The 57,671-nt window shown below is 62.5% G+C and carries 55 protein-coding genes (2 of these 55 only partly in view); 17 read left to right on the top strand and 38 right to left on the bottom strand.

The genetic code is table 11. The annotated features are described in order from the left end of the window. The 3 genes in view from AR689_RS15080 to AR689_RS15070 are tightly spaced (at most 48 nt apart) and all read left to right on the top strand, a layout consistent with a single transcriptional unit that may run on beyond the window. A protein-coding gene (locus AR689_RS15080) for a tyrosine-protein phosphatase (protein ID WP_062071425.1) crosses the window boundary here: on the top strand, positions 1-232 show its 3' portion. It extends 476 nt beyond the left edge of the window; the window shows 232 of its 708 coding nt (coding positions 477-708); its start codon lies off the left edge, out of view; it ends in the stop codon at positions 230-232. Positions 233-243: 11 nt separating this feature from the next. Next, positions 244-1,446 carry a sensor histidine kinase gene (locus AR689_RS15075; protein ID WP_062071424.1) on the top strand — a complete coding sequence of 401 codons (1,203 nt, stop codon included), beginning with the start codon at positions 244-246 and terminating at the stop codon, positions 1,444-1,446. A gap of 48 nt (positions 1,447-1,494) precedes the next feature. Beyond that, entirely contained in the window at positions 1,495-2,178 is a 684-nt protein-coding gene (locus AR689_RS15070; protein ID WP_062071422.1) for a response regulator, read from the top strand. A 13-nt stretch (positions 2,179-2,191) separates the two neighbouring features. On the opposite strand, the gene AR689_RS15065 is transcribed toward AR689_RS15070, so the two are convergent. From AR689_RS15065 to AR689_RS14935, 29 genes are all read right to left on the bottom strand, one after another. Beyond that, complete coding sequence (locus AR689_RS15065; protein ID WP_062071420.1) at positions 2,192-3,103, bottom strand: hypothetical protein; 912 nt, start codon at positions 3,101-3,103, stop codon at positions 2,192-2,194. Further along, positions 3,100-4,353, bottom strand: a complete 1,254-nt coding sequence (locus tag AR689_RS15060; RefSeq protein ID WP_062071418.1) for a M16 family metallopeptidase — start codon at positions 4,351-4,353, stop codon at positions 3,100-3,102. Before AR689_RS15060 ends, AR689_RS15065 begins: the two co-directional genes overlap by 4 nt. After that, positions 4,350-5,216: a hypothetical protein gene (locus AR689_RS15055; RefSeq protein WP_062071416.1), complete on the bottom strand. Its 867-nt coding sequence runs from the start codon at positions 5,214-5,216 to the stop codon at positions 4,350-4,352. The genes AR689_RS15060 and AR689_RS15055 overlap by 4 nt, the downstream gene beginning before the upstream one ends. Further along, a complete protein-coding gene (locus AR689_RS15050) occupies positions 5,213-5,851 on the bottom strand; it encodes a flavoprotein (RefSeq protein WP_231745540.1) in 639 nt (212 codons plus the stop codon). The genes AR689_RS15055 and AR689_RS15050 overlap by 4 nt, the downstream gene beginning before the upstream one ends. A 110-nt stretch (positions 5,852-5,961) precedes the next feature. Continuing rightward, the gene (locus AR689_RS23370; RefSeq protein ID WP_197412893.1) at positions 5,962-6,135 is read right to left on the bottom strand and encodes a hypothetical protein; all 174 of its coding nucleotides are present in this window, start codon (positions 6,133-6,135) and stop codon (positions 5,962-5,964) included. A 90-nt stretch (positions 6,136-6,225) separates the two neighbouring features. Next, on the bottom strand, positions 6,226-6,399 hold the full coding sequence (locus tag AR689_RS23365; RefSeq protein WP_197412892.1) for a hypothetical protein: 174 nt from the start codon (positions 6,397-6,399) through the stop codon (positions 6,226-6,228). Positions 6,400-6,510: 111 nt separating this feature from the next. Then, entirely contained in the window at positions 6,511-7,476 is a 966-nt protein-coding gene (locus tag AR689_RS15045) for a T3SS effector HopA1 family protein (RefSeq protein WP_062071413.1), read from the bottom strand. Continuing rightward, positions 7,473-8,582 (bottom strand): class V lanthionine synthetase subunit LxmK, encoded by a 1,110-nt coding sequence (gene lxmK / locus AR689_RS15040; protein ID WP_082697986.1) that lies wholly within the window; start codon positions 8,580-8,582, stop codon positions 7,473-7,475. Before lxmK ends, AR689_RS15045 begins: the two co-directional genes overlap by 4 nt. A 185-nt stretch (positions 8,583-8,767) precedes the next feature. Beyond that, on the bottom strand, positions 8,768-9,682 hold the full coding sequence (locus AR689_RS15035; RefSeq protein ID WP_062071409.1) for an ABC transporter permease: 915 nt from the start codon (positions 9,680-9,682) through the stop codon (positions 8,768-8,770). Continuing rightward, the gene (locus tag AR689_RS15030) at positions 9,679-10,653 is read right to left on the bottom strand and encodes an ABC transporter ATP-binding protein (RefSeq protein WP_062071408.1); all 975 of its coding nucleotides are present in this window, start codon (positions 10,651-10,653) and stop codon (positions 9,679-9,681) included. Before AR689_RS15030 ends, AR689_RS15035 begins: the two co-directional genes overlap by 4 nt. Positions 10,654-10,762: 109 nt before the next feature. Next, complete coding sequence (locus AR689_RS15025; RefSeq protein ID WP_062071406.1) at positions 10,763-11,887, bottom strand: thioesterase domain-containing protein; 1,125 nt, start codon at positions 11,885-11,887, stop codon at positions 10,763-10,765. Positions 11,888-11,902: 15 nt separating this feature from the next. Continuing rightward, positions 11,903-12,475, bottom strand: a complete 573-nt coding sequence (pyrE, locus tag AR689_RS15020; protein ID WP_011773291.1) for an orotate phosphoribosyltransferase — start codon at positions 12,473-12,475, stop codon at positions 11,903-11,905. A gap of 5 nt (positions 12,476-12,480) precedes the next feature. Beyond that, entirely contained in the window at positions 12,481-13,464 is a 984-nt protein-coding gene (locus tag AR689_RS15015) for a LacI family DNA-binding transcriptional regulator (RefSeq protein WP_062071405.1), read from the bottom strand. 38 nt (positions 13,465-13,502) lie between these two features. Further along, entirely contained in the window at positions 13,503-14,786 is a 1,284-nt protein-coding gene (gene mmsB / locus AR689_RS15010) for a multiple monosaccharide ABC transporter permease (RefSeq protein ID WP_062071403.1), read from the bottom strand. A 5-nt stretch (positions 14,787-14,791) separates the two neighbouring features. Then, entirely contained in the window at positions 14,792-16,321 is a 1,530-nt protein-coding gene (gene mmsA, locus AR689_RS15005; protein WP_062071402.1) for a multiple monosaccharide ABC transporter ATP-binding protein, read from the bottom strand. Between the two features lie 104 nt (positions 16,322-16,425). Continuing rightward, positions 16,426-17,550: a multiple monosaccharide ABC transporter substrate-binding protein gene (gene chvE, locus AR689_RS15000; RefSeq protein ID WP_353611608.1), complete on the bottom strand. Its 1,125-nt coding sequence runs from the start codon at positions 17,548-17,550 to the stop codon at positions 16,426-16,428. 315 nt (positions 17,551-17,865) lie between these two features. Beyond that, entirely contained in the window at positions 17,866-20,127 is a 2,262-nt protein-coding gene (locus AR689_RS14995) for a gluconokinase, GntK/IdnK-type (protein ID WP_062071399.1), read from the bottom strand. Continuing rightward, positions 20,117-21,346, bottom strand: a complete 1,230-nt coding sequence (gene manD / locus AR689_RS14990; RefSeq protein ID WP_062071397.1) for a D-mannonate dehydratase ManD — start codon at positions 21,344-21,346, stop codon at positions 20,117-20,119. Before manD ends, AR689_RS14995 begins: the two co-directional genes overlap by 11 nt. Positions 21,347-21,366: 20 nt before the next feature. After that, positions 21,367-22,737, bottom strand: coding sequence for a mannitol dehydrogenase family protein (locus AR689_RS14985; RefSeq protein WP_062071395.1), 1,371 nt, complete (start codon positions 22,735-22,737; stop codon positions 21,367-21,369). After that, positions 22,734-24,140 carry a glucuronate isomerase gene (uxaC, locus tag AR689_RS14980; protein ID WP_062071393.1) on the bottom strand — a complete coding sequence of 469 codons (1,407 nt, stop codon included), beginning with the start codon at positions 24,138-24,140 and terminating at the stop codon, positions 22,734-22,736. Before uxaC ends, AR689_RS14985 begins: the two co-directional genes overlap by 4 nt. A 91-nt stretch (positions 24,141-24,231) precedes the next feature. Further along, complete coding sequence (locus AR689_RS14975) at positions 24,232-25,278, bottom strand: LacI family DNA-binding transcriptional regulator (RefSeq protein WP_062071391.1); 1,047 nt, start codon at positions 25,276-25,278, stop codon at positions 24,232-24,234. Between the two features lie 75 nt (positions 25,279-25,353). Further along, positions 25,354-26,520, bottom strand: coding sequence for a Gfo/Idh/MocA family protein (locus tag AR689_RS14970; RefSeq protein WP_062071388.1), 1,167 nt, complete (start codon positions 26,518-26,520; stop codon positions 25,354-25,356). Positions 26,521-26,562: 42 nt separating this feature from the next. Beyond that, on the bottom strand, positions 26,563-27,399 hold the full coding sequence (locus AR689_RS14965) for a sugar phosphate isomerase/epimerase family protein (protein WP_062071386.1): 837 nt from the start codon (positions 27,397-27,399) through the stop codon (positions 26,563-26,565). Between the two features lie 86 nt (positions 27,400-27,485). Beyond that, complete coding sequence (locus tag AR689_RS14960) at positions 27,486-28,373, bottom strand: ATP-binding cassette domain-containing protein (RefSeq protein ID WP_062071384.1); 888 nt, start codon at positions 28,371-28,373, stop codon at positions 27,486-27,488. Further along, the gene (locus AR689_RS14955) at positions 28,370-30,250 is read right to left on the bottom strand and encodes a dipeptide/oligopeptide/nickel ABC transporter permease/ATP-binding protein (protein ID WP_062071383.1); all 1,881 of its coding nucleotides are present in this window, start codon (positions 30,248-30,250) and stop codon (positions 28,370-28,372) included. The genes AR689_RS14960 and AR689_RS14955 overlap by 4 nt, the downstream gene beginning before the upstream one ends. Further along, positions 30,247-31,188 (bottom strand): ABC transporter permease, encoded by a 942-nt coding sequence (locus AR689_RS14950; protein WP_026542293.1) that lies wholly within the window; start codon positions 31,186-31,188, stop codon positions 30,247-30,249. Before AR689_RS14950 ends, AR689_RS14955 begins: the two co-directional genes overlap by 4 nt. 6 nt (positions 31,189-31,194) lie before the next feature. Next, the gene (locus AR689_RS14945) at positions 31,195-32,733 is read right to left on the bottom strand and encodes an ABC transporter substrate-binding protein (RefSeq protein ID WP_062071381.1); all 1,539 of its coding nucleotides are present in this window, start codon (positions 32,731-32,733) and stop codon (positions 31,195-31,197) included. Positions 32,734-32,888: 155 nt separating this feature from the next. After that, positions 32,889-33,896 (bottom strand): Gfo/Idh/MocA family protein, encoded by a 1,008-nt coding sequence (locus tag AR689_RS14940; RefSeq protein WP_062071380.1) that lies wholly within the window; start codon positions 33,894-33,896, stop codon positions 32,889-32,891. Between the two features lie 64 nt (positions 33,897-33,960). Further along, positions 33,961-34,806: a sugar phosphate isomerase/epimerase family protein gene (locus AR689_RS14935; protein ID WP_062071378.1), complete on the bottom strand. Its 846-nt coding sequence runs from the start codon at positions 34,804-34,806 to the stop codon at positions 33,961-33,963. A 225-nt stretch (positions 34,807-35,031) separates the two neighbouring features. Between AR689_RS14935 and AR689_RS14930 the strand changes: the two genes are divergently transcribed. The 8 genes from AR689_RS14930 to AR689_RS14895 all read left to right on the top strand — a co-directional run bounded on the left by AR689_RS14930 (position 35,032) and on the right by AR689_RS14895 (position 41,740). Further along, on the top strand, positions 35,032-36,051 hold the full coding sequence (locus tag AR689_RS14930) for a LacI family DNA-binding transcriptional regulator (RefSeq protein WP_062071377.1): 1,020 nt from the start codon (positions 35,032-35,034) through the stop codon (positions 36,049-36,051). Between the two features lie 79 nt (positions 36,052-36,130). After that, positions 36,131-36,952, top strand: a complete 822-nt coding sequence (gene nadE / locus AR689_RS14925) for an NAD(+) synthase (RefSeq protein ID WP_062071375.1) — start codon at positions 36,131-36,133, stop codon at positions 36,950-36,952. Between the two features lie 169 nt (positions 36,953-37,121). Then, positions 37,122-37,769 carry a PadR family transcriptional regulator gene (locus AR689_RS14920; protein WP_062071374.1) on the top strand — a complete coding sequence of 216 codons (648 nt, stop codon included), beginning with the start codon at positions 37,122-37,124 and terminating at the stop codon, positions 37,767-37,769. A 77-nt stretch (positions 37,770-37,846) separates the two neighbouring features. Beyond that, positions 37,847-38,605, top strand: coding sequence for a MerR family transcriptional regulator (locus AR689_RS14915; protein ID WP_062071372.1), 759 nt, complete (start codon positions 37,847-37,849; stop codon positions 38,603-38,605). Positions 38,606-38,650: 45 nt separating this feature from the next. After that, complete coding sequence (locus AR689_RS14910) at positions 38,651-39,238, top strand: TetR/AcrR family transcriptional regulator (protein ID WP_062071371.1); 588 nt, start codon at positions 38,651-38,653, stop codon at positions 39,236-39,238. A gap of 88 nt (positions 39,239-39,326) precedes the next feature. Then, positions 39,327-39,662, top strand: coding sequence for a hypothetical protein (locus AR689_RS14905; RefSeq protein WP_062071369.1), 336 nt, complete (start codon positions 39,327-39,329; stop codon positions 39,660-39,662). Between the two features lie 11 nt (positions 39,663-39,673). Then, positions 39,674-40,594 (top strand): hypothetical protein, encoded by a 921-nt coding sequence (locus tag AR689_RS14900; protein WP_062071368.1) that lies wholly within the window; start codon positions 39,674-39,676, stop codon positions 40,592-40,594. A 306-nt stretch (positions 40,595-40,900) separates the two neighbouring features. After that, positions 40,901-41,740, top strand: a complete 840-nt coding sequence (locus tag AR689_RS14895) for a VanW family protein (protein ID WP_231745539.1) — start codon at positions 40,901-40,903, stop codon at positions 41,738-41,740. Positions 41,741-41,817: 77 nt separating this feature from the next. Here AR689_RS14895 and AR689_RS14890 read toward each other — a convergent pair whose 3' ends face one another. The 5 genes from AR689_RS14890 to AR689_RS14870 all read right to left on the bottom strand — a co-directional run bounded on the left by AR689_RS14890 (position 41,818) and on the right by AR689_RS14870 (position 45,758). Beyond that, positions 41,818-42,255: a hypothetical protein gene (locus AR689_RS14890; RefSeq protein WP_062071365.1), complete on the bottom strand. Its 438-nt coding sequence runs from the start codon at positions 42,253-42,255 to the stop codon at positions 41,818-41,820. Positions 42,256-42,479: 224 nt separating this feature from the next. Beyond that, the gene (locus AR689_RS23770) at positions 42,480-42,812 is read right to left on the bottom strand and encodes a PadR family transcriptional regulator (protein ID WP_062071363.1); all 333 of its coding nucleotides are present in this window, start codon (positions 42,810-42,812) and stop codon (positions 42,480-42,482) included. A gap of 81 nt (positions 42,813-42,893) precedes the next feature. Next, complete coding sequence (locus AR689_RS14880) at positions 42,894-43,166, bottom strand: hypothetical protein (protein WP_062071362.1); 273 nt, start codon at positions 43,164-43,166, stop codon at positions 42,894-42,896. Positions 43,167-43,324: 158 nt separating this feature from the next. Continuing rightward, on the bottom strand, positions 43,325-43,564 hold the full coding sequence (locus tag AR689_RS14875; protein WP_062071361.1) for a hypothetical protein: 240 nt from the start codon (positions 43,562-43,564) through the stop codon (positions 43,325-43,327). A gap of 607 nt (positions 43,565-44,171) precedes the next feature. Beyond that, positions 44,172-45,758 (bottom strand): molybdopterin-dependent oxidoreductase, encoded by a 1,587-nt coding sequence (locus tag AR689_RS14870; RefSeq protein ID WP_062071360.1) that lies wholly within the window; start codon positions 45,756-45,758, stop codon positions 44,172-44,174. 104 nt (positions 45,759-45,862) lie between these two features. On the opposite strand from AR689_RS14870, the gene AR689_RS14865 reads away from it, so the two are divergent. The 3 genes from AR689_RS14865 (at position 45,863) to AR689_RS14855 (ending at position 50,765) form a co-directional block, all read left to right on the top strand. Next, the gene (locus AR689_RS14865) at positions 45,863-47,374 is read left to right on the top strand and encodes an aldehyde dehydrogenase family protein (RefSeq protein ID WP_062071358.1); all 1,512 of its coding nucleotides are present in this window, start codon (positions 45,863-45,865) and stop codon (positions 47,372-47,374) included. Further along, positions 47,375-49,027, top strand: a complete 1,653-nt coding sequence (locus tag AR689_RS14860) for a GMC family oxidoreductase (RefSeq protein WP_062071357.1) — start codon at positions 47,375-47,377, stop codon at positions 49,025-49,027. Positions 49,028-49,172: 145 nt separating this feature from the next. Next, positions 49,173-50,765, top strand: coding sequence for an APC family permease (locus tag AR689_RS14855; protein WP_062071356.1), 1,593 nt, complete (start codon positions 49,173-49,175; stop codon positions 50,763-50,765). Here AR689_RS14855 and AR689_RS14850 read toward each other — a convergent pair. Further along, the gene (locus AR689_RS14850) at positions 50,762-51,979 is read right to left on the bottom strand and encodes an acyl-CoA dehydrogenase family protein (protein WP_062071354.1); all 1,218 of its coding nucleotides are present in this window, start codon (positions 51,977-51,979) and stop codon (positions 50,762-50,764) included. The two genes, AR689_RS14855 and AR689_RS14850, sit on opposite strands and share 4 nt — an antisense overlap. A gap of 134 nt (positions 51,980-52,113) precedes the next feature. Here AR689_RS14850 and AR689_RS14845 point away from each other — a divergent pair, with 134 nt between their 5' ends. Further along, entirely contained in the window at positions 52,114-53,832 is a 1,719-nt protein-coding gene (locus AR689_RS14845) for an AMP-binding protein (RefSeq protein ID WP_062071353.1), read from the top strand. Positions 53,833-53,868: 36 nt separating this feature from the next. Beyond that, positions 53,869-54,378, top strand: coding sequence for a MarR family winged helix-turn-helix transcriptional regulator (locus tag AR689_RS14840; protein ID WP_062071351.1), 510 nt, complete (start codon positions 53,869-53,871; stop codon positions 54,376-54,378). 5 nt (positions 54,379-54,383) lie between these two features. Here the strand turns inward: AR689_RS14840 and AR689_RS14835 are convergent, their stop codons facing one another. Continuing rightward, positions 54,384-55,883 carry an HNH endonuclease gene (locus AR689_RS14835; RefSeq protein ID WP_231745538.1) on the bottom strand — a complete coding sequence of 500 codons (1,500 nt, stop codon included), beginning with the start codon at positions 55,881-55,883 and terminating at the stop codon, positions 54,384-54,386. Positions 55,884-55,973: 90 nt separating this feature from the next. Beyond that, positions 55,974-56,843, bottom strand: a complete 870-nt coding sequence (locus AR689_RS14830; RefSeq protein WP_062071348.1) for a universal stress protein — start codon at positions 56,841-56,843, stop codon at positions 55,974-55,976. 107 nt (positions 56,844-56,950) lie between these two features. Here AR689_RS14830 and AR689_RS14825 point away from each other — a divergent pair, with 107 nt between their 5' ends. Further along, positions 56,951-57,604, top strand: a complete 654-nt coding sequence (locus AR689_RS14825; RefSeq protein ID WP_062071347.1) for a TenA family protein — start codon at positions 56,951-56,953, stop codon at positions 57,602-57,604. A gap of 19 nt (positions 57,605-57,623) precedes the next feature. On the opposite strand, the gene AR689_RS14820 is transcribed toward AR689_RS14825, so the two are convergent. After that, positions 57,624-57,671: the 3' portion of a DUF4190 domain-containing protein gene (locus tag AR689_RS14820; RefSeq protein WP_062071345.1), read on the bottom strand. The gene runs 249 nt beyond the window's last position; only the last 48 of its 297 coding nucleotides appear in the window; the start codon falls outside the window, past its right edge — the gene reads right to left on this strand; its stop codon occupies positions 57,624-57,626.

Raw genomic sequence — 57,671 nt, 5'->3', positions numbered from 1 at the left:
GGCCACCACAGCCAACTTGCCGGACGTCCTGGAAGTCATGGCAGAAACGTGGCGGCTCAGCGTCCCCGCAACACCGGCAGAGTACTTTAGCCCCGAGCTGATGATCCTGCAGAGCCCGGAAGCTGCCATGCAGCACTTCCTGGCCGGCTTTACGCAGGAGTTCGGCGACGCGCGGCGCTTCCTGCGTGAGGCGGGACTGACCGCCGTCGAGGTTGATTCGTTGGCTCTGTAATACTTGGGTGGATGAGTAGGACGAACTGGCTCGCTGACGTCAAGCCCCTCCCCGGAGGGTGGGTTCTTCGATCGGCCATCGTCCTGGCAACCTTGCTTTTCCTGGCGTTGGGGATTCGCTGGCAGCAACACGATCTTTCGTCGTTTCAGGGATGGTTGCAGCTGGTAGTCCCGTATCTGCCGCTCCTGGCACTCCTTCTCGGAGCAACGCAGGCCGCTGTTGCGTGGTGTCTGTCCCTGGCCGTCATCATGATCCTGGGTGGAGACGCGTCCCTTGTGGTGGCCATGATCTTCCCCACGATGGTGGTGGTGGCCTTCTGTTCCTTCCTTCTTCCGTGGAAGCTTGCCATCAATTTCTCGCTGTTCGTGCCCAGTGTCTTGCTGGGTTTGTACATATCAACGCCGGAGATGGCCGAGCAACCGGCGGTGCTGCTGGCGCTGGTGGTCTTCCTTGCAGCCGCGGCATGGCGCAGCGTCAACGTCTACCGGCACCGCTACGAGCAAAGCACACACCACATCCGTGATTTGCAGGAGCAACAGGCGCAAGTCCGCAGTGAGGAACGAACCCGCCTCGCCCACGAGCTTCACGACATCGTGGCCCACGACGTGACCATCATTGCCATGCAGGCACGGCGGGCAGAGTTCGTCAACGACCAGGCGAAGACGTCCCAAATCCTGGAGGGCATCGGCAATGCGGCACAGCAGACGTTGCAGGACCTGCGCAGCCTGGTGACCCTCCTCAAAGACGAGGAAAGGGACCAGCCGGAAGGTGATTTGCTGGATGCTCCTGCCATGTCCGGCGAAACCACCACCGCCGTTGGCTTGGTCCACGATCTCGACGGAGTTGTGGAAGCGCTGGACCGCGCGGGCTTCAAAGTAAGCCTCGTCGTCGAAGGGGAAGTAGCCCGGATCCCGGCCAGCCTGCGCCAGGCACTTCGCCGGACGGTACGTGAAATGGGGACCAACGTCCTTAAACATGCCGACCCGTCGGGGGTGGTGGATCTGCGTCTGGTTGTAGGGGCCGATCGCGTACAGCTCGCATCGGAAAACGCGGTCTCCGCTGCCGAGCCGATCATGTCCTCAAGGACCGGGCTTGAGGCAATGAGTGCCCGCTGTGAAGTGTTCGGAGGATTCATGGACGTCGGTCTCAGCGAGGGCCGCTGGACCACCGCAGTATCCATTCCTTTGGAAGGGCTGGCATCTGCGGATGCCTAAGTGCATTTGTGGGAAGATTGGCTCGGATACTGACATTGGGGGATCAGGATGACGCGAGTTTTGTTGGTGGATGATGAGCTGTTGGCCCGGGAGATCCTGCGGGATTATCTCTCGTCCGACCCGTCCATCGAAGTTGTGGGTGAGGCATCGGATGGTCGTGTGGCGGTGGTCCAGGCAGCCTCACTTCGTCCGGATGTGATCCTGATGGATATGCAGATGCCAGTGATGGACGGTGTTGCTGCAACGGCCCAAATCCATGCAGATTTCCCGGAAATCGCCATACTGGGGTTGAGCACCTTCTCCACCGATCGCTACGTGGTGGACCTGCTGCGTGCCGGAGCGTCGGGATACCTGGTCAAGGACACGCTGCCGAAGGAAATCACCGCCGCCATCCACACTGTGATGGCCGGCGAATCCGTTCTGTCCTCCAAAGTGACGCGGCATGTTGTGACAGGACTCGCGGAGTCCGTTCCTGCTGAAGTCATTCCGGACTCCAAGCTCGTGGACGCGCTGACCAAAAAGGAGCTGGAAGTGATCCAGCTGCTTGGACGGGGTATGAGCAACCGCGAGATGGCCGCAGAGCTATTCGTCACAGAGTCCACCATCAAAGCCCGGTTCGTGAACGTTATGGAGAAGCTCGGTGTGCGGGACAGGGTGCAGATCCTTGTTGCCGCGGTCGAAGGAGGGCTCGTGGACCTCAGCCCCAGTGCGCGTTCACGGCTGGAATCTTGAAGATCATGATGCCCTAGCTGCGTCCCAGCACCTCCTTGATGGGCCGAACCAAGCCTTCGGCGGCCTTCTCGATAGCAGCCGAATCCACGTGGTCGAGCGCAGCATCCGGATGACGGACCAGCTCGCCACCCCATCCCATCACCTCGTAATGGGCCAGGGAACGGGCCAATTCAATCGGGGACTGCCACGCGCGGTTCAGGTTTGTACGGGCAAATTCCCTGGCCTGCTCCACAGCTTCCGGGTGCTCCGCAACGCTGTAGCCGGCCACTGTGGAAAGCGCCGTCTCCAGGACAGCCGAGCCGTTGGGCCGGGACGTCATGATGTGCCACGTCACTGTGGGTGTGGAGCCCTGCAGCCCGCGGCCAGCTTGAAGGATCGCCCGATGCCCGGACTTTTCAATGGCGTCGGGCAGCAGGGTCCCCGGCCCTCCGGCCACCAAGCAGATGGCTAGAAATGTGGCGGCGAACCCCACGTCCTCGGCAGGGTCCCGGCCTGTCACAAATGTCTGCTCGAAGCCCTGCGCCGTGGTCTGTGTCATGGTGCTCCGGACTGTCGGGTGAGGAGAGGGAGGCACTCTTGCCTCCCGTTCAGACAGGCTGCCTTCAAGATCGTCCAGAACGCCGGCCGATCCCACAACAGCGAGGACGGGATCATCTAACACTCCCAGTTGCTCGGTGGCGATGACATTTTCAGTCCAGCTCCGTACAGCCGTCTCCGGCAGGGTTGCGGTCATCACTACAGCTCCGTCGCCGGGCGCCCACGTCATGGCAACCGGCTGCTTGGCTGGCCCGCCCTGTTCCCCCGCTAAGGTAACGGCAGCACGCAGGCGCGGCACGCCGTCGGAAGCGGTCCGCCAGCCCATGGACACGGTGGTGAAGCGGGAACGCCGGTCAACCTGGCCTAAGTATCGGCGAGTGGTGATCATGGAAGTATCTCCTCGGAGGGCTGGATGGTCAGTGACACCAGGTCCTGATCGGCGAGCCGCCGTGCCGCCGTGGTGACCAAGTCCCTGAGCCTTGCGGCGTCGTCGGATATTTCGGCGAGGGCCTCCGCCAGCTCAGCGGCGAACATCGGCGTCCCCCTCAGAAGCACGTCGCGGGTGACGGTCCGGGCGAGCCGTTGGTCATCGTGAGTGAACCTTTCCATCCTGAGTACCGCGCGACGGGCCGCAAGGATGATGGCTGCATCATCGGCGATAGCGAGCGCCTGGAATCTCGCGGAAGGCTCAATGCCTTGTCCGGTGTCGTCCACCAGGACGAAGAGGTCATCCCGGGTCAAGTCCCCTGGCCCGAACAGGCCGGCGCTGGCGTCGAGGCCATCCTGCCCGGAGAGCAGCTCAGCTGCCACGAGGTCACCGAGGAGATCCGGGCGTACGGAGTGCCCAAACGCTGCAGCTGTGGCGGTGAGGACGCGAGTGGATGTGGCCCCCTGTGAGTAGATCGTGGACAGTGAAGCACCCCTGCGGATGGAGGCTTGCAGCACGGGCACGAAGGGCGCCTGGTGTGACATTCCAGCGAACGGCTTGGCCAGCAACCGTAGCGTCTCCAGGGGGTCTTCCGACGTCACCGCCGTCAGTACGGCTTCCGAGGGGCGGTAAAGGCGGCGATGTAGTGTTTGTAGCTTTTCACGGGTAGCCCGGGCTGCGAGGTCACTATCGCCCGTGCCATCATGAGCGTTGGGGTGGTCCGCCCAATAGTGTGTTGTCAGGTGCGGCCACGGCAGAATCCTGCCGGGAGCCGGGGCCAAACGCTGCGCCCGTTCCGTGGCGACGGCAACTATTTGCTCAGCGATCTGCTCCTGCGTCAGGGCGGGGTGGAACACCTGCTCAACGAGGCGATGGGAGATCTGTTCGAGGTGTCCCGTAGGCCCGGACTCGTAGAACTCGGAGTAGTCCATGTGAGTGTTCCCACCCAGGATTCCCCCGGCTTTGTGTACCGAAACCTGCCGTTCGGATGCCGTGACGTTTTCGCTGTCCTGGTAGACCATGTGTTCGAGGAGGTGCAGCATGCCCTCCTCCCCCGGCATTTCGTGGCGCATTCCTGCCGGCACACCAAGGCTCAGGGACAGGATGCGGGCGGAAGGATCGTGGATGGCTGCCAGTCTTGTTCCGTTGGCCAACTGCCTGCTGTACACGGCCCGGCCATCCAGTGTGCCCAGCATTGAAGGGGTTGTCATTGCACCTCCCGGGTGGTGTCCACGTACGAAGCGGCCAAGCGAAGCAGTGCCTTTGCCTGGCCTTCTCCTGCGCCGGCATAGTGGTGCCAGTCGTAGGCATGCTGGGCAATCCTGAAGGCCAATGCCGGGCCCATCTCGGACGGTCCGGGAACTTCTCCGCACGTCTCCAGGAAACCGTTGCGCAATTCTTCGATCGCTGGGCGCAGAACAGGGTGGAAAGCATGCAGTTCCGCCATTTCTCCGAGCACCCAGGCGATGTCATAGCCCGGGTGGGCAAGCCCGAGGTCCTCACCGGTGAGAAGCGAGCCGACGGCACCGTCGGGGGTCACCACCCAGTGGGCCATCCCGGGATATCCGTGGACCACTACTTGGCGGGGGCCGGAAAGTTCGCCATCGATCCATCGACGGATCTCCAGCAGGCCACGTTCCCCCAGGACTTCCCGCGCCGGCTCCCACGCCCCCCTCAACCAGGCCCTCGAGCGTTGGGCGGTTCGTGGAGTACTCTCGGGAATGTCGCCGATGAGGGACGCGCTTTCATGGAGACAGCTCAGGGCAGTACCCCAGATGCGGCCTGCCGACCGGAGGTCTGCCGGTTCTCCGGCCGTGATGAGGTCGAAGACCGTGGCTCCCGCCGCCGTCGAGTACGAACGGTGGCGATCACCGCCTACACCGACCACCAAGAGGTCAGCACCGGGGACTGAGTCGATGCTGATCGGCAGGGCAGAGAAAGGAATCGGAGCTTCAACTCCGAGGCTGTGCACCCACTCGTAGGCCCCTCCAACCTCGTAAACGCCTGTGGACAGCAGATCGGTCCGGGTGGAGCGGATGACGGACTTCTGCCGGGAATCCATCGCAGCGCTCATACCGTAGCCGCTTCTTTGGCCATCCCCGCGCGTAGGAGCCGTTCCTCTTCCAGCCTGCGCATCACTGCGGGGAACGACGGCGGTACCCAGGCCAGGGCGACGTCGCTGGACTCGCTGGGGCCAGGGACGGGGTCAATGACCAGGAAATTCTCCGGCATGCGCAGTTTCATTAGGGTTTGGGCGACGATGGGGTTTGCCATAGCCCTGGGCGGTAATGCCGGAGCGATGCAGACCTGGGCCTCCGTAGTCATGGCTGCCAGCAACGACGGCGAATCAGCTATGCCATGGGCCAGGCGCGATGAGTAGTCCAGAGTTGCCGGGTACACCAGGATGAGGTCCGCCCACTCTGCCACATCGATGTGTGCGGCAATGAGTTCTTCCCCCCAAACGTCGGCTTGTACACGGGACTTCAACCGGGACTCGATGCTGTGACGGGTGATGAAGCGTTGCGCGGAGTCCCGCATGATCACCTTGAACTCCGTTTCCGGCGCCGCGGAAACCGCCCATTCAATCCAGAAGGGCATTACTTGGGTGACTGCCGAGCCTGTGAGAATCAGGGCAACCTTGGAGTACCCGAAGGCTTCGAGGGTGAGGTCCGCCCATATCGGACGGGGACTGCTGTCAGTGGTTGTCATGGCAGGTCTCAGCATTCATGAGGGTGGGTGGGACAGATATGGGGTCAGGAGGCGCCGGCGGGATGATGTTTCCATCACCTCGCCGGCGCCTTCCCCGTGGTCAGGCCTGCCTAGCAGCCCATGGTCAGGGTTGCGCCGATGATCACCCCTGCACAGAACGGCGTGGTGGCCGGTGCGTCGGTGGCAGCGTCGCCGCCGAGTTCGTCAGCAGCCGTAAAGGTGCTGTGCGCCCGGGCCAGGTCGGTGAGGTCGGACTGCGGGATGTTAGTGACGGCGTTGTTCATGATGGTGTCTCCTTGTGATGGCCCCACGTGGTGGGTGCGTCCGGCATTGCGTGTGGGTGATGCTTTTTGTTGTTCCCTGCCCAGGGGCAATCAGCAGCCGGCACCGAGGGTGGCGCCCACAATGATGCCGATGCACAACGGAGAGGTTGCGGGAGCTTCGGTGGCAGCGTCGCCGCCGAGTTCTTCAGCAGCCGCGAAGGTGCTGTGGGCACGGGCAAGATCGGTCAGGTCGGCCTGGTGGAAGTTAACAACTGCGTTGGACATGGTGTCTCCTGTTTGATGTGCTTCCCACGGCGTGGGAATGGGTTTTTCTTTCTGGTTTCCTCATGGGAGGTCTTTGGGTGCCGGGCAGCGGCGGGCTACTGCCCGGATTTATCACGTTCCGGCGTTGTAGCCGGGCTGGTGCGGGTTGATGCAGGCCGTGTGCGCTTCTTCAACCCAGACAGGTTGGAGGTCGGTTTTCTCCGCAGATGCACGGAGAAGTGCGTCCGCCAACACCCGCGAGCGGTGCTGCCCGAAGCTGAGCCCCTGGTACGCCGCTCGCGGATCTTTTGGTTCCATGGCAAGTGCCAGGCGGTCGCGCACACTTTGGGTGAAAACCGACGTAGCTGTGACCGTTGCGGGCAAGGACTCGAGGGCAGGACCAACAAGGGAAGCCGCGGCGTCTGAATCGTCGGCAGAGACGTAGATGACCAGCGCGTCACTGCGTGGGAATGCCCGGGATGATGAGAGGGCCTTGACCTGATGGCCAAGCCCGCTGGCGGCAAGCACCCTAAGAATTTTCGGCCACGCTTCAAGCACCTCTGATGCCGTGGCACATGAGAGGTAGAGCCTCGAAGCAGCCACAGGGTTTACGGAGCCGTGGGCACCGAGTGCGAGGAGGAACCCAGGGGTGGTGCGGGTTCGCCAACTGGGAACACACACCCCTACGATTTCGTCCAGGGAGTTGCGTACCAGAGCCTCTGGGGGAAAGAGGACTTTCATCCCCGAGAGTTGCAGCGCTTGGTGCGGAACGCCTTGCACCGACGTCCGCGCCGACGCTGACGGGACAGGCGACGCTGACTGGATCACCGTGCGGTGCGGGATGGCATCGATAAGTGCCGCGGCAAGGTCTTGATGGCCTGTTCCCGGCACGGTCTCGATCCCCGGGTGCCCGACGTGCAGGTGTGTATAGATCGCTCCGGCCAAGTGCGAACGCAACTCGCTGTGGCTGGTGGCACTAAGTGTGGTGGCGTCTATCCTGGCGGTGAGCCGGTGGGTGTCAACGGCAACCCGGCGTTCCAGGCCCGCCAACACCTGGTCGAATGAAATCAGTGCCGGAGCGTTCAGTGTCACGGTCATCGGGGTGCCCTTTCGAAACCCAGGGCGCTGACATAGTGGCCGGGTGAAAGCAGTGCCTCGCGCCCAACGCCCGCGGCTGCCCGTTCGATGCCGGGTAGCCGGGACACCATGGGAGCCCTGGTGATGGTCCGGTCAACGAGATGCCACCCCAGATGGGCAGTAGCCCGAATCGGAAGATCCGGATCGTGGTAGTCGGCATGGTCGGCGTAAGACGTCCACATGCGGCGGACTGAGGGAACAATGGCCGCCATTCGTTCGGCGATGCGCGCCGAGGCGGTCTCGTCGTCGAATCTGGCCGGCGGTGCGGAGGCTCCTCCGCGGGTAGTGACCGTATCCAGGACCGCCCGGTAGATCCACTCACCCGCAAGCATTCCAAGGTCCCGGGCAGGATCTCCGAGTCCGAACTCTTCCCAGTCAAGGACACACAGTTTTCCATCGTGAAGATGGAACTGGTCAAGGCGCAGGTCGCCATGGATGGGGCGTTCCTGGTGCTTCCGCTCGGAGGCCTTCAGCCTCCCGGCAGCGGCGACCAACTCCCTGTCATTCTGAAGCTCGCCCCAGAGGGCCATTTCCGCCACTGTGAACTCAAGGTAGCGAGAGTGCGGAACGCCAGCCGCGAGCATTTCCACCGGCGGGCTTGGAGGCGTCGAGCGCTCCAACCCGGATCCGGGGCCGGCGTGGAGCCGGGCAAGCAACTCACCGGCTTCTTCCGGGAAGGTGTCCGGCATGGTTTCCTCCACCAGGTGGTGCGCCAGGCTGGTTCCAAGGCAGTGTTCAAAAACCAGGAGCCCGTTCCCGGCGTCGCTACCGATGAGCTGTGGCGTTGCCGGCGTAAATTCAGGGGACTGCTCAGCAAATGCGGCAAAGGCAACCGAGCGATCGAATGCCAACGGGCCGGAAGCCTGCGCCGAGATCTGCTTGACGAACACCTTCTCCCCGCTCCTCAGCCTCATGTTCCATGTGCTGTTGCGGCCTGCAAAGGCGGCCGGGGCGATGTCTTCCACCGCCTCCCTGCCGTGGCGTGCAAGGACAGCGGTGGCCAAGCCCGCTGCGTGGCGGGCTGCCGGATTGGTGGACTGTGGGTGCGGGGCTGTGGCGGTCATCATGAGGGACTCCATCAGAGCAGCAGGGTGGTTACCGCGTAGGCGGCCAGGACACCGATCAGCAGAAGGGCTATGTTGCGGACGAGTTTCTTGGTGGCCAATGATTGGTTGCGCTTGTTGTCAGGCATGGTTTTCCTATCTGTAGAGACCCGATGAGCCGGGCCTGTGGACCAGGTGACGAGTTGGAGCTAGGCCGTCTCGTCGGAGGTCAGGGACTGTTGCAGGGAGACCCGTGAGCCGGTGCGCAGTGCGTTGTTCCGGTAAATCACGGTGGCCAGCCAGAACAGAGCGGGAATCGCTGCCACGGATATGCCGGCGGCCAGCGCCATCTCCCAGGTGGACACGTGTTCGAGTGCGAAGCGCATCGGCATGAGGTAGGAGGAGAACAGAGGCACGAAGGACAACCCCTCCAGCCACGGGTTTCCCAGGTTCATTGGCAGGACGTAGAGGGAGACCACCAGCAGCACCATTTGCAGGACTGACAGAGGCATGACCGCTGTACCCAGGTCCTCTTGCCGGGAAACCGTGGAAGCGAGAGTCGTGTTCAAGGCCGCGAATATCACGTAGCCCAGAAGGAACCAGAGGAGGAACCACAGCAGGCTCGGTCCCACAGCGACGTTGATGAGGGACCAGCCCCCCACCACGCTGAAACCCACCACGGCGGTTCCGCCGATTGCCAGCAGTTGGACAAGGGTAACCAGGCCTATGCCGATCATCTTTCCAGCCAGCAACGGGACGATCCCGATCTTGGTCAGCAGGATCTCCACGATCCTTGACGATTTCTCCTCCACCACCCCGGAGGTCAGGCTCGATGCCGAGTAGACCAAGGAGGCCAGCAATGCGCTGATCATGGCCGTGGCAAAAATGGCGCGAGGATCAAAGCTCATTGCACCAGCCCCGCCCAGTGAGTCCACCAGGAACCATCCACCGATCCCGGCAGCAGCGCCGGCGAAAAGGGCCAGAAGTCCTGTGGCCGTGAGTATGGTCCGGTTTCCCAACCTGGTAAGAACCTCGCGCCGGATGATCAGGCGCGTCTCGCGTAGTCCACTGCCGGAAGAAGGAGCTGCGCTGCGGGTTGTGCGATCAAATGTTGTTGTGCTCATTGCGATACTCCAACTTTGTCGAGGGAGCGCTTCGCCCCCGGTGTGATACCTGGACCTGACGAAATGAACTTGCCGGCCAGCAGGTCTGCCAAGGACCTCTGTGCCGACGCGATGCTTTTCAACCCGCCGTGCCGTTGCGCTGCTGCAAGGATCTCGCCGGGCACGTCCCGCCCTGAGCCGTCCACTGAGACGAGCACCGTGGTGCGGTCGGAGGCGGAAAACTCCACGTCGACGCCCCGGGCCATCGAGACTTCGGCGGCGAACGAATCTGCCGTGCGGGAGAAGCCGAGCCGCCAGCGGCTCTTTCCGTCATCCTGCAGTTCCACCACGCTGCCGCTGGCTGTCACACGGCCGCGATCCAGAACGCAGACCTTGTCGCAGAGGCGTTCTACGAGCTCAAGTTGGTGTGAGGAGAACAGAACTCCCACGCCCCGGTCGGCTTGCTCCCGGATGAGTCGGGACATCGTTTCGACGGCGATGGGGTCCAACCCCGAGAATGGCTCGTCCAGCACCAGCAGTGCGGGATTTCCCACCAGGGCGACGGCCAATTGGACGCGCTGCTGATTTCCCAAGGAGAGGTCCTGGACCAATGCCTGCTCGCGGCCTTGGAGGCCGAGGGACACGATGAGTTTGTCTGCGACCTCACGCGCGGCCTCGGTGTGGTGCCCTTCGAGCAAGGCGAAGTGAATGATCTGGTCCCGCACCGGCATCTGGGGGTACAGGCCGCGTTCCTCGGGCATGTACCCGATGCGTCGCCGATCCTGGGCCCTGATGGGCAAGCCTTCCCAGGTGACTTCTCCTTGATCCGGGGTCAGCAGACCAAGGATCACGCGCATGGTGGTGGTCTTGCCTGCACCGTTGCCGCCGATGAATCCCACAATCTCCCCGCGATGGACCGTGAGGTCCACATCGTGGAGGACCCTGCGGTCACCGAAGCTGCGGCTGATGCCCGTGAGCTGTAGGCCGTTCATACTTCGCTCCTCGAAATTCGTTCTTATTTCCTGTCAAGAACGACGCTACGGAGGATCGGGTATATCAACCCTGTACTCGAGTACAGAACTCACTTGTACAAAAGTTCACCTAGGCCGGGCGGATGACCTTGCCGTTCGGCTCTTGGTATGACGGCTCCTGGGGCTCGGGCGGGAGCGGCTGCAGTTCGTCCTGGACCCTTTCCAGCAGCGGCCGGTAGATGCTGCCGTTCCATTGCGGGCTGGCGTGCGCGGGCCGGGCGCCTTCGGTGCTGAGCGTGGGAAGGGCCATGTTGGCCCCGAAGACCTTGCTCCACCCCGCACGAGCCGACTCATAGTCCACGGTGCCGTCCTTGGCGTTACCGATGAACGCCATCCTGGCACCACCGATTTTTCCGGCCAGCCGGAGACCGTCGAAGTGGTAAATGTACGCCGACTCCGTCTGGATCAGCACGCTGGAGGGTGCGATCGGCGAGAGTTGCTCCAGGGATTGGTCGAGGATTTGCCGCCAGGTGCGCTCGTCCTTGTGCGCCACACGCTCCCCCAGCTCATAGCCGCCACGCAGGACCGATGGGATGCGGAAGCCATTCTCGTACAGGAACACCACGCCGTCGAACCAGCTCTGGTCCAGGACGTCCGCGCGGCTGAAGGGGCTCGAGTCCAGGACGATCAACTGCGTTTCGACGCCGTGCAGCTCCAGCAGGCGGGCAGCGACTTGGGTGGCGAGCATTCCGCCGAAGCTATGACCGTAAAAGTACAACTTCTCCAGTCCCAGCTCGCGGACGTGGAGGATGATTTCGCGGACCACCTCGTCCACGTCCAGTCCCAGGTTGGAATATCCGACGGCGGCAAGACGGCCCCGCTGGTGCAGCGCCGGACGCAGCGAGTTGAGGATCCACTGTGCCTCTTCCCAACTGGTTTTATAGCCCGGAAAGAGGATCCAGCTGGCTTTGGGGAAGTACAGGTCCGAGTACGGATCCGGGACGCGGAGGATCTTGGTGGCTCTCCGCTCGGCCTGGACGCGCCGGGTGAACAGCATGTCCGCAGCGAGCGTCCCTGAAGCTCCGGCGGTGATGAGGAAGTTACGACGGGACGTCTTCTTCAACCGGGCAGCATGGGGCAGGATCCGGGCCCATGAGCCCGGATCCTCTGTTTGCTCCGGTTCCGTACTCACCGGCGCGGGGAGGTTTTCGTTCACCTCCGGCGGCGCCGGGAGCTTGCCTACCTGGACGTCCACGCAGCAAGCATAGGCTTAGTCGAGGCCCAGTTCATCCTTGCCGAAGGCGAAGAGGTACGGTACGCCGGTTTCGGCTTCAATCTTCTCTTTGGCGCCGGTGTTGCGGTCCACAATGACGGCCACGGCCACTACGTTGCCGCCTGCCTTACGGACACCCTCGACGGCGGTCAGCGCGGACCCGCCGGTGGTGGACGTGTCCTCGAGGACCACCACGTTGCGGCCTTCAACCGAGGGACCTTCCACCTGACGGCCCATGCCGTAGGACTTCTGGGCCTTGCGGACAACGAAGGCGTCCACGGCGCGGCCGGCGTCCGCAGCAGCGTGCATCACTGCGGTACCCACAGGGTCCGCACCCATGGTGAGTCCACCGGCGCACTCAACTGAAACGCCGGCGTCGTCGATCATGGCCAGCATGACCTGACCCACCAGCTTGGAGGCCTCGTGGTGCAGGGTGATGCGGCGGAGATCAATGTAGTAGTCCGCTTCCTTGCCGCTGGAGAGGATCACCTTGCCGCGGACCACCGCCAGTTCTTTGATGAGTTCAAGAAGGCGGGCGCGGGCAGCAGCAGTATCAAGCGTGGAAGTCATGGCTCCTAGTTTAGTGGGGCCGCCGTGGTTGCGCGGATCACCAGCCGGGGATTGACCATCTGATCGCCGGTTCCCCCGTCTCCCTCCAGTTGCTGCAGCACCGCTTCCATGCAGCGCCGGCCGAGTTCTTCGAAGTCTTGTTTGATGGTGGTCAGCGGCGGCATGAAGAACTCGGCCTCGGGTTGGTCGTCGTAGCCCACCACGCTGAGGTCTCCCGGGATGTGAAGGCCGGCTTCCTGGATGGCGCGGAGTACGCCCACCGCCATTTGGTCGTTCGCAACGAACACGGCCGTGACCGTGTGCTGCTGGATGAGGTGGAGCCCGGCGCGGTAGCCGGAGGCCGCGTCCCAGCCACCTTGGAGCAGGACGTCGGCCCCTAAACCGGCTTTTGACATGGACTCCTGCCATCCCTTGATGCGCTCGGCGGCGTCAATCCAATGCGGCGGCCCGGAAATATGGGCGATGCGGCGGTGGCCCAAGCCAATCAGATGATCGACGGCGAGGCGGGCTCCCAGCCGCTGGTCTAAAGATGCCCCCGTTAACTGGTTGCCCGCGCCGGCCCCGACGGCCACGATGGGCACGGAAAAGGAAACATCGCGCAGGGCCGCGAGGACATCCGGGTGTGGGACCAGAACGACAATCCCGTCCACGGACTGGTTCCGGAAGTGCGCGATGGCGTCGTTGACGCTCTCGTCCGTCACTTCCCGGAGGTTGGCAATGCTGACGAAGTAGCCCGCTTCCCGCCCGGCTTGTTCCACCCCCAGGAGCGTGTTCGCGGGTCCGAACTGGCCTGTCTCGCAGGCAAGCACCCCGATGGTCCGGGAGCGCCGGGTCACCAGGCTGCGGGCTGCGGTGTTCCGGCGGTACCCAAGCTGCGCGATGGCCGATTCCACGCGCTGCTTGGTCCGGACACTGACGTTGGGATGGTTGTTCAGGACACGGGAAACGGTTTGGTGCGAGACTCCCGCCATCTTGGCAACATCTCCCATGACGGGAGGTCGCACCGCTCCCCCTGTGGACATTGCGGCTATTTCGCGTCGACCGCGACGGGCTCAGTCTTTGCGGGCGTGGACGTTTCGGTTGCCGGAGGCGTGGTCTTCCACTTGAAGCGACGGCCCATGGAGGAACCTCCGCCGGAACCGGTGCGGTTCTTGTTGAAGATGTCGAAGCCGACGGCGAGCAGCAGCACCAGGCCCTTGATGAGCTGCTGGTAGTCAGTGCCCAGGCCAAGGATGGACATGCCGTTGTTGAGGACGCCCATGATCAGGCCGCCGATCATGGCGCCGGCCACGGTTCCGATACCACCCTGTACTGCGGCACCGCCGATGAAGGCGGCAGCGATGGAGTCGAGCTCGAAGCCTGTACCACCGGCGGGCTGTGCCGAGTTCAGGCGGGCCGTGAAGACCAGACCTGCCAGGGCAGCCAAAACACCCATGTTGACGAAGAGGCGGAAGGTGACCTTCTTGGTCTTGATGCCGGAGAGTTCAGCGGCGTGGAGGTTTCCACCGATCGCGTAGGTGTGACGGCCGAAGATGCTGTTGTTCATCAGTGCCGAGTACACGATCACCAGGACCGCAAGGACGATCAGGACAATCGGGGTGCCGCGGTAGCTGGCCAGGAGGAAGGTGATGATGAGCATCAGTACTGCGATGAAGCCGTTCTTGACGGCAAACCATGCCATCGGTTCGTTTTCGAGGTTGAACTTACGGCGAACCCGGCGTTCCTTCAGTGCCTGGAACAGAATGGCTGCGGTGCCGCCGACGCCCAGAATCACTGTCAGCCATTCCAGGACGGACGTGCCGCCGGAAATGTCAGGCAGGAAGCCGCCGCCGAGGGCGCGCAACTCGTTGGGGAACGGGGTGATCTGCTGGTTCTTGAGGGTAATGAGGGTCAGGCCGCGGAAGATCAGCATGCCTGCAAGAGTGACGATGAAGGCGGGGATACCCACGTAGGCAATCCAGTAGCCTTGCCACGCACCCACCAGCGCGCCTACCAGGAGGCAGGCCGGGATGGCGAGCCACCATGCCCAGCCCCAATGGACGATCATCACTCCTGCGACGGCGCCGATGAAGCCTGCGATGGATCCGACGGAAAGGTCGATGTGACCGGCGATGATGACCATCACCATACCGATGGCCAGGATCAGGATGTAGCTGTTCTGGACCACCAGGTTGGTGACGTTCTGCGGCTGGAGCAGGATGCCGTCGGTGAGTACCTGGAAGAGGATGACGATCAGGATCAGGGCGACGAAGATGCCAACCTGGCGGAGGCGGCTTGTGAGGAAGCCAAGGGATTCTCGTAGGGCGGACATGTTCGCTATTCCTTCTCTTTGGTCATGAAGTGCATGAGGGTTTCCTGGGTGGCTTCGGCGATGGGGACTTCGCCGGTGATGTGGCCTGCGGACAGCGTGTAGATCCTGTCGCAAATGCCCAGGAGCTCGGGAAGCTCGGAGGAGATCACAATGACGGCTTTTCCGGCCGCTGCAAGCTCCGCGATGATGGTGTAAATCTCAAATTTGGCGCCGACGTCGATTCCACGGGTTGGCTCGTCCAGGATGAGGACGTCGGGGTCTGAGAACATCCATTTGCTGAGCACCACTTTTTGCTGGTTTCCGCCCGAGAGCTTGCCGGTGATGGCAGCAACGGAGGGAGCCTTGATGTTCATGCTCTTCCGGTAATGGTTGGCGACGGTGGTCTCTTGGTTGCCGTCCACCCAACCCCGTTTGGCCAGCTTGTTCAGTGCTGCCATGGAGATGTTCCGCTTGATGTCCTCAATGAGGTTCAGGCCGTAGTGCTTGCGGTCTTCGGTGGCGTACGCGATCCCGTGCTCGATTGCATCGGAGACGGTGGAGGTGTTGATTTCCTGGCCGTACTTGTACACCTTGCCGGACACGGCCCGGCCGTAGGTCCGGCCGAAGACACTCATGGCCAGCTCGGTCCGGCCGGCACCCATGAGCCCGGCCAGGCCTACCACTTCACCCTTGCGGACGTTGAGGCTGGCGTTGTTGACCACCATGCGGGAATGGTCTTGGGGGTGCTGGACGGTCCAGTCCTCGATGCGAAGGACTTCCTCGCCGATGTTGGGGGTACGGTCCGGGTAGAGACTTTCCAGGTCACGGCCCACCATGCCCCGGATGATGCGTTCCTGGGTGATTTGGCCTTGGTCCAGGCGCAGGGTCTCAATGGACTTGCCGTCGCGGATGATGGTGACGGCGTCAGCCACTTTGCGGATCTCGTTGAGCTTATGGCTGATGATGATGCTGGTGACGCCCTGGCCTTTGAGGTGCAGGATGAGGTCCAGCAGGTGGTCCGAGTCTTCATCGTTCAGCGCCGCAGTGGGCTCATCCAGAATGAGGAGCTTCACCTCTTTGGACAGCGCCTTGGCGATCTCCACCAGCTGCTGCTTACCAACGCTGATGTGCTGGATGGGGGTGACCGGGTTTTCGCTGAGGCCTACTCGTCCCAGCAGCTTGGCGGCTTCCAGGTTGGTTTTGCGCCAGTCCACCCAGCCATTCCTGGCAAGCTCGTTCCCGAGATAGATGTTCTCGGCAATCGACAGGTACGGGCTCAGGGCCAGTTCCTGGTGGATGATCACGATGCCGCGCTTCTCGCTGTCCGTGATGCTGGAAAATTCGCAGGGCTCGTTCTCGAAGAGGATGTCGCCGTCGAAAGTGTTGTGGGCGTAGACGCCGGACAACACTTTCATGAGGGTGGACTTCCCGGCCCCGTTCTCGCCACAAATGGCATGAACCTCACCGCGGTTGACGTCCAGGGTGACGTCCTGAAGGGCTTTAACGCCGGGGAAGGTCTTGGTGATTCCTCGCATTTGAAGAATGGGTACGTTCATCGTCAATTCCCGCTGACTGGTTGGAACTTGGCCGGGCCGAGGACTCGGGCAGGCTGTAAGGGAGGCTGTGGCCCCTCCTGCTGCAGGAGGGGCCACAGACGTGATTACTTGACGTCGGCTTCCTTGTAGTAGCCCGAGTCGATCAGTTCCTTCTGGAAGTTGTCCTTGGTGATGATCACGGACTTCAGGAGGAACGCCGGGACAACTTTGACCTTGTTGTTGTAGGTCTTGGTGTCGTTGGTTTCCGGCTCGGTGCCCTTGAGGACGGCGTCAACCATCTTGACGGCCTGGGCGCCCAGCTGGCGGGTGTCCTTGAAGATGGTGGAGTACTGCTCGCCGGCGATGATGGACTTCACGGAGCCCTTCTCTGCATCCTGACCGGTGACTACCGGCAGGTTGCCAGTGGAGTAGCCGCCGGTGCTGGACAGCGCGGAAATGATGCCGATGGAGAGTCCGTCATACGGGGACAGCACGCCGTTCAGCTTGGTTCCGGAGCTGTAGGCCGAGGTGAGGATGTCTTCCATGCGCTTCTGGGCAACGGGTGCCTGCCAGCGCAGGATGGCTGCCTGCTCAAACTTGGTCTGGCCGCTGGGAACCTTCAAGGTGCCTGCGTCCAGGTACGGCTTCAGGGTGTCCATGGCGCCGGTCCAGAAGAAGTTGGCGTTGTTGTCGTCCGGGCTGCCCGCAAACAGTTCAACGTTGAACGGGCCCTTGCCCTCAACTTTCTTGCCGCTCGCGTCCACGAGGCCCAGGCCGGTCAGCAAGGAGGTGGCCTGCTGGACGCCCACGGTGTAGTTGTCGAAGGTGGTGTAGTAGTCCACGTTGGGGGTGCCGTTGATGAGGCGGTCGTAGGCGATGACCTTGACGTTCTGCTCCTTGGCCTTGGCCAGGACGTCGGTCAGGGTGGTGCCATCGATGGCCGCGATGATGAGCGCCTTGGCACCCTTGGTCAGCATGTTCTCAATCTGGGAAACCTGCGTGGGAATGTCATCGTTGGCGAACTGGAGGTCCGTCTTGTAGCCAAGGTCCTTCAGGGACTTCTCCACGTTGGCGCCGTCAGCGATCCAGCGCTCGGACGTCTGGGTGGGCATCGAAATACCAACCAGGGAGTCGCTGGGGTTGGCGGCAGTGCTGGACTCGGCGGTTCCACCGCGGGTTCCGCAGCCCGTGGCTCCCACGGTCAAGGTCAGGACCACCGCGACGGCGCCCAGGAGTTTCTTCAATCTCACGTTGCTCTCCTTACGCGGCAGCTTTGCCGCGAACTCTGATGCAAGCCGGAGCATCTGCGCGTCCGGCACGGTAACGCTTAGCGGGCTTGTGGGCTGGGGTGCGGCACATGCCACTGAAAGGTGGTGCGACTGCCATTGTGAACGCTAACAATACCGTCGGTCAAGTGCCGTGGATCACGAAATGATTGCGGCCTAAAACTCCTCCCAACGCTCTTGACGTGAAACGTTGTTAGCGTTCACAATGGACTGCTTCACACCGCGAACACAAAAAGGCCCGGCACCGCCTTGTGGGCGGTGCCGGGCCGACGCCTCAGCTCAGAGGCGGGTGTCGAACGAATCGCAGAAGACGTTCTGGTTGAACGTTCCCTGGAACTCGGACATGCCTTGGATCTTTTGGATGGTTGCTCGGATAGCCTCGCGCGTCGCCGCGTGTGCGTGAATGACGGTCCTGATCATGGGTACGTCGATCAAGTGGTTCGGTTGGTTCAGTGAGACAAACACCGTGGGAACCTCCGTGGCATACCAAGGAATCTCGGGCGCCATCGGCGAGGACCACTTGATCCGAAGTGAAGCCTCCTGCGCAAAGCCCTTCACATTGGCAAACACGAAGGCTGCGTCGTAGCGCTCCGCGTAATCGCCCGTGGCTTCTTCGGACAGGACCCGCATGAAGTTCATGCCGGCTTCTCCTGCGGCTTCGCGCTGCTCGGCGGTCTTGAACACACTGACCTCAAAACCTGCTGCTTCCAGCTCTTCCCGGACGGTGTCCAGATACGCGAGCGGGTCAGCCCGCGTGAAGTCGGCGCCACCGGAGATGCCGTAGAGACGGATCCGCGGATGCGTTTGAGCTGAGATGGGCAAGTTACCAGCAGTATCCTTCACCAGGGTGACGGTCTTATCCGCCACCTCGGCGGCGATTTCACGGTGGGCTTCGCTGCCGATGACGGCCAAGGCCTCGGCCGCCGGAACCAACGACTCCCGGGAAGCGAGGTGCAGACCGAGGCTCGCCTTCAAGCCAAGAATCCGCCGCAAGGCATCCTGCAAACGCCCTTCGGTGATCACGCCGGACTTGTAGCCGTCCAGCATGTACCCGAAGTCCTCCTCGGGATTCCTGAAGAACAGGAACATGTCACAGCCGGCCGCGATGGTGGCCGGCACCAGGTCCCGACGCTTCATGGCCTGCGTCAGGCCCACCATCAAGGAAGCGTCCGTGAGGACCAACCCGTTGAAGCCGAGCTCGCCCCGCAGCAGGTCCTGCAGCAGTTCCGGAGCCAGCGTTGCGGGCAATACCTCGGAATCCGCCAGGCCGGGACGGAAATGCCGGGATACCTCCGGCGCACCGATGTGACCCACCATGATGGACTGCACGCCGTGCCCGATCATCTCGCGGTACACGTGCCCGTAGCTCTTGTTCCACTGGTCATAGCCAAGAGTGTTGTAGGAGGTGACCACGTGTTGATCGCGCTCATCGATACCGTCACCAGGGAAGTGCTTCATGGCGCAGACAGTAGGTGACTCGCTGATGCCGTCGAAGTACTCTTTGGCCCGTTCCACCACAACGTCCGGGGTGTTGCCGAAAGCCCGCGTGGAGATGACCGTGTTCCGCCAGTTGTAGTGGATGTCCACGATCGGCGCGAAGGCCCAGTTACAGCCCAGCGCAGCAGTTTCAACGCCGGCCACCTGGCCCATCTGCCGGGCAATATTCTGATCGGGGTGCGAACCGGCCTGCAGGTGGGTGGACACGAAGGTGCCATCGTCACAGCTGCCGGCCCCACCCATTTCAGGGTTGGACGCAATCAGCAACGGGATCCGGGTTTTGGACTGGGCGTAACGGATGTGCTCCTGCACGGCCGACGACGGACCGGGACGGTAGCGCATGCCGCCCACGTGGAAGTTCTCCAGCACGCCATCGAGGTACGCCGGCGAGTAGTCATTGTTGTGGTTGATGAAGAGCTGGCCGATCTTCTCTTCCAGCGTCATGGAGCCGATGGTCGCCTCCACCCACTCCACCGCAGCGTCGTCGAGGTTGAACGGGGCCGCTGTGAGGTCCACAAGGAACGGACCCTTGCCGCTCAGTCCCAAGCCCACTTCCGACACGATGTCCTCCACGGATTGGGCAATGTCCACAACCACCCCGCCTTCGTCGTCCTGCAACGGTTCCAGTGTTGCCAGTTGCGAATCCAGCAGCGAGGCCGGCATGAAATGGCCGGGCCGCGCGTTCACGCGCTCATGCAACAGGTCACGGGTCCCGTGGAGGTGCACGAAGATCACCGACGGATCGGCGCTGCGGATGATGTCCCGGTACGAGCGTTTGAGCGCGCTGCACGCGATCACCAGAGCAGAGTCCGACGCCGGGAATCGCCTGCCGATTTCGGCCAACCACGGTGCGCGGTCGTCGTCGTTCAGCGGAGTACCGGAGGCCATCTTGTCGATGTTCGCCTGGGGGTGCAGCGAATCGCCGTCGAGAAATTCAGCACCAAACCGCTCGGCGAGCGCGGCACCTATGGTACTTTTGCCGCAGCCGGCCACCCCCATGACCACGATGTGGTGGCGAGCACCAGAATCCGATTTACCAGTCATGAACCGTGCCGTCCACGAGGCGGTTGTACGGCAGGTAGGCCTGCTGGTACGGGAAGGCAGCGGCGGCTTCTTCGTTGAATTCGACGCCGATGCCGGGTTCGTCGCCGGGGTGCAGGTAGCCGTCCTTGAAGGTCATGGACTGCTGGAAGACCTCGTTGGTCTTGTCCGAGTGCTGCATGTATTCCTGGATGCCGTAGTTGTGGATGGCCAGGCCCACGTGGAGCTGGGCGGCGAAACCTACCGGCGAAATATCGGTGGGTCCGTGGAAGCCGGACTTGATCTGGTACTGGGCCGCGAAGTCCATGACCTTCTTCAGCGGGGAAATGCCGCCGAAGTGGGTGGATGCTGCGCGAACGTAGTCGATCAGCTGTTCTTTGATGAGGGTCTGGAAGTCGAACACGGTGTTGAAGATTTCACCAATGGCCAGCGGGGTGGTGGTGTGCTGGCGGACCAGGCGCAGGCCTTCCTGGTTCTCGGCCGGGGTGCAGTCTTCCAGCCAGAAGAGGTCGTACGGTTCCAGGGCTTTGCCGAGTTTGGCGGCCTGGATGGGCGTCATGCGGTGGTGGCCGTCGTGCAGCAGCGGGATTTCCGGGCCGAACTCGTTCCGGACGGCTTCAAACACGGTGGGCAGGTGGCGCAGGTAGGCGCGGGTATCCCAGTCCTCTTCTTGCGGGAACGCGCCACGACCGGCGGGCTCGTAGTCATAGCGTTCACCCGAGGCCTGTGCCTGCGCGGCAACACCGTACACGGCTTTGATGCCGGGGATGGCGGTCTGGATGCGGATGGACTTGTAGCCCAGTTCCAGGTGCTCACGAACGGAGTCGAACAGTGAGGGAATGTCCGCGCCGGACGCGTGGCCGTAGGCCCGCAAACCGTTGCGGGAAGCGCCACCCAACAGCTGGTACACCGGCATCCCGGCGATCTTGCCCTTGATGTCCCACAGCGCCATGTCGACGGCGGCAATCGCCGCCATGGTCACGGGGCCACGGCGCCAGTATGAGCTGCGGTAGAGGAACTGCCACGTGTCCTCGATCCGGTGCGGATCCTTGCCGATGAGCAGCTGGGCTACATGTTCCTTGAGGTACGCGGCGACGGCCAGTTCACGGCCATTGAGCGTGGCGTCACCAATGCCGGTGACACCGTCCTCCGTGGTGATGCGCAAAGTAACGAAGTTACGGGACGGGCTGGTCACAAAGACATCAGCGGCAATGATTTTCACAGCTTTTCCTTTCGGGAGGTCTAGTTTGGATTACCGGCAACGGCAATCGGTTGCGCGAGGTTTGCGAATTCGAGACTGAGCTTGTGGACGAGCTCAACTACCGCGGAATCCCGGGCGAACTCAGCATCCAGCAACGCTACGAGGGCAGCGATGCGCTCAGAGCCCACCTCTTTGTTGGCCACGGCCACTGCCTCCGATTGCGGGTCCTGCAGTCCGGGGTTTGAGTCCACGTACGCGGCCCACGCCGCAATCATCCGGGCTGCGCCCTCGCCACTCCGGCCCGCCGCACGCTCAGCCCGGAGCACGGGGACGGCCCGCATCCGGAGTTTAGTGCTGGCATCCATGGCGATTTGGGCCAAGTGGTGGGCGATCCGCGAGTTACCGAAGCGGTCCAGCAAGGCGGCCCTGTACTCAGGAATGCGCAGATCGTCGCCGGCAAGGTGGCGGGATGCTTCATCCCAGAACTCCTCCACGGCTTGCAAGCACAAGGGATCAGCCAGCGCTTCGGCAACAGTGGTGTGTCCACGGAGCTGTCCGGCGTAAGCCAGGATGGAGTGTGCGCCGTTGAGGAGCCAGAGCTTCCGGTTCTCGTAAGGCTCTATGTGGTCCACGAAGAGCGCGCCGGCGTCCTCCCAGCGGGGGCGCCCGGCAGGGAAGTCGCCGCTGAGCGCCCAGTTGCGGAAGGGCTCGGCCACCACCGGTGCTTCATCCCGGTAGCCGCACTTGCGGGCCACCAGCTGAACGTCGTCGGCGGTGGTGCGCGGGGTGATCCTGTCCACTGAGGTGCTCACGAAACTGACATTGGCGTCAATCCAGTCCGCCAGTCCGGCGTCCACCTCCCGGGCAAGGTTCGCTACGGCATGGCGCGCGACGTTGCCGTTGTCCGAGAGGTTGTCGCAGGAGACCACGGCGAGGGGACCGGCGTCGGCGTCCCTGCGGGCGGCGAGGCCGCGGACCAGACGCCCCAACGGCGTCGTGGGCTTTTCGCCGGCACGCAGCAGCGTCACGTCGTCCGCGCCAAACCCGTAGGCGGCCTCGGTGATGGTCAGCGTGACCACAGCGGTTTGGGGTGCCGCTACCAGTTCGACCAAGCGCTGCACATCGGCGCCATCCACGGCTTCCACGATGCTGCCCACAACCTCGAACGAATCCCCCGCATCGGAGCGCTCCACAAGGGTGAACAGTCCGTCTTGCGCGGCCAGAACCTCGGCGGCGTCCGGGCGGCGACCAGTGAAGGAGGCAATGCCCCACTCCCCCGCGTCGCCGGCGTGCTGCGTGTACCAGGCCTGGTGCGAACGGTGGAAGGCTCCCAGGCCCAGGTGCACCATGCGCACGGGAGCTTTGGGGGCGGGCGCAACGTCACGGCCCAGGCGGGGCATTTCGGCGGTCATAGCTTGAACACCCTGCGGGGCGAGGAATCGACGACGTCGAGGATCAGCTCGTGCGCCCGGTCTTCAGTAACGCGGTGCTCGGCTACAAGGCGCGCGAGGAAGGACGCTTCGATCCTCCGGGAGGCGTCGTGCCGCGCGGGGATGGAGCAGAAGGCGCGGGTGTCATCGATGAAGCCGGAGGACCGCGAGAAGCCGGCGGTTTCCGTCACTGCGGAGCGGAAGCGCAACATGGCATCCGGTGCATCGAGGAACCACCACGGTGCGCCGATGTACACGGACGGGTAGAAGCCGGCCAATGGAGCGAGTTCACGGGAGAAGACGGTCTCATCGAGGGTGAAGAGCACCAGGTGGAAATCCTTGGCCGTGCCGAAGTCCTGCAGCAACGGACGGATGGCCTCGGTGTAGTTCACGGCGAACGGAATGTCGTGACCGGTGTCGGCGCCGAAGGACTCGAAAGTTGGGCCATGGTGGTTCCGGAAGGAGCCCGGGTGGATGGTCATGACCAATCCATCCGCCACTGACATGCGTGCCATCTGGTACATCATGTGGGCCTCGAACGCATCGCGGTCAGCAGCTGTGGCCTTGCCCGCCCGGGCCTTTTCAAAGAGCGCTTCCGCATCCGCCGCATCCAGTTTGAGGGTGGCCGGCGTGCGGACGCCGTGGTCCGCCGATACCGCGCCATGCTCCACAAAATAACGACGGCGGTTCTCAAGCGCCGCAATATAGCCCGCGTAGCCGGTGGCACCGTCGCCTGCGGTTTCCATCAAGCGGTCAACATTGCTGCTCCACTGCGGATGCGCCACGTTCAGGTAGGCATCCGGGCGGAACGTGGGGAGCACGCGGCCATTGAAGCTGGGGTCCTCGCTGAGGGCCTTGTGGCTGGCCAGGTTATCCAGGGGATCGTCGGTGGTGGCCAGGACCTCAATGTTGAAGTCCTTGAAGAGCTGCCGGGGACGGAAGTCCGGCTCCACCAGCTTGGCGGCAATCGCGTCGTAGCTGGCGTCGGAAGGCATCTCACTGAGGTCTGCACCGAGTTTGAAGACATCGTTGAACTGGGTGCGCAGCCAGTATCCGGAGGCTGTTCCCTCGAACAGTGGCCAGGCCTGGACAAACTGCCTCCAGATCTCCCGGGACTCGGGAGCGGACGCCGCGCCGGTCAGCAACTGATCCATCGAAACACCATTGGCGTGGATCAGGCGGGTGACGTAGTGGTCCGGACTGACCAGGAGTGCCGCGGGGTCGGGGAACGGCGTGTTCTGTTCGATGACAGCGGCGTCAACGTGGCCGTGGGGAGAAATGATGGGCAGGTCCTGGACGCGCTCCAGCAAGGACCGCGCGATGCTGCGCGTCCCGGGATCTGCGGGCAGGAGCCTGTCAGGGTGTGCGGCAATGGACTGTGACATAGGTCAATCTTGCGTTCCGGCTCACCTTTTGTCAACCGGTTGCCAAATATTGCCACCCTGTTGCATTCTGCGATGCAACAGGCTGCTGAGGTCAGGCGAGGAGGCGACCGCTGGACCCTCGCACCACGAGTTCCGTTTCCACGCGAACAGCCTCGCCCGGCGCCTCGTGGCCCTGCAGCATATCCAGGAGGATGGTCACGGCGCGGGTGCCGCACTCCCCCAAGGGTGAGCGCACTGTGGTCAATGCGGGAGTGGTGAAATCGGCGCCAAAAATGTCATCGAACCCCACAATGCTGATCTGGTCCGGGACACTCATCCCGCCAGCCTGCAGTTCCTGCATCAAGCCGATAGCCAGGAGGTCGTTGTAGGTGATCACCGCCGTCGCGCCGCTTTCCAGGACGTCGCGCGCAACCTGCCGGCCACCGTCGACCGTTGGTTTGGATGATTCGAGGCGCACCGCGCTGAGCTTGGACCATTCAGCGGCAGCTTTGACGCCTTCCCAACGGCGGCCCGTCATCCAGGACCGCGCCGGCCCGGCGACGTACGCAAGCTTTTCGTGGCCGTTGGCGGCCAAGCTGCGAACAGCTTCGCTGATGCCCTTGTTGACGTCAGGGACGACGCACGGAACGCCGGAAATTTCACGGTTAATGACGGCCACAGGCTTGTCCGCAGCCAAGGCCCGGATCTGGTCATCGTCCATGCGGGGGCTGGCCAGGATGAGGCCATCCACGGTGCTCAGCAGGCGTCGGGCCGCCGTTACTTCCGTCTCCGGTGACTCCGCGGACTCGGCCAGAACAAGGGTGTAATCGCGGGCGGATCCTGTGGTTTCCGCGCCGCGGATGATGTCAAAGAAGGTGGGGTTGGTGATGTCCGCGACGATCAATCCGATGGTCTGGGTGCGGCCGGTGGGGAGGGCCCGGGCGAATGGATTCACCTGGTAGTTCAGCTCCGCCGCAGCATCCTCAATGATCTTCTGCGTCTTGGCGCTCACGCGGCCCGGCTTACTCAGGGCGCGGGACACCGTAGAGGGATTCACGCCCGCGAGCTTCGCGATGTCGTAAATCGTGGCAGAAGACTTCTCACCCCGGCCTCGTTTGGTGGGGGTGGTTGCTGCTCCGGTGCTCGTCAGGTCAGTCACCGCTCCATCGTAGACCGCATGGCAACAAAACAAGCCGGTTGCCATCCTTTAATGATGGCAACCGGCCCACTCTGCTTAGGAACGCTCGGAGAACTTTCCTTCTTCCGCAATGCGCTTGTTGAGCTCCTGCAGGAATTCATCCTCATCAAAGTCCAAGGACACTTCCTTGCCGGTCCAGCTGGAAAGGTGGATGGCGTTGGCCAGACGAACACCGTTGATACCGTCAGAGCCCGGAGCAAGGAGCGGCGTGCCGTCCAGAATGTTGGCGGCAAAGTTCTCCAGGACGCCGGCGTGCTGGCCACCCCATACAGACTCGAACTCGATGGTTTCGGTGCTGTACAGCTCTTCGCGGTTCAGCTGGCCCATGAAGAGCTTGCGGACGTCGTCCATGCCCATGGAATCGCTGATGTCGCGCTCAGGCTTCACCAGCCGGGTGACGGTTGCTACCTTGCTGTTTTCCACCACGATCTTGCCTTGGTCGCCCAGGATTTCGAACCTGTCGGTTCCCACGATGTCGTGGGTGGCTGTCACGAAAACTCCAGTGGCGCCGTCGCCATAATCCACCACTGCGGTGACTTCATCCTCGACGGCGATGTCGCGGCGGAAGCCGTACGCCACCTTCGAATACACGGACTGGGGGACGCCACAAATCCACTGCCACAGATCCAGCTGGTGCGGTGCCTGGTTGACCAGGACACCGCCGCCCTCGCCGCCCCACGTAGCCCGCCACTCGCTGGAGTTGTAGTAGCCCTGCGGACGCCACCAGTTGGTGATGATCCAGTTGGAGCGGCGGATCTTGCCGATCTCGCCGTTATCAACGATTTCCTTGAGCTTCTTGTACAGCGGGTTGTTGCGCTGGTTGAACATGATGCCGAAGGAAAGTTCCGGCTTGGAGGCGGCGAACTCGTTCAGCTCCTTGACTTGCTTGGTGTAGACGCCGGCGGGCTTCTCCACGAGCGCGTGGATGTTGCGCCTGAGGGTTTCGATCCCCATCTCCGGGTGCAGGAAGTGCGGCACGCAGGTGACGATCGCGTCTACGGAGCCGCTTTCAAGCAGGGCAATGTAGTCGTCGTAGAACGGGACATCCGGGTACAGCGAGGCTGCGAGTTCCTTCTTGGCAGGATCAACATCGCAGATTGCGCCGATCTCCATATTGGGCACCAGGCCGTCCGTGATGAACTTGGCGTAGGTGCCGCCTTGCTGGCCCAGGCCGATGATGCCGAGGCGTACTTTCTTGCTCATGAATGCAATCTCCTGTGGTGAGAACCGGGAAGTGGCTGAAATCTAGAAAAGGTCCGCGTGGCCCATGGCCACCAAGTTGTCGTACGAGGTTTGGAGTGCGTCCCACACGGTCCGCCCATACAGCTCGTCCTGCTCCACCAAGAGGTACCTGGCACCTGCAGCGACGGCGGCCGGAATGATGGCGGGGAAGTCCAGGTTGCCCTCGCCCACTTCGGCGAACTGCACCACGTTGCGGAACTCCGCCATGAACCCGGGGAAGTCACCCTTCTCCAGGAGCCCGAAGGACGATTCCGGCATCTGACCGATCCTGTAATCCTTGAGGTGCACCATGGCAGTATTGCCGGCGTACTTTTCAAGGGTCCGCACGGGATCGAGGCCACCGCGCTGAACCCAGTGCACGTCGATCTCCATGCCCATGGCCGGGGAGTTGTCGGCGATGATGTCCAGCATGTATTTGCCGTCGAACTTCGCGAACTCGATGTGGTGGTTGTGGTAGTACAAGCTGATGCCGTGTTCCTGGAGCCGTTCGGCATAACCGTTGGCTTGCTTGGCGAATTCAACCACCGAGTCCAGTGATTTCATGGCCCCGAACGGAAGCATCCCGATGCGGAGCAACGAGCTGTCCAGGCGCTTGGCGTCGTCCACGATCTTGTCGAAGTTGTCAGCCAATGATTCCACGGGCATGCCTTTGCGGCCTTCAATGTTGACCGAAAGCGCGGCGATGTCCATACCCAGCTCGGTGCGGGAGCGGTCCAGCTCGCCCACGTTCTCCGGGGTCATGGGGATCTGGGAAATCTCGACGGCGTTGTAGCCGATCGCGCTGACCTTACGGAGCGTTTCAAACGCCCCGACTTCCGCGAAGCTGTCCTTCAACATCATCGCCTGTACGCCTATTGTGGCCACTTTTTCCTCCGGGGTTTCCGGGCCCTTCCGGACCCTGGATCGGTGATGGGATGCCGGGCTGTTCAGGCCACGGCACCGGCTTGTTCAGTTTGGTTGCGCTGGTTAGCCAGCAGGCGGTGCCTGTCCGCGCGGCGCTTTTCCTGCCGGTCGGGATCCGGCACGGGCGAGGCGAGCAGCAGCCGCTGGGTGTAGGGGTGTTCGGGGTCGCGGGTGACCACCTCGGCGGGGCCTTGTTCCACGATTTCTCCGTGGTACATGACCGCCACGCGGTGGCTGATGTGCCGCACGACGTCGAGGTCGTGGGAGACGAACAGGTACGAAACACCGGTGTCTTTCTGGATCTGCAGGAACAGATCCAGCACGCGGGCCTGGGTGGACAGGTCCAAGGCGCTGACGGGTTCGTCGCAGACAATCAGCTTCGGGGACAAAGCGAGTGCCCGCGCGATCGCCACGCGCTGGCGCTGGCCGCCGCTGAACTCGCGGGGCAGCCGGTGGATCGCGTCAGATGGCAGACCTACTTGGTCCAGCAGTTCGCGGACCCGCTTCTTCGCAGCGGCAGCTTCCATGCCTTGCACGCCCAAAGGCTCCGCCAGGATTTCCCCGATTTCCAGCGCCGGGTTCAGCGAGGTGTACGGGTCCTGGAAAACCACTTGCAGGTCCCGGCTGAGCGTCCGGCGTTCCTTGCGCGAAGCGTTGCTGATGTCGTTGCCTTCGAAGATCACTTTTCCGGCTGTGACCGGCGCCAAGCCCAGGACGGCCCGGCCGAGGGTGGTTTTTCCGGAGCCGGACTCCCCCACCAAGCCCAGGGTCTCGCCCTGGCCGATGGTGATGTTGATGTCCGTCAACGCCCGGAAAGGCTTGGCCCTGAACCGTTTGCTGGGGTACTCCACCACCAGGTTCTCCACGGACAGGAGCGGGGACTGCTGCGATGAGTCAAGGGAGACGCTCATGCCACCGGCTCCTTCTGTGCTGATCCGGACTGTGCTGCTGATCCAGGCTTAGATACCAGCATGGTCATGGGGGTCTTTCCTTCGAGCATGGACCCCAGCAGGGTCTGCGTGTAGGGCTCTTTGGGGTTCCGGAGGATCTCGCGGACGGTGCCTTCTTCCACGAGCCTGCCGTTCTGCATCACGGCCACGCGGTCGCACAGGTCAGCGACAACACCGAAGTTGTGGGTCACCAGGATCACGCCGATGTTGAGCCGTTGCTGAAGCTCACGCAGCAGGTCCAGCACGTCGGCCTGCACAGTGACGTCCAGGGCTGTGGTGGGTTCGTCAGCGATCACCAGGTCCGGTTCGCAGCTGATGGCACCGGCGATCAGCACGCGCTGGGCCATGCCACCGGAGACCTCGTGCGGGTACGCCTCGAAGGTGCGTTCGGGGTTGATGATTCCGACGTCGGTGAGCAGCTTGAGCGCCCGTTGACGGGCTTCTGCCTTGGAGATTCCCAGGACACGGACCATGGGTGTGACCAGCTGGTAGCCGATGGTGAATGCCGGGTCCAGGTTGCTCATGGGTTCCTGTGGAATGTAGGAGATCCGCTTTCCGCGCAGCTTGGACAGCCGTTCCTGGCTGACGCGGTCATCGCCCGGAGCCACGGTGTAGTTGCCGTCGAACTGGATGGAGCCGCCCACAATGCGTGCGTTGTCCGGCAGCAGGCCCAGGATGGAGAACGCGGTCTGGGACTTGCCCGATCCCGATTCGCCCACGATGCCGAGGATTTCGCCGCGGTCCACGTGGAAGGAAACATCGTCCACTACCTTTTTGATGGACCCGTCAGCCTGCGGATATCCGACGCCGAGGTTGGTCACCTTGACCAAGTGGTGTTCGGTTCCGGCGTCGACGGCGGCCACGGACTTCCGTGACTGGCGCGCCTTGGCGGGGTCCGGCGTCGTGCTGTCAGCAGAAGCAAGCGCCCGCTTTTTGCGGTGCTTGATCTTTTCGCCGTCTTCCAGGGCATCGCGGATGGCGTTGCCCAGCAGGACCAGTCCGCCGATGGTGAGCGCCATGGCCAGTGCCGGCCAGAGCAGCAGAATCGGGGTGAGGTAGACGTTCTTGAAGCCTTCGGAGAGCATGACGCCCCACGTGGCTTTGGTGGGATCGCCCAGGCCAAGGAATTCGAGTCCGGACTGGATGGCGATGGCAACACCGGCGATCGCGGCGGTTTGGATGATGATGGGTGCGCGGACCACGGAGAAGATGTGGCGGGCAATGATGCTCAGATCGGACAGGCCGGAGACGCGGGCCGCGTCCACATAGAGCTCGTTCCTCACCGACTGCACGGCGGTGCGGGTCAGGCGGAAGTAGGACGGGCTGATCAGGACACCGAAGGCGATCATGGAGATCCATACCGACGGGCCGAACGCTGCACGGATGGTGAGCAGGACGATCAGGCCGGGCAGGCTCATGAGGATGCTGACCACCCAGTTGGAGACGGCCTCGAATTTGCCTGCGTAGTAACCGGCGATCAGGCCTGCCGGGAGCCCGATGGCAATCGCGACACCGGCACACAGCAGCGCGGACAACAATGTCAGCTGGGCGCCGAAGAGCAGGCGGCTCCAGGTGTCCCGCCCTGCGCTGTCCGTCCCCATGATGTTCACTGAGTCCGGGGCCGCGAGGGTCTTTGAGATGTTGGCGAAGTTCTCTTCGAAAGGCGCGATCACCGGCGCCAGGATGGCCAGCACCGTGATGGTCAGGAGGATCACCAGCGAGGCGATGCCCATGGGATTCTTCAGGAGGCGGCGCATCACGGTGGAACGGACCACCGTGCCGCTCTGGCCGTTGGGGACAGGTGCTGCGAGTGCTGCTGAATCTATGGAGTCGCTCATGAGACACGTACTTTCGGGTTGAGCCAACCATTGAGGATGTCCACCAGGAGGTTCACGACAATGACCACCACCACGGTGTACATCACCACTCCCATAACCACGGGGAGATCGGTTTGGGTAGTTGCGGCCACAGCCAGCGGACCCATTCCCGGGAGGGCGAAAATCTGCTCGATGATCACCACGCCGCCCAGCATGCCGATCAGTTGCAGGCTCAGGACTGTGAGACCCGCAGGTGCAGCGCTGCGGAGCACGTGCTTGAAGAGGATCTCGCGCTCTCCGATGCCACGGCTGCGCAGCGTCCGGACGTAGTCACGCTCCAGCTGCTTGATCACGGCGGAGCGGATCTGCTGGGCACCGCCGGTCACACCGTTGATCAGCAAAGCGATCACCGGCAGGGTCATGGAGTAGACCCAGGCCTCCGGACCCACCTCCGGGGAGATGGTGCTGGTGGCGGGGAAGAAACCCAGCTGGATGGCCAGGATGGTTACCAGGAACACGCCGATCACGTATCCGGGGATGGAGTCCCCCACGATCGCGCCAATCTGGACCACCCTGTCCACCCAGCCGCGCTTCACGGCTGCGGCAACACCAATCAGTGCTGCGCAGATGGCGATCAGGATCATTGCGGTGAAAACCATGGTCATGGTTACCGGGATGCGGGTGGCCAAAGAATTGGCCACCGGCTCCGAGGTGAACCAGGAAGCTCCAAGGTTGCCGGTCAGGGCATCGCCCAACCATGCGAAGTATCGGACAAAGAGCGGCTGATCCAGCCCCAACTCCTGTTCCTTCAAGGCAACCTGTTCAGGTGTTGCCTGGTCCCCCAGGATGTTCTGGGCAATACTTCCGCTGGAGGTGTACAGCAGGGTGAAGGTGAGGACCGAGACGACGAACAACACCACCAAACCGCTGCCCAGTCTTTTCGCAATGAACTTGATCATGGGGTCCTACTTGGCGGGCGAGTAGTTGTAGATGGACGGAACGGCTTGCTGGATCTGCGGCGTGACGTTCACTTTGTCGTTGTGGTAGTACATCTGGTTCACGCGGAACAGCGGGGCGAACCAGGCTTGTTCCACCACGTATTTGTTGACTTCCTGGGCGAGCTTGCCGGCATCTGCACCACCGGTACGCACGGCCGCGATCTTGGCTTCAAGCTCAGGGGTGGTGGTCTTGAAGGGGTTGTACAGGGCCTTGGTGGAGACGATCTGGTCGATCGCTACAGTCGGCTGCCCTTGGAAGAGGTTGTAGAAGAGTGCCGGGTACTTCTGGGCGGCAACGTCCGAGGTGAAGGTGTTGGTGATGGCTGCGCCCGGGTTCAGGGTGATGCCCACATCGGCAAGCTGCTGCTTCATGACCGAGATCAGGGTTTCAGCACCGGGAAGTGTAGGAACGTCGATGCTGACCTTGCCCTCAAAGCCGGAGTCTTTCAGGAGCTGCTTGGCTTTCTCGGGATCGTAGCTGTAGTAGTTCTCCAGCTCCTCGCTCCATGCGCCGCTGTCCTTGCCAAACGGCTGCGAGGTGGGGGTGCCCTGGCCCAACATGACCTGATCCAGGATGGTCTTGCGGTCGAAGGCGTGGTTGATGGCCTGGCGGACCTTGACGTTGGCCAGGGCCGGGTTCTTGGTGCCGTCACGGTCCAGGAGGAGCAGCCCGGACCAGTCAACCTGGTTGGTTTCGAGCTTCATCTTGGCGCCTTCGGCCTGCTTGCCGTTCTTGGGGTCAAGGAGGGTGGCGTCAATCTGGCCGGAGACCAGCGCGTTGGTGCGGGCGGTGGGGTCCAGGAGGACCTTGAGGGTGAGCTTCTTGAACTTCTGGAGGTCCTTGTTCCAGTAGCCGTCACGTGCGTTGAAGACCGTCTGGGAATCCTTGACGGAGGCTGCTTTGTCCATCACGTACGGACCGGAGCCCACAGGGACTGTCTTGATGGCATCGGTGCCCAGGGCTGCGGGGCTTCCCATGAGGCCGGCTGCCTGGCTGAGGAAGTATTCCAGGGCCGGCTCCGGTGCGCTGAGGTTGATGTCGATGGTGTCGGCGTCCACCACGGCGATGTCGGACACTGAACCCAGCTGGGCCATCTGGGGGCCGTTGGCCTTCTTGAAGTGGTCCATGTTTGCTTTGGCCGCAGCGGCGTCAAACTTGGCTCCGTCGCTGAAGGTGACGTCGGTCCGGAGGTCAACGGTGAGCTTGGTGTTGGTGTCGTTGTACTTCCAGGCGGTTGCCAGCATGGGGCTGAGCTTGCCGTCCGGTTCGCGGAGGATCAGGGAGTCGTAGGCTGCCTGATAAGGCTGGAGTGCGTGGCCTACGTGAGCCTGGGCCGGGTCCCAGGAGGTGAGGTCCCTGAGGGTTCCCAGCGTGAGGGCCGTGACGGTTTTGGTGCCGGTAGAGGAACCAGTTCCGGCACCGGCATTCCCGCCGCCACAGGCGGTGAGCGCCAGAGAGGCGCTAAGTACGATGGCGGCTGCTGCCGCCTTGGGACCTAACTTCATTGTTGGCTCCTACTGAGTCTTAGCCTGATGCGAGTCAGAGCTTGAGCGTGTGGCCTGCGCCACACTTTTCTTGGGTGTGAGATTTACAGTACGTACTTTGCGAGGTTTTGGCAACCGATTGTCAATAGTTTCTAAGATTGTTGCCAAGAGGATGCTTAACCCACCCGGCCAGCCATGTCCGGGTAGCTTTGCGCGTAAATATCCTTGATGATCTTCAAGGATTTTGCGGCCTCGGCAGGGTTGATCCAGAACGGCCCGGCGTCCTGCAGCTTGGTGTAGAAATCCGCAATCAGAAGCTCGTGGGACACGCCCCAGTAGGACCTGCCACCACTGTCAGCAACCCTTTCCGGAATGATGTCCACCGTGCCGTCGGCATAACTCACCGTGAGGTCTCCCCGCAGGCTGAGCGTCGCTTTCTCCGTGACGATGTCCAAGGTCACCGGCGCATTCACGGCGTTGGCCAGCGTTGCGTAGAAGACGCTGCGCGCACCATTGACGTGTTCCGCAACGAACTCAGCAGTGTCTTCCACCTCGATCACCCCGCCCAAGGAACGGGTGGACGCGCGGCCTTCCACCTTGGCAACATCGCCCACCAGCCACTGCAGCAGGTCCACGGTGTGGATGGCCTGGTTCATCATCAGACCACCACCGCCCTCGGCCCAGGTGCCGCGCCATGGGCGGTTGCGGTAGTAGCTTCCATCCCGGTGCCACATGACGGTGGCCGAGGCGCCGATCACCTGACCCAGCGTGCCGCCGTCGAGCAGTTCATGCATGGCTTGCGACGTCGCGTTGTAGCGGTTCTGGAAACAGACGGCGATTTTCGCGTCGCTTCGCTCCGCCACCTCAATCAACCGCCGCCCCTCCGCCGCCGTATGGGCCAGCGGCTTCTCCACGATCACATGGACGCCCCGCTCCAAACAGTCAGCGGCCACCGAAGCGTGGAGATGATGCGGCGTACAAATATGCACGACGTCGGGACGCACCTCCTGGAGCATGTCCAGGTAGTCCGCGTAGCCGGGGACGCCGTGGGCGGCTTCCGCCGCCTTCAGCCTTTCCGGATCCGTATCGCAGACCGCCACCAACTCGGCATGGTCCATGGTGGCCAGGGCCGCAAAGTGGATGGTCGAGATGTCGCCGCAACCAATAATTGCTGCTGTTGGCATACCTGCTCCTTTGAAGGTTAATGCTGGGTGAAGGTTCGTGCCGGGTTGTCTGGGTGCCGCGCTTTTAGACCAGGTCCACGCCGTTCTTGGTGGCGAGGCCGGCAAAGGCGCGGGCTGCGATTCCGAAAGCAACCGGGCCGGAGTATCCGCCGAGCTCGTGGGCGCTGGCCAGGTGCGGTTCCAGTGAGGCGAAGCCGCTGTAGCCGTCGGCAGCGAGGGCACTGATGGTGGCATCCAGTTCACCGTCGCCCTCGCCGGAGGGAACCACTTCACCGGTAGTGGCGATGGCATCCTTAACCTGCAGGTACTCAAGGTATGGGCGCAGGATGGCATATCCCTCGGTGTAGGGCTTGACGCCTACCTGGACGAAGTTGGCGTTGTCCCATGCCACCCGGAGCGCCGGCGAGTTGACCGTCTCCATGATGTCCAGGACGCGGTCCGGAGTATCGCCGTAGATGCCCTTCTCGTTTTCATGCAGCAGAATCACGTCGTTGGCAGCGGCTTCAGCAGCCAGGGCGGACATGCGCTCCATGACGGAGTCGCGAATGTCCTCCTGGCTCTGCTCCTCGCCGCGGTAGAAGGAGAAGATGCGGACATACTTGGTGTCCAGGGCCTTCGCGACGGAGATGATCTGGCGCAGCCGGGTCACCTCATGCTCCACGGGCAGGCTGACGTCCACTTTGCCAATGGGGCTGGCAACAGCCGAAACTTTGAGGCCCTTCTCGTCCAGGATGGTTTTGAGCCGCAGCACAGCGTCGTGCTCGAGTTCTGAAACGTTGGTACCCCACGCGCTGCGGACTTCAATGTGGCTCGCACCGAGGGCCAGCAGCACGGCGGCCTGGACGGCGGGATCGGGGTCTACTTCGTCGCCGAAACCGGACAGGCTCCACACGGCACTGGGTTGAGTCACAAAATCTCCTTGGTAGTCCTGCTGCGGCACACGAGGGGCGCGGTGACGCAGTTCACAGGCGGGGCTTGTTCCTCGAGTTTAGCCATCTTGGCACGCATTTGACAACCGATTGCCAATCGCTGCCATCCTGTGGCATTCTTAGTCGACGGTGTGGCAGCAGTCACAGCCGGATGATGAGTCGTTCCGGGAGGAACGCCCATGTTTGCTGTTCAGAGAGGAACGCCCATGGCGACGCAACCCATGGCAACAGGCCGGCCTGCCACCATCCACGACATCGCAGCGCTGTGCGGCGTGGCAGCGTCCACCGTTTCGAGGGCCCTCACCAATCCGGAGCGCGTCAATATCCGCACCCGCGAGCGGATCCAGGCCGCCGCCGTCGAACTCAATTACACGCCCAACTCCCAGGCGAAAGCACTGAGCTCCGGCAAGACAGGTGCCGTGGGCGTCCTGGTTCCGGATATCACCAACCCGTTCTATTTCGACCTCATCAGGGGAACGCAGCTTCAACTGAAGGCGGCCGGTTACACTCAGTTACTGGTTGACACCGAGGAATCGGACGAGGTGGAGGCCAGCACGCTGGAGCAACTGCGCAAGAGTGCCGACGGCGTGATTGTGGCGGCGTCCCGCCTCAATGATGAAGCACTGGCCGCGGCAGCCGCCCGTATGCCCATGGTCACCGTGAACCGTGACGTCGACGGCGTTCCAGCTGTCATCATCGACACCCCCTCAGCCATGCCACAGGCTTTGGACCACCTGATTTCCCTGGGCCACACCTCCGTTGCCTACGTTTCCGGTCCCGCCGTTTCGCAGTCCAGCGCCCGGCGTTGGATCGCCCTCTCAGAAGCCGCCGAAGAGCGCGGAGTGGATGTCCGCAGAATCGGGCCGTTCGCCCCCAAAACCCAGTCCGGCGCCGCCGCAGCAGATGCCGCCGTACACAGCGGAGTCACTGCGTGCATCGTCTTCAATGACCTCATTGCCATCGGCATGCTGCAACGGCTCCGCGAACGTGGCCTGAGGGTGCCGGAGGACATGAGCATCGTGGGCTGTGACGACATCTTTGGGGCGGACTTCTGCAATCCACCGCTTACCACCATGAGCTCGCCCATTGAGCAGGCGGGACGTGTGGCCGTGTCCATGTTGCTGGCCCAGCTGAATCCCCTCGCCGGCGGCGGGAACCGCAACCGCTCCGTCATGCCCACCCACCTCACCGTCCGCGGCTCCACAGGTCCGGTGCCTTCAACGTAGCTGACACATGGGCTGACATGTGGGCTGGAAGCAGGCAACATGGTTGAGCCTTTGTGACCATGCTGACTAGTGTTGGATCATGCGCGAACTCCAGGCCAAGATCATTGAAGAAATGGGCGTCCAGCCCCGGATCAACCCCGCAGAGGAGGTCCGCAAACGCGTCGCTTTCCTGAAGGATTACCTGAAGGCGACGCACACCAAGGGATTCGTTCTAGGTATCTCCGGCGGCATAGATTCCTCGCTGGCAGGCCGCCTCGCCCAGTTGGCCGTTGAGGAATTGGAAGCCGAGGGCGTGGACGCAAACTTTGTTGCCGTCCGCCTCCCCTACGGCATCCAGCACGATGAAGACGACGCCCAGGCAGCCCTGGACTTCATCAAGGCCAAGACCGAGTGGACCTACAACATCTCCCAAGCCGTGGACGGCTTCGAGGAGGAGTTCGAGAAGACCACCGGCGCCCCCATCTCCGATTTCCATAAGGGCAACACCAAAGCACGCGCACGCATGATCGCCCAGTACGCACTGGCCGGCGAACACAATTACCTGGTGATCGGAACGGACCACGGCGCCGAGTCCGTCACCGGGTTCTTCACGAAGTTCGGCGACGGCGGCGCGGACATCCTGCCGCTGTTCGGCCTGAACAAGCGCCAGAACCGCGCACTCCTGGCAGAGCTGGGCGCACCTTCACGGGTTTGGGAGAAGGTTCCCACCGCCGACCTCCTGGACAACAAGCCCGGCCGTACCGACGAAGACGAGCTCGGTATCACCTACGACACCATCGACGACTACCTTGAAGGCCGCGACGTCCCCGAGGACGCGGCAGATCTGCTGGAACAGAAGTACCTGCGCACGCGTCACAAGCGCACCGTTCCGGTCACCATCTTCGATACCTGGTGGAAATAGCTACGTCGCGTTAGACCATTCACGACGGCGGGTGCCGGCTTCCCTACGGAAGCTGCCACCCGCCGTCGTGCTTTAAGAAACCTCTTGACGTCCCGATAGTTACCGATATATCGTTAACTATCGCCGATACTCCTTTGGCGAACCATTCAACCGAAAGGACGATGCTGTTATGAAAGGCATCAACGAACACGACAACACTTTTCCCGAGCATGGTCACGGACACCCCGAGCACGGGCACGGCCGAGGCCGCTTCAACCGGGGCAAGGGCCGGCGCGGACCGGGCGGCCACGGCGGAGGCGGATTCGGTCCGGGCTTTGGTCCAGGATTCGGTCCCGGCTTCGGCCCCGGATTTGGGCCCAGGGGCTTCGGCCCCGGCGGGTCGCGCAGGGCCAACCGCGGCGACGTCCGCGCCGCGATTCTCTCGCTCCTGGCCGAAGCCCCGTCCAACGGCTACGGCCTGATCAAGACCATCGCCGAGAAGACGTCCGGCGCCTGGCGTCCCAGCCCCGGCTCGGTCTACCCCACGCTGCAGCAGCTGGTGGATGAGGAACTCATCGTGGCTGTTGGCGAAGGACGCCGCACCGAGTTCACGCTCACCGACGACGGCAAGGCGTACATCGCCGAGCATGAAGAGGAACTGGCCAACGCCTGGAACACCGAGGCTGACGGAACCGGCGCCGCATTCCACCAAAGCGTCGGCAAGCTCATGGGCGTCATCCACCAGTTCCGCGCAGCAGCCACTGAGGAACAGCGTCAGGCCGCCATTGAGAAACTGGACGAAACGCGCCGGGCGCTCTACCTGATCCTGGCCGACTAAGTGCTTGCCACCATCCCCTTGACCTTGACGTAACGTCAACCTCTACTGTCGAAGAACAAGCACAGGACGGAGGACGTATGGACTGGTCAATTCAAGAGATCGCCAAGATCGCAGGCACCACCAGCCGCACGCTGCGTCACTACGACGACATCGGGTTGCTGAAACCAAGCCGGACCGGTCATAACGGCTACCGCTACTATGACGGTCCGGCTCTGGTTCAGCTGCAGCGAATCCTCCTGCTCCGGGAACTGGGGCTCGGCCTTCCGGCCATCGCCGACGTTCTTGACCGCGAGACCGATACCGTCAAAGCGCTGAGCAGCCATCTGGAATGGCTCGCCCAGGAGCAGGACAGGCTGACCCGGCAGATCGCCTCCGTTCGGCAGACCATCGACACAATGAAAGGGGATGGAAAGTACATGGCACAGAACATGTTTGACGGCTTCGACCACACTCAGTACAAGGACGAGGTGGAGGAGCGCTGGGGCAAGGATGCCTACGCCGCCAGTGATTCCTGGTGGCGCGGAATGAGCGCCGAAAAAAAGCAGCAGTGGAAGGACCGCGTCCAGAAACTGGGCACGGACTGGATCGTCGCCGCACAATCCGGGGTTTCACCGGACAGCGCTGAAGCGCAGGATCTCGCGCAGCGCCACGTTGAGTGGCTTCGCGGCATCCCGGGAACCCCGACGGCGGTACCTGGCGGAGACATCAAGGGTTACGTCACAGGACTCGGCGAAATGTACGTTGCAGATCCGCGGTTCGCTGCCAATTACGGCGGAGAACCCGGGGCGGCGTTCGTCAGGGATGCCCTGCGGGTTTACGCAGAAAAGTACCTGTAGAGAGCTCAGGATGCGCTGATCAGGGTTAGGCAATAGTCTGGCCGGATGGGTACAAGCACCGTGAAATCCGGCGAACAGGTTGACAGGCAGAAACGCATTCTCGATGCCGCCTTGGAACTGCTGTCCCGCCACGGAATTTCGGGCATCAACATGCGCGCTGTGGCGCGTGAAGCCGGCGTCGCCCTGGGGCTTGTGAACTACTACTACGCGGACAAATCGAGCCTGATCCGCGCGGTGCTCCACCAGATCGAAGAGCACGACCTCCTGCTGGTGGAACCCAAAGCTACCTCAACACCGGACGAACAACTCCGGGAGTCCCTTCGGCGCGTTGCGGATCCGGGACTCCTGACCACACCGTACCTATCGCTCCGACTTCATTTGTGGGCCCTCGCCCAGGCGGATGAGGACTTTGCACGCATCAATGCCGCAGCCTTTGAAAGATATCTTCAGGGGCTTGCGGCCTTGATCGGCAACGCCGTTCCCGGGCTGTCCCCTGAGGAATGCCGGGACCGGGCGGCAGACGTGGTTGTGGTGCAGAACGGCATGTGGCTCACCACGCTGCTGGGCATCGACAAGGCGGCCATCCAGCGCGGCATTGCCCGCACGGAAGAGATCGCTTTCGCCTCTCGCTGAGCACACCACGTGGGTAGTTCGCCCCATAGCGCGAGGACCAGGTGTGCCCGAATATCAAGGGACTACCTAACCGACCCGGGGGAACATCATGAAGATTGCTCAGAAAATTCTTGCTGCCAGCGCTGCCCTTGCCTTCATGGGAGGGGCGTTGCTCACGGCTCAACCTGCGTTGGCTAACGATGGCTATGCCAACTGCAACGTCTGGATCCACTACGAATACAGTGTGGGAGGCACTTGCAATTCCGATGCGCCGGGCACTGAGTATCAGGTTGCGGGCAAGTGCCGTCACGTCCCCACCGGCCATGAGGCTATCGTGACCGGGCCCTGGAGGTGGCAGATGCCTGCCTCGCAAGGCTTCAACACCTCCTACGCTAACTGCCCGGCAGGCACCAGGGCCGTTCAGGTTTGGCGCAACGTGCGATGAGGAGTCCCCACATGAAACTCACCACGAAACTCTTCGGCGGCCTCGCCGCATGCGCACTGGCGCTCTCCGGCTCCGCTCCCGCCTTCGCTGCCACTGCTTACCCCACTCCCACGCTGACGCCCGCCGACTGCTTTGGCGGCCTGCTGAGCGTCGAACCGAACGGAAATCTCGGTGCAGTCTTCCTTAGCGGCGGCAAGCTCCGCTGGGAGAACAACAGCTGGTCCTCGCCCGTCCCGTTCGATGCGACGTACCTGACGCAGACCGGCGGATTAGGGGACGAGACCTTCGGCAAGTTCTCCTACTTCGGCACCTCCTCGGACGGCAAAGCGAAGTTCTACAACCAGCGGCAGGACCTCCAGTCGGACGGCACCTGGAAGCACTCCATCGACGGACCGATCACCACTATTGGTAACGGGTGGTTCCAGAAGTCCATCACCACCGCCTACAGCGGAACGGCCGACGTCCGGGGCCAGCAGTTCATTTTCCGGCTCACCAGCGGCGGCGAACTCTACCGCTACACCCTCGACACGAACGCCCGAACCATCACCGGCACGGTCAAAGTATTCGGCGGTGGAGCCTCCATCACATCCATCGGCTCGGCGCCTTCAATCGCGATCAACGGCAAGCCCGCTGCCGTGTTGATGGCTACGCTCACCACCGGCGAACTGCGACAGTACATCATCCCGGACGCCACACCCACCCAGTGGAGCTCCAAGACCATCCGCCCGGCTGCGGGGAATGGTTGGCAGAACTTCACGGCCATCACCGCCAGGAACTGCGATAGCAAGGGGCAGATAGTGCTGGGCTACATCAAGCAGCGCTTGGTCGCCGCCTACTACGACCCCACCGGATTGACCGCCAATGACAAGGACCTCGGCGGCGGAGCCTCCTCCATGCCCGCGATGCCTGAAGGCACCCGGGTGTTCGGCTAACGCTACTCACTGACGGGAGTAGGAAGCCGACGACGGCGGCAGCACCCGCCGTCGTCGGCATTCAGCCGTGGCGCTGTCCTTGATCCCTCACCGAACTTGGTGCACGGGTCCAACCAAGGCATGAGTGAGGCAAGTGGTCGCGCTTTTGTGTGATTCGCCAAAGCCGGGGTTGTCACGGTTTTGGGGTTTAATCCAACGTCTGAAAAAATACGTTTGACGCCGAGATTTCCGGGCGTCGGGCTGCCCGGTTCCGGGCTCGTTATTGGGGAAGCATTGGCACGAAAGCTGTTCTGCGAAGTATCGCCCTTGACCTACCGTCTCTCGGTTCAGCGCATGATCATCACGCGCAAGGCCAAGGACTTCTTCTCTTCCACCGCCTTTGCCAGGCAACGCCCTCACGAGGTCTTGCCGGAGGTGGTTTATCGCCACAATTCACTGATCAGGCGGAAGCTGGGCAATGTCGACCTGCACCTGCAGGAAAACAAAGCCGTCAGCCTTGGGATCGCGGCACCTCTGATCAACTCCATGGTCATCCGCCCGGGAGAGACTTTTTCATTCTGGAAACTGGTGGGCAGCTGCACGGAAGCCAAAGGCTACCGCGAGGGACTGGTCATCAACCACGGCCGGGCGGACTCGGGCATCGGCGGAGGGCTGTGCCAGTTCACCAATCTGCTGCATTGGATGGTCCTGCACAGCGAACTGACAGTGGTCGAACACCACCACCACGGGGATCTGGACTTATTCCCGGACTTCAACCGACAGATCCCCTTCGGGTCGGGGACCTCGATCATTTACAACTACCTGGACTACAGGGTGCGCAACGATACGGACCAGGCCTACCAATTCCTTGTCACCACCACCGAAGAGCACTTGTGTGGCGAATTGCGCGCCGAACGCGTTCCCACGGTGAAGTTTCACATCCGCGAAGAAGACGCCTACTTCCACGAAGCAGACGGAAACGTCTACCGCCACAACAAAGTGGTTCGCCTGACCCGCGACAAGCGAACAGGACTCGTAACGTCCAAAGAACAGATCATCGAGAACAACGCCCTCGTTGTCTACGACCGGTCCCTGATCAACGCCCCCATCCTCCCAGAGCGTCCGAGTCCGGAAACGGACGAACTCCTCACAGCGGCAACCGCCTAAAGGCGCACGCTAATGACCCCTCCACGGTAGACGGACGGGAATGGCCCGCTCCTCAGGTGGATGCGAGCATCTGGCTATCATCCGACGGTTTTCGAGCCGTCTTCGTGTGTATAAATGACCCGGCCCTTCTCGTCCACAGGGAAGCTGTCAATCATTTTTCCTGTGGCGGTATCGATGATCACCACAGAACTGACGGGCCATGCGGGGTCCGCGACTACGGCGTAATCGGAGTCATCTGCTGTCAGCTGCTGGCCAGCGTCATACTTCGCCCGGTTGAAGTAGTCCACGACAGTTCCTGTGTTCGTGTTCACTGCCACTATCTCCGGCGGACCTGCCGGGGTGCCATCAAGGTGCGTTGAGTTCCACCAACCCTCGTAGCCTGCGATCTTGGCTTCAGCCATCGCAGCCTTCAACTGCGCGCCGTCAGTGGGCCGGTTGCCTGCACTGGTTTGAATGCCACCAACAACAGCAGCCAACACTGCGGCCGCGCCAAGTGCACCTAGTACCAGTTTCATATTTTCCCCCTTGGTAATCCGTGACAGGAAGATGCCGCCACGATGTTTTAGCTCGTAAAACCGGGATGCCACTGACGAACATGCGGCCCCCAACAGCAGCGCAGAAGTTGATATCCCCATCCCTGGACCGTCACGGAGATCTGCGCGCCACTGTTCCTCCCGGACAGACCGATACCGTGCAGGCGTCAGCGCTAAACAAGCAGCAAGGATTGCCTCTTGGCGTCTCATGCCTCACTCCATGCACTCTCAGTGAAAGCAGGCGACGGGCGCGTGCTCGGTGTATTTTTCGACTTTTGAGCCCTGACAAACTCCTGAGCCAGAGGACGCGCCTCAGCCAACAACCGGTAATAACGCCGGCGAGGCCCCTTACGTTCTTCTGTTACCTCCCATTCCCCCTGGATCCAGCCAGCGGCCTCAAGACGTTCCAAAATGGGATACACCGTACCGGGCTTCTTACCCGTATCTTTGACGATCTGAAGCCCCCAGACACTCTCCGCCGACAACAGGGCTTCGAGGACAAGCGCAGTGGCAGGCGTGACCCGCCCCAAGTTCTCCATGGCACTAATCTAGCTATATAGATATAGGAGTCAAGTCAGTCCACACCAACAGCACGGAACGGGATCCTTCACCGCGCACACTTAGCCCCTATCAAGCAAAATTGCTCTAAGTTCTCCTGCGCGAGAAGCCATGGCCCGGCGCTGGCCTCCGGTGAACCTTCTCACCTGTAGGTCGATGACCGCCCGGCTGCTCACGGCTCCGATGCCCAACAGTTGACCCACACGAAGGATTGCTTCATCCACTGTCTCTGAATCGTCAACCACCTGGAACACTTCATCGCGTCGGTCCATTGCCTGCAAAAGGGCCTCAAGTGTTGCTAACTCGTCTCTCGCATGTCGCTCATCCTCACTCATGCCGCGATTCTTGCACGGCCAGAGGTCTTGGAAAATTTTCGTCCAGTTTGAGGATCCTTTACCGGACATCCGTTCCTAACAAGGAAGGAGTGCTCGCTCGACGCACCAGCACCAGCCCTCGCTCCTGCATGGTCTTCCTCATGGTTACCACACACGGGTCAAGATGGGCTCGGGTCCACGAGACGGCTTCGAGCCTCAGCCAGCAGCAAGGCGTAGTCCTCTGAGAATGGCTGTATCAGTAGCGATTCGAGCGAAGATTCAATGTCCCACAAAATGCGCCGCTCGGCTGGGTCAGCAAAATCAACATCCTTGCGTTCGTTGAATCGGGCCAGCCAGTCAAAGAGCACCAGTGCCTCGTCTTCGCTGAGTTCGATGCCTATTTGCCCGGCGTTACTCACTCCATCCCCTCCTCGCTACGTCACTTGAATTTCTCTATTTCGTCCTCCACGTCAGACAACCCACGCGTAGCCATGAATGCTCTGAAGTCCCAAAAAGCCTTCAAATTGGGTTCAATTCCTATGGCCCAAACCGCGTCGCATTCATTACAGTGCTGAAAGAGATCGCCGGTCTTTACAATTCGATATGGTTTGACCCAGTCTTGCCCGCACCTTGGGCATACGATGTCGTCCCTCACGGCGATAGGAACGCTGTGACTACATCGGGTGTCCCGAGTTCGATGAAGATCCTGTCATCTGTTCCGAGGCCTGCGGCGCTTCGCTTTCGCATTGCAACAACATACCTGCATGCACGGGTAGCGCAAGCTAGGGCCAGGCCTCCATGGGCCAGCTTCTGGCCACAATGCTTAGAGTGCCCGTAAGCCGGTCCTCCACCGGCCGCCAAGCAGTCCCAAATAGCGCTAAGCAAAACTCGCGTCATTCTGCGGAACCAGAATTCCCGTAAGACCCGCCCGCAAAACTGCCCTAAACGCTACACAGTTTCCGGTCCAACTTACGGAAGTGTGGAACACCCTCGGCGGGAGGACCCAGGTCGAGCCAGGCTGAACAGTTACTCCACCGTCACTGCCACGGACTGCCAGCCCGAGGCACCGTCCGGTACAGGGTCGGCGCGCTTGTCCGTCTGGACTTCGCCGGTGCTATCGGTGGCGCGGGCCTTGACGTAGTGCATGCCGGGTGTGGCGTCCCATTCGTAGGACCACTGGCGCCATGTGATGGTGGATGCTTCGGTGGAGAGGGTTGCTTCCACCCAGTCGCCGTCGTCGATCTGTACTTCCACCTTGGTGATTCCGCGGGTCTGCGCCCATGCGGTGCCACCCACGGCCACCTTCCCTGCCTTCAATTTCGCGAAGGACCCAGGCACGTCCACGCGTGCCATGGTCTTGATGGGGCCGCGCTCTGACCAGCCGCGTTCTGTCCAGTAAGCCTTGCTGTCGGCGAAGCGGGTGACTTCCAGGTCCACCACCCACTTGGTGGCGGAGACGAATCCGTAGAGTCCCGGAACCACCATCCGCACAGGGTATCCGTGCTCTATGGGAAGGGGCTCACCGTTCATGCCGATGGCCAGCATGGCATCGCGGTCATCCTGCAGGACCTCCAGCGGGGTGGAGGCACTGAAGCCGTCAATGGAAGTTGAGAGCACCATGTCCGCGCCTTCCTTCGGTTTGGCCATGGCCAGGACTTCGCGGATGGGCATGCCCAGCCATTTGGCGTTTCCGGCGAGCTTTCCGCCCACCGGGTTGGAGACGCAGGTGAGGGTGACGTGCGATTCGATCAGATCGGCGTCGAGCAGGTCCTGGAAGGTGAGGGTTACTTCCTTCTCAACCATTCCGTGCACCCGCAGTACCCAGTCTTCGACGTTGATTTCCGGGACGCTCAGGGCGGTGTCAATGCGGTAGAACTCGTTGTTCGGCGTCAGCCACGAGGAGACTCCTGCCACCGGGGACTGGACGCCGGCTGGAACAGGGGGCGCAGCCTTGACGGGCGACGGCAGCGTGAGGGCATCACGGGCCTGAGCTATGTTGTTGCGCGCAGCTCCGAGCAGCCGCCCACCGGTCGCCGCGATTCCGGCAGCTACCGCGGTGATACCGGCAGCAGCGAAGAAACGACGGCGGCTGGTGCCGGCGCCCCCAACTTGGGTATCGGCGTCGGCCGCTACGTCAGCGGGGGTTTCCGGCCACGCCTTCATCCGCCACAACGGCAGCATGAGACGGCGCAGGACGATCAGACCGGCGATGGTTCCCAGCACTGAGGGGATGGCGTCGGCGGGCCCCACACCGGCACGGGTCAGTACGGCTGCCACAATCACCGCGCCCATGAAGAGCACGCCCAGGACGCCAAGTGCCCACTTCTTGTAGGCCACAACGCCCAGAACGCAGGCCAGTACGGCGATGGTGACGCCCATTCCTACGAACAGCGCGGCTTTGTCGTTGGTGCCGAATGTGGCGATCGCAAAGTCCTTCATCCACGACGGCGTGAAGTCGATGAAGGTGGATCCCAGCGCGAACACCGGGGTCGCCCTGGCGGTGAAGAATGCGCCGATCAGCTCGGCAACGGCGAGCACGACGGCGGCCGACACCACGCCTGCCAGCGCTGCCATGGTTTCGGGGCCTTTGGTCCGGAGTCCGAGCTTTTTCATGTCAGTGATTCGTAGCGGGCGGGTGCGGGGATGGGTACGTCACTTTGAACATTTGTTCATAAATTTCCTTGAACGGATGTTCAAAGTGCACTAGCCTGCTTCGTATGACCCAAGCCACATTTTCCGATTCCGCCTCCACCCTTTTCATCAACGGCGCGTGGGAACCGGCCGCGTCCGGTGCGGTGCGCGAGATCCGCAACCCGGCCGACGGAGAACTGGTCGCCACCGTCTCCGAAGCCGGCCGCGAGGACGCCGAGCGAGCCATTTCCGCAGCCCGCGCAGCCTTCGATTCCGGTGTTTGGGCAAACGTCCCCGCTCCTGAGCGCGGCGCTTTCCTACTCAAGGTCGCCGCGGAACTGCGCGAACGCCGGGAAAAGTTCGCCCGCGCCGAATCCTTGGACACCGGCAAGCGAATCATCGAAAGCCGCATCGACATTGATGACATCGCCGCCTGCTTCGAATACTTCGGAAGGCTCGCCGGGCAGTCGGCGGGCCGAGTGGTGGACGCCGGGGACCCCGCCGTCGTGAGCAAAATCGTCTACGAACCCGTGGGCGTCTGCGGACTGATCACACCGTGGAACTACCCCCTGCTGCAGGCCGCCTGGAAGATCGCGCCCGCGCTGGCCGCCGGCTGCACTTTCGTCCTGAAACCTGCCGAGCTGACCCCGTCCACCGCGATCCTCACCATGCAATTGCTGAAGGACCTGGGCCTCCCGGACGGTGTCGCCAACCTGGTGACCGGGCCCGGCGCACAAGCGGGAGCACCCCTTTCGGAGCACCCGGACATCGATCTGGTCTCCTTCACCGGCGGCCTGGAAACCGGCAAGCGCATCGCCGCCGCCGCAGCCGGCACCGTGAAAAAGGTGGCGCTGGAATTGGGCGGCAAGAACCCCAACGTCGTGTTCGCTGACGCTGACTTCGACGCCGCCGTCGACAATGCGCTGAACGGCGCCTTTGTGCACTCGGGCCAGGTCTGCTCCGCCGGTGCGCGCCTGGTGGTGGAGGAATCCATCGCCGAGCGCTTCGTGGACGAACTGGTCCGCAAGGCACAGGGCATCCGTATCGGCGGCCCGTTCGATGAGTCCGCCGAAACCGGACCGCTGATTTCCGCCGCACACCGGGAGAAGGTAGACGCTTACGTTCAGCGTGGCGTGGCCGAAGGCGCGCGGCTGCGGTGCGGCGGCGCGGCCCCTGACGGTGAAGCCTTCGACGCCGGTTTCTACTACCAGCCGACCGTTCTGGACCGCGTGACCCGGGGAATGTCGGTAGTGATCGACGAAGCCTTTGGCCCGGTAGTAACAGTGGAAACGTTCCGCACGGAAGACGAAGCCGTGGCCACCGCCAACGACACCATCTACGGACTGGCGGGCGCGGTCTGGACCCAGGACGCCGGCAAAGCCCAGCGCGTTGCGGGCCGTTTGCGCCACGGCACGGTGTGGATCAACGACTACCACCCCTACCTTCCGCAGGCCGAGTGGGGCGGCTTCGGGCAGTCCGGCGTTGGCCGCGAGCTCGGCCCCACCGGCCTCGGTGAGTACCAGGAAGCCAAGCACATCTACCAGAACACCAGCCCGCAGGTCACCGGCTGGTTCGCAGACCACGGCAAGGAGAACTAGATGCACGTCGACACCATTGATAACCTCAGCGAGCGCGGGTTCGATTACGTCGTCATTGGCGGCGGGTCTGCTGGAGCTGCCGTCGCTGCCCGGCTGAGCGAGGACCCCGCCATCACCGTGGCGTTGGTGGAAGCCGGCCCGGATGACCGCAACCTGCCCGAGATCCTGCAACTGGACCGGTGGATGGAACTGCTGGAATCGGGGTACGACTGGGACTACCCGGTGGAACCGCAGGAAAACGGCAACTCGTTCATGCGCCATGCCCGCGCCAAGGTCATGGGTGGCTGCTCCAGCCACAACTCCTGTATCGCGTTCTGGGCTCCCCGCGAAGACCTGGACGAGTGGGAGTCAAAGTACGGCGCCACCGGCTGGAACGCTGCCGCCGCCTGGCCCTTGTACCAGCGCTTGGAAAGCAACGAGGACGCCGGCCCGGACGCTCCGCATCACGGCCATGATGGTCCGGTGCACTTGATGAACGTTCCCCCGAAAGATCCCGCCGGCGTCGCGCTCCTCAACGCCTGCGAACAGACCGGCATCCCCCGGGCAAAGTTCAATGACGGCACCACCGTGATCAACGGCGCCAACTTCTTCCAGATCAACCGCCGCTCGGACGGGACACGTTCGTCCAGTTCGGTCTCCTACATCCACCCCATCGTTGATCGCGAAAACTTCACGCTGCTGACCGGCTTGCGGGCCCGCCAACTGGTGTTCGACGCGGACAAGCGCTGCACCGGCGTCGACGTCGTTGACTCGGCCTTCGGCCGTACGCACAGGCTGAACGCGCGCCGCGAGGTCATCCTGTCCACGGGCGCCATCGACTCCCCTAAACTCCTCATGCTCTCCGGCATAGGCCCGGCCGCGCACCTTGAGCAGCATGGCATCGAGGTCCTGGTGGATTCTCCCGGCGTCGGCGAGCACCTGCAGGACCATCCGGAGGGCGTGGTGCAGTTCGAAGCGAAGCAGCCCATGGTGCAGTCGTCCACCCAGTGGTGGGAAATCGGTATCTTCACTCCCACCGAAGAGGGCCTGGACCGCCCGGATCTGATGATGCACTACGGCTCCGTACCCTTCGACATGAACACCCTGCGCTACGGTTACCCCACCACGGAGAACGGCTTCAGCCTCACTCCGAACGTGACGCACGCGCGCTCCCGCGGGACCGTTCGCCTGCGCAGCCGGGACTTCCGCGACAAGCCCATGGTGGACCCCCGCTACTTCACCGATCCGGAGGGGCACGACATGCGCGTCATGGTGGCCGGCATCCGCAAGGCCCGGGAAATCGCGGCGCAGCCGGCCATGGCCGAGTGGACCGGACGGGAACTCTCCCCCGGCATCGAGGCACAAACCGACGAGGAGCTTCAGGACTACATCCGCAAAACACACAACACCGTCTACCACCCCGTTGGCACCGTTCGCATGGGAGCTGCGGACGACGACATGTCTCCCCTTGATCCCGAACTGCGCGTCAAGGGCGTCACAGGATTGCGCGTGGCGGACGCCTCCGTCATGCCGGAACACGTCACCGTGAACCCCAACATCACCGTGATGATGATCGGCGAGCGCTGTGCGGACCTCATCAAGGCCCACCTCAGTGCCAGCCGGGCGGAAGAAACCACGACGACGGAGGCGGACTTCAGCTTCTCCCACGCCTGAACAGGCACCCTGCTTTTAGACCCACGCAACAAAAAATGGGGGAAACGGCCGTAGGCACACCGTGGTGCCCGGCTTTTGATATCCACTGCGTCCAATGGCGGCCGCGGGCTATCACCATTCATGCATGTCTGAATTAGGAGTTCGAATGTTAGAACCCAGCAAAACAGGACCCTGCAAGAGCGATGCAAGCGGCATGGACGAGTTTGGCTATGCCCAAACCCTTGACCGCAGCATCGGAAAGTTTGCCAGCTTCGCCGCCGGCGTCAGTTACATCTCCATCCTCACCGGCGTTTTTCAACTGTTTTACTTCGGATTTTCGACGGCGGGACCCGCCTATGCGTGGTCGTGGCCCATCGTTTTTGTTGGCCAGCTCATGGTTGCCCTGTGTTTTGCGGAACTGGCCGGCCGCTATCCCGTAGCGGGATCGGTCTATAACTGGGCCAAGAGGCTCTCCACCGGAACGTGGGCCTGGTTGGCGGGCTGGTTGCTGCTGCTCTCCTCCATCATGGCTTTGGGTTCTGTTGCCCTGGCCCTCCAAATAACCCTGCCGCAGATCTGGAGCGGCTTCCAACTGGTGGGCGACGGCACGGGTCCTTACGACTTTGCCGTCAACGGGGTCCTCCTGGCCAGCATCATGATCGGCATTTCCACTCTCATCAACGCGTTCGGCGTGAAACTCATGACCATGATTAACAGCGTGGGCGTGTTCGTGGAACTGGTTGCTGCCGTCCTGCTCATTGCGGCGCTTATTTGGCATTCCGTGCGTGGACCCGAAGTCCTCCTGGATACCGCTGGCTTCGGCGAAGAGCATCCGCTGGGCTTCTTTGGAGTGTTCCTCATTGCCGCCATGGCTTCCGGTTACGTCATGTACGGATTCGATACCGCCAGTTCCTTGGGTGAAGAAACCAAGGACCCCAAGAAGACGGCTCCCAGGGCGATCCTGCGCGCCGTCACGGCATCCTTCCTCCTGGGAGGGCTGCTCCTCCTGGGCGGAATCCTGGCCGCACCGGATCTTTCCGATCCCAAGCTCGGAGCCGCTGATGGCGGGTTGCAGTACATTGTGCTTTCGGTGCTGGGTGGCCCCTTCGGCAAGGCTTTCCTCGCGTGCATCGTGGTAGCTGTTGTGGTGTGTACTTTGGCCGTCCACGCAGCAGCCATCCGGATGATGTTTGCCATGGCCAGGGACAACAACCTTCCCTTCAGCCGCCAGCTCAGCAAAGTGCACCCCACCCGCAAAACCCCCACCGTGGCCGCAATCGTCATTGGCGTCGTGGCTGTTATTCCGCTGATCGTCAACATCTCCCAGCCGGCCATCTTCACCATCCTCTCCAGCATCAGCATCGTCCTGATCTACCTGTCCTACCTGCTGGTGACCGTGCCCATGCTGCGGCGCCGGTTCCTCAAGAAGTGGCCCCTGAAGGACGATGGATCCGAACCGGGATTCAGCCTCGGCAAATGGGGGCTCCCCGTCAACATCCTGGCCGTGCTGTGGGGCGGTGCCATGACCCTGAACCTGGTGTGGCCGCGGCCTGAGATTTACAACTCGGTGCCACCGTTCGAGTGGTACCTGCAATGGGGCGGCGTCATTTTCGTTGCGGCAGTAGTCATTGGCGGAACGCTCCTCTACCGTCTCCGAATCAGGCACCACACCGGAGTCCTGGCCGAGCACGCGGCCCTTGCTACGCCTCCGGATCCGGACCCGGCCCAGGAAGACCCCGCCCAAGCAGTCAGGACCTAGACGAACGCCGATTTTCCCGTCACCGCGCGGGCCACGATCATGGAGTTGATCTCGTAGCTGCCCTCGTAGGTGTAGAGGATTTCGGCGTCGCCAAAGAGCTTGGCCATCTCGTAGTCCGTGGTGATGCCGTTCCCGCCCAGCAAGGAACGGCCCATCGCCACGGATGAGCGGGCCAGCCGGGTAGTGGTGGCCTTGCACATGGCGGCCTGCACCATTTCGAGTTTCCCGGCCTGCTGGATCCGGGCAAGCTCCACCATCATGGACAGCGAAGCGTTGGCATTGCCAAGAATGTCGGCAAGCTGCTGCTGGACGAGCTGGAAGCGTGCCAGTTCCTTGCCGAACTGTTTGCGCTCCAACGCGTAGGAACGGGCAATATCAAAGGCCGCCAATTGAATCCCTGCGGCCTGCCATCCCACCCAGGCCCGGGAATCGCGCAAAAGATCGTTGGCGCGGGAGAACTCCGTGGCGCCGGGCAGGAGGTTCTCCAAAGGAATGCGGACCTCGTCCAAGACGATGTCCGCATTCTGCATGATGCGAAGGCCGATCTTGTTCGAAATCTTGGTGGCCGTGTACCCGGGGCGGTCGGTCTCCACAATGAAGCCCTTGATGTGCCCGTCGGACTCGTCCCGGGCCCAGACCAACGCGAAGTCGGCAATCGTCCCAGCCCCAATCCACCGCTTGGCACCGCTGATGACCCATTCGCCGCCGTCGCGCCGCGCCGTCGTCGAGAGTCCTCCGGCGATGTCGGAACCGTGGTCCGGTTCGGTGAGCGCAAAGGCTCCCAGGTGGGTAAAAGCCTCCAGGCCGGGCAGCCACTTGCGCTTCTGCTCCGGCGAGCCGAGCTCATCAATCATGCCGACAATGAGCTCATTGTGGATGCCCACCAGCGCGGACAGCGACACGTCCGCGCGGGCCACCTCGGTGTACATGAGGCCCTTGAACAGCTTTGAGGAACCATCCGTTTGAAGCCCACCCAGCCCGAACTTGGCCATGTCAGCCAGCAGCCCGAACGGGAACTCCTCCCGGTTCCAGTACTCAATGCTCGCTGCCCGGATGCGTGTTTGCAGGAATTCCCTGGTCTCGAGGTACCTCGTGCGCTCCTCTGATGGGAGCAGGTCAATGACGTGCATCAAGTCCGCCTCCGGGTAAGGAGGCAGGACGCGTTCTGATGCCGCACCGTTGGTAACGGTGCCGGCAGCTTTTTCGTCGAGCATTAGACCCCTTCGTCATGTCCCGCATGGGCTCTTCCAAACCCTTGGATGTCCTAGTATATTGCAAGGTGATGTGGATCACTAGGCGGGATGCTTCGGCGAAGGTGCCAGGGAATTCCGAAGGCGAAAGGCGGACTATGACAGTCACAGACGACTTCCGTGCGGCCCGGGACAGGCTGCTGGAACTGCGCGAAGACTACAAACTGGCCCATGCCGAGTTCCAATGGCCACGCTTTGAGGAATTCAACTTCGCCCTCGACTGGTTCGACCACATCGCAGCAGACGAGACCAGAGGCAACAAGCCCGCCCTGGTGATCGTGGAACAGGACGGCAGCTCCACCCGCCGGACGTTCAAGGAACTCTCGGAACGCTCCTCCCAGCTCGCCAACTGGCTCCGGGAACAAGGAGTGGCCCGCGGCGACCACATGATCATCATGCTCGGCAACCAGGTTGAACTGTGGGAACTCATGCTGGCGGGCATCAAACTGGGCATCGTCATGATCCCCACCACCACCCTCATGGGGGCCCGTGATCTTCAGGACCGCGTGGAGCGCGGCGCGGCCAAGTGGGTGGCTGTCGGAAGCGCCAACATCGGCAAGTTCGCCGACGTCGAGGGCGGGTACACGCTGATCGAAATTGGCTCCGACCGAACCGCCGCAGAGGCACAACAGTACGCAGATTCGTACGACGCCGGCACGGACTTCACGCCCGACGCTCCCACTCGCGCCGACGAGACACTGCTCCTCTACTTCACCTCCGGCACCACCTCCCGCGCCAAACTGGTGGAGCACACCCACACCTCCTACCCCGTAGGCCACTTGTCCACCATGTACTGGATAGGTCTGGAACCAGGAGACGTCCACCTCAACGTCGCCTCCCCCGGCTGGGCGAAGCACGCTTGGTCCAACGTCTTCACACCATGGATCGCCGAAGCCACCGTCTTCATCTACAACTACGAACGCTTCGACGCCTCCGCCCTCATGAACCAAATGGGCCGCGAAGGCGTCACGAGTTTTTGTGCCCCACCCACCGTCTGGCGCATGCTCATCCAAGCCGACCTCACGCAACTCACCCACCCTCCACGCAAAGTGGTCTCTGCCGGCGAACCACTCAACGCCGAGGTCATCGGCCACGTGGAAAAGGCCTGGGGCGTCACCATCCGGGACGGCTTCGGCCAAACGGAATCCACAGTCCAGATCGCCAACACACCAACCCAGCCGGTGAAGATCGGCTCCATGGGGCGGCCGCTCCCCGGATACGACGTGGTTCTGGTGGACCCGGTCACCGGGAACGAAGCCGACGACGGCGAACTCTGCTTACGCTTGAACCCCCGGCCCGTGGGACTCATGAAGAGCTACTTCGGCGACGAAGCCAAGACGGCCGAGGCTTTCCGCGATGGCTACTATCACACCGGCGACATGGCGAGCCGGGACTCCGACGGCGTCATCACCTACGTCGGCCGGGATGACGACGTCTTCAAGTCCTCCGACTACCGCTTGTCACCTTTCGAACTCGAAAGCGTCCTGATCGAACACCCCGCAGTGGCGGAAGCCGCCGTCGTGCCTTCGCCTGACGCTGTGAAACTGTCGGTGCCCAAAGCGTTTGTGGTGTTGGCTGCGGGCTATGAAGCCGGACCGGCGGTAGCCGAGGACATTCTTCGCTACTGCCGGGAGCATTTGGCGCCGTTCAAACGGATCCGGCGGCTGGAATTCGGCGAGCTGCCCAAGACGATTTCCGGCAAAATCAGGCGCGTGGAGCTACGCGGGACCGAAGTAGCCAGGCACGGCGACGGTCCGCTGCCCTCCGGGTTGGGTGTGGAGTACACCGAGGAAGAGTTCCCGAATCTGAAAGACTAGCCACCCGAACAGTAGGCCAAGCAACGAAGGAGGGCCATGGGCACCCCACTCCCCCGCGATCCCATCGCCGACGCCCAACGCAACTGGGAACGGCATGGCTGGGGCGACGTCGCCGCACCCATGGCTGCCATCACTGCGATCATGCGCACGCAACAGATTCTGCTCGCGCGCATCGAAACGGTGCTCAAACCCTTCGGGCTGACCTTCGCACGCTACGAGCTGCTGGCACTGCTGAGTTTCGCCCGCAGCGGCGCACTGCCCATGAACAAAGCCAGCGCGCTCCTGCAGGTCCACCCCACCTCGGTGACCAACGCCGTGGACCGCCTGGAAAAGGCTGCCCTGGTGGCGCGTTCCCCGCACCCAACAGACGGCCGCACCACCCTGATCGAGCTCACGCCAGAGGGACGCACCCTGGCCAAGAAAGCGACAGCAGCGCTCAACGCCGAGGTTTTCGGCAACTCAGGTTTCGGGCCCGACGACGTCGATCACCTCATCCGCGTTTTGGGCACCTTCCGCAGGGATGCCGGGGACTTCACGGAGGAATAAGCCCCCTACGTTCTGGAGGGGTGGTGCCCTGGCAGGGGTGGGGCTTTGGATAGGTAGGTGTGGCCTGTGGGTGTAGTGATTTCCAGGGTGTGCACGCCGTGTGCGCCCGCATGGGTGCCCCCGTGGAGTGTTCTGGTGGTCCAGCCGGGGTGTTCTTTGGTGTGGTTGCACGCTTCGCACAGTCCCACCCCGTTCGCGAGGCTCGTTTCCCCTCCCGCACGCCACGGAACCACGTGGTCAATGTGCCGGATGGGCGCATCACAATACGGCGCGCGGCAAGTGTCGTCACGAGTCTCAATGAACCGCCTCAGCCGGCCGGTAAAGAGCCGGGCCTTGGAATCCGTGCCGAGGAGTTCACCTGTGCCCGGCGCTGTGTAGAGCCGGCGAAGCCAGACATCAAACTCCGGATCCGCGGCTTCCGGGGCTTCCTGACCTGCCTTGCTCGGCTCTTGTGCTGTCTGTAGGTGACTAGGGTTCGCTGGCCCTGAGTCGGTGTTTGCCAGTCCGGTGTTTACCCGCCCGGCGTCTGCCCGCCCGGAATTCGCCTGTCCGGAGTTTGCTGGCGGCCTTGAGTTTGCGGCTTGCCCCAACCCCAGGAGCTTCCTTCCCCACTCGGCCGGGACGATTCCGTACCCCTTGAGCCTGGCCGGTTCGCTGTCTCCCTGAAACAGGGTCCGGTCAGTCATCACCACATCCAGGTTGATCCCCGAAAACCCGCCAGGGGTGCCGGTGATGCGGTCGACAAGGGTGTCGGCCATGACCTGACCGCGCGTCGCGACAGCACCCGAACCGGAAACATCACCTGAACCGGAAGCACCACCCGAACCGGTGCCGCCGATGGAACGGGCCGAGTCAGCGGCCCGGCTCAACGCCGCGTAAACAGCCACACCCTGAGCCACCGGCAACAACGCCGTCAAATACGTCATGGTGTCCGGCGCCGGACGCAGACTCACGGTCCGTTCCGCGGCAGCACGGGCCGCACGCCCCGCCACCGAGCGCGGATCCCGACGATACGCAGCAGCCTTCACCGCAGCAACAATCGCCCTATCGCCCTTCCCCTCAAACGTCCCGGCATCAGCAGCCAACTCCTCATCCACCGCAGCTCGATCCTCAACAGACAAGCACGCCGTTTCCTTCACCAGCAGCGTGGCGCGCCATTCATTCAGTTGCCCCGACTGCAACGCAGCCAACGTGTGAGGCATCTCCACAACAAGCGCCTTCGCCAAGCCAAGCAACCTGGACCCACGATTCGGGGACTCCCGACGAGCCAACGCCACCTGAGCGCCCACCCCCTGACCACGCTCGGACGCAGGAACACCGGCCTCAGCCTGCTCAGCGCGCTGCGCAAGATCAAAAGCCACAGCAACCCGCGCCTGCAACGCAGTGATAGCCGACTTCATCTCCTCCAACACCCGCAACTGCTCCATCAGATCACTGCTGACGGTGCTGGACGGAGCCGCGAGCAAAACGTTCGCAGGAGCGACAGGAACAAGGACACGAGACATCCCTGCCGCCACTCGACTTTCCCGAACCTGCTCCATGAACTCACCATGTCAGCAGCCACCGACAATATAAGGTCAGTGGTCGAGGGAGCCCTACGTTACCTCGGATGTGGCCGTGCGACGGGAAACCAACACAGGACTGTGGGCATGGTGAAGCACTGCGTGTGCCGTGGAGCCTATGGTGCCCTTGATCAGTCCGTGTCCCTTGGTTCCCACCACCGTGATGCGCGCCGCTTGTGAAGCCTTGACCACGGCACGGGAGAACGAAGCATCCACCAGCAACTCTCCGCTCACCGTGATCCCGGGGGCTTTGTGGCGGGCCCGGCTCAGCACAGCATCAAGCATCGCTTCAGCGTCCGGATATGATTCCACCGGCTCACGCAAGCGCCGGTAGCCTTCGGGCTCGTGCATAACGTGAACTATCTTTAGTTCGGCACCCGTTGCAGCCGCGAAAAGGCAGGCATCGTCAAGGGCTGCCGGTGATCCCGAGTCATCAACGGCCAGCAGCACCGGGCCCTCAGGGTGGTCATCAGCACGGATCACGGCCACCGGGCACTCTGCAATTGCTGCCATCTCCAAACTCACGGACCCCACCAGCAGGCCCATGAATCCTCCGAGGCCCCGGCTTCCGAGCACCAACATCTGGGCACCGGCCGAAACGTGGGCTAAATGGTCCCGGGGCATTCCGTGGAGCAGGGTGCTGCGGACTTCAAGGTCGGGGACGGTCTCCTCGGCGAGCACCGCCCCCTCTTCGAGGACTTTCTGGGCGGCCCGTTCCAGGCCGCTGTCAGCAACTCCAGGAACGGGCCCCCGGTTGTTGGATAACAGGACCCACAAGGAGCAATGCACAACATGGAGGGAACAGTTCCGCAGGATCGCGTGCTTTGCAGCCCATTGGACGGCGCGGTGTGCCTCTTCGGATCCGTCAAAGCCAACCACGATAGTGTTCGACGCGTTCGTCATGGCCAGAGCCTACGCTGGCGCCGGGACCGGCACCATAGCGTAACGACCTCCTGTCTGTCGTAGTCCACTGCTAGGCTCCGAATGCTGACAACTCAGGAGGAAACACCGTGGGCTTCGCCAATGAACTCAGGAACCAGAACGCCGAGGACTGGGACGCCGCCGTCAACCACTCGTTCGTTGACCAACTGCTGGATGGTTCCCTCCCCGATGAGAACCTGCGCCGCTACCTCGTGCAGGATTACCAGTTCTGCGATGCCTTCACAGCGCTGCTGGGCCAAGCCGTCGCGTCGGCTCCTTCATTGCCCTCACGGTTGGTGTTCGCCGGGGTACTCGGGGCTTTCGCTTCTGACGAGAACACGTACTTTCAGGACTGCTTCAACGAACTCGGCGTTCCCGAGGCGGATCGAACAGTCCCCGCACTGGGATCCGCCACCCGGGACTTCGACAACCTGATGCGCAGCGCCCTCGCCACCCGGTCCTATCCGGAGGTCCTGGCCGTGCTGTTGGTTGCCGAATGGCTCTACGGAGACTGGGCAGCCCGCGCCGGCGACCCCACAGAATGGCCCGTTCACGCGAAGCACGCCGAATGGATCCGCCTCCACAACAATCCTGAGTACAACGCTTGGGTGACGTGGCTACGCGACGAGTTTGACGCCGTCGAGCCTTCCGACGCTGCTGCACGCGAGCGCGTCGCCGCTACCTTTGCGGAAGCGGTGCGGCTGGAACGCGCGTTCTTCGACGCTGCGCTTGTCCTGGCCTAGAACTTCTGGAGCCGTTGACCTACTGGGCGGCCGAGGTGAAAGCAAAGATCAAGGCCGAGCCCAGGGA

Source organism: Arthrobacter sp. EpRS71 (genome assembly GCF_001512285.1).
Taxonomy (GTDB): domain Bacteria; phylum Actinomycetota; class Actinomycetes; order Actinomycetales; family Micrococcaceae; genus Arthrobacter.
This window is presented reverse-complemented; position numbering and strand designations above follow the sequence as displayed.

Coding starts and splice junctions, on each gene's coding strand:
- AR689_RS15075 (WP_062071424.1), top strand. CDS start 244: ATGAGTAGGACGAACTGGCTCGCTGACGTCAAGCCCCTCCCCGGAGGG.
- AR689_RS15070 (WP_062071422.1), top strand. CDS start 1,495: ATGACGCGAGTTTTGTTGGTGGATGATGAGCTGTTGGCCCGGGAGATC.
- AR689_RS15065 (WP_062071420.1), bottom strand. CDS start 3,103: ATGATCACCACTCGCCGATACTTAGGCCAGGTTGACCGGCGTTCCCGC.
- AR689_RS15060 (WP_062071418.1), bottom strand. CDS start 4,353: ATGACAACCCCTTCAATGCTGGGCACACTGGATGGCCGGGCCGTGTAC.
- AR689_RS15055 (WP_062071416.1), bottom strand. CDS start 5,216: ATGAGCGCTGCGATGGATTCCCGGCAGAAGTCCGTCATCCGCTCCACC.
- AR689_RS15050 (WP_231745540.1), bottom strand. CDS start 5,851: ATGACAACCACTGACAGCAGTCCCCGTCCGATATGGGCGGACCTCACC.
- AR689_RS23370 (WP_197412893.1), bottom strand. CDS start 6,135: ATGAACAACGCCGTCACTAACATCCCGCAGTCCGACCTCACCGACCTG.
- AR689_RS23365 (WP_197412892.1), bottom strand. CDS start 6,399: ATGTCCAACGCAGTTGTTAACTTCCACCAGGCCGACCTGACCGATCTT.
- AR689_RS15045 (WP_062071413.1), bottom strand. CDS start 7,476: ATGACCGTGACACTGAACGCTCCGGCACTGATTTCATTCGACCAGGTG.
- lxmK (WP_082697986.1), bottom strand. CDS start 8,582: ATGATGACCGCCACAGCCCCGCACCCACAGTCCACCAATCCGGCAGCC.
- AR689_RS15035 (WP_062071409.1), bottom strand. CDS start 9,682: ATGAGCACAACAACATTTGATCGCACAACCCGCAGCGCAGCTCCTTCT.
- AR689_RS15030 (WP_062071408.1), bottom strand. CDS start 10,653: ATGAACGGCCTACAGCTCACGGGCATCAGCCGCAGCTTCGGTGACCGC.
- pyrE (WP_011773291.1), bottom strand. CDS start 12,475: ATGACTTCCACGCTTGATACTGCTGCTGCCCGCGCCCGCCTTCTTGAA.
- AR689_RS15015 (WP_062071405.1), bottom strand. CDS start 13,464: ATGGGAGATGTTGCCAAGATGGCGGGAGTCTCGCACCAAACCGTTTCC.
- mmsB (WP_062071403.1), bottom strand. CDS start 14,786: ATGTCCGCCCTACGAGAATCCCTTGGCTTCCTCACAAGCCGCCTCCGC.
- mmsA (WP_062071402.1), bottom strand. CDS start 16,321: ATGAACGTACCCATTCTTCAAATGCGAGGAATCACCAAGACCTTCCCC.
- AR689_RS14995 (WP_062071399.1), bottom strand. CDS start 20,127: ATGACTGGTAAATCGGATTCTGGTGCTCGCCACCACATCGTGGTCATG.
- AR689_RS14985 (WP_062071395.1), bottom strand. CDS start 22,737: ATGACCGCCGAAATGCCCCGCCTGGGCCGTGACGTTGCGCCCGCCCCC.
- uxaC (WP_062071393.1), bottom strand. CDS start 24,140: ATGTCACAGTCCATTGCCGCACACCCTGACAGGCTCCTGCCCGCAGAT.
- AR689_RS14970 (WP_062071388.1), bottom strand. CDS start 26,520: ATGAGCAAGAAAGTACGCCTCGGCATCATCGGCCTGGGCCAGCAAGGC.
- AR689_RS14965 (WP_062071386.1), bottom strand. CDS start 27,399: ATGATGTTGAAGGACAGCTTCGCGGAAGTCGGGGCGTTTGAAACGCTC.
- AR689_RS14960 (WP_062071384.1), bottom strand. CDS start 28,373: ATGAGCGTCTCCCTTGACTCATCGCAGCAGTCCCCGCTCCTGTCCGTG.
- AR689_RS14955 (WP_062071383.1), bottom strand. CDS start 30,250: ATGAGCGACTCCATAGATTCAGCAGCACTCGCAGCACCTGTCCCCAAC.
- AR689_RS14950 (WP_026542293.1), bottom strand. CDS start 31,188: ATGATCAAGTTCATTGCGAAAAGACTGGGCAGCGGTTTGGTGGTGTTG.
- AR689_RS14945 (WP_062071381.1), bottom strand. CDS start 32,733: ATGAAGTTAGGTCCCAAGGCGGCAGCAGCCGCCATCGTACTTAGCGCC.
- AR689_RS14940 (WP_062071380.1), bottom strand. CDS start 33,896: ATGCCAACAGCAGCAATTATTGGTTGCGGCGACATCTCGACCATCCAC.
- AR689_RS14930 (WP_062071377.1), top strand. CDS start 35,032: ATGGCGACGCAACCCATGGCAACAGGCCGGCCTGCCACCATCCACGAC.
- nadE (WP_062071375.1), top strand. CDS start 36,131: ATGCGCGAACTCCAGGCCAAGATCATTGAAGAAATGGGCGTCCAGCCC.
- AR689_RS14920 (WP_062071374.1), top strand. CDS start 37,122: ATGAAAGGCATCAACGAACACGACAACACTTTTCCCGAGCATGGTCAC.
- AR689_RS14915 (WP_062071372.1), top strand. CDS start 37,847: ATGGACTGGTCAATTCAAGAGATCGCCAAGATCGCAGGCACCACCAGC.
- AR689_RS14910 (WP_062071371.1), top strand. CDS start 38,651: ATGGGTACAAGCACCGTGAAATCCGGCGAACAGGTTGACAGGCAGAAA.
- AR689_RS14905 (WP_062071369.1), top strand. CDS start 39,327: ATGAAGATTGCTCAGAAAATTCTTGCTGCCAGCGCTGCCCTTGCCTTC.
- AR689_RS14900 (WP_062071368.1), top strand. CDS start 39,674: ATGAAACTCACCACGAAACTCTTCGGCGGCCTCGCCGCATGCGCACTG.
- AR689_RS14890 (WP_062071365.1), bottom strand. CDS start 42,255: ATGAAACTGGTACTAGGTGCACTTGGCGCGGCCGCAGTGTTGGCTGCT.
- AR689_RS23770 (WP_062071363.1), bottom strand. CDS start 42,812: ATGGAGAACTTGGGGCGGGTCACGCCTGCCACTGCGCTTGTCCTCGAA.
- AR689_RS14880 (WP_062071362.1), bottom strand. CDS start 43,166: ATGAGTGAGGATGAGCGACATGCGAGAGACGAGTTAGCAACACTTGAG.
- AR689_RS14870 (WP_062071360.1), bottom strand. CDS start 45,758: ATGAAAAAGCTCGGACTCCGGACCAAAGGCCCCGAAACCATGGCAGCG.
- AR689_RS14865 (WP_062071358.1), top strand. CDS start 45,863: ATGACCCAAGCCACATTTTCCGATTCCGCCTCCACCCTTTTCATCAAC.
- AR689_RS14860 (WP_062071357.1), top strand. CDS start 47,375: ATGCACGTCGACACCATTGATAACCTCAGCGAGCGCGGGTTCGATTAC.
- AR689_RS14855 (WP_062071356.1), top strand. CDS start 49,173: ATGTTAGAACCCAGCAAAACAGGACCCTGCAAGAGCGATGCAAGCGGC.
- AR689_RS14850 (WP_062071354.1), bottom strand. CDS start 51,979: ATGCTCGACGAAAAAGCTGCCGGCACCGTTACCAACGGTGCGGCATCA.
- AR689_RS14845 (WP_062071353.1), top strand. CDS start 52,114: ATGACAGTCACAGACGACTTCCGTGCGGCCCGGGACAGGCTGCTGGAA.
- AR689_RS14840 (WP_062071351.1), top strand. CDS start 53,869: ATGGGCACCCCACTCCCCCGCGATCCCATCGCCGACGCCCAACGCAAC.
- AR689_RS14835 (WP_231745538.1), bottom strand. CDS start 55,883: ATGTCTCGTGTCCTTGTTCCTGTCGCTCCTGCGAACGTTTTGCTCGCG.
- AR689_RS14830 (WP_062071348.1), bottom strand. CDS start 56,843: ATGACGAACGCGTCGAACACTATCGTGGTTGGCTTTGACGGATCCGAA.